Annotated in this window: 41 protein-coding genes and 2 pseudogenes (1 of these 43 only partly in view); 31 read left to right on the plus strand and 12 right to left on the minus strand. The window is 70.3% G+C overall.

What is annotated here, in order from left to right:
- Window positions 1–31: 31 nt before the first annotated feature.
- Complete coding sequence (locus IEZ21_RS25790; protein ID WP_189324265.1) at window positions 32–988, minus strand: TauD/TfdA dioxygenase family protein; 957 nt, start codon at window positions 986–988, stop codon at window positions 32–34.
- 405 nt (window positions 989–1,393) lie between these two features.
- On the opposite strand from IEZ21_RS25790, the gene IEZ21_RS25795 reads away from it, so the two are divergent.
- From IEZ21_RS25795 to IEZ21_RS25820, 7 genes are all read left to right on the plus strand, one after another.
- Window positions 1,394–2,626 (plus strand): ROK family transcriptional regulator, encoded by a 1,233-nt coding sequence (locus tag IEZ21_RS25795; RefSeq protein ID WP_189324266.1) that lies wholly within the window; start codon window positions 1,394–1,396, stop codon window positions 2,624–2,626.
- A 61-nt stretch (window positions 2,627–2,687) separates the two neighbouring features.
- Window positions 2,688–2,771: a putative leader peptide gene (locus IEZ21_RS48880; protein WP_373302300.1), complete on the plus strand. Its 84-nt coding sequence runs from the start codon at window positions 2,688–2,690 to the stop codon at window positions 2,769–2,771.
- 205 nt (window positions 2,772–2,976) lie between these two features.
- Window positions 2,977–4,563 carry an ABC transporter substrate-binding protein gene (locus IEZ21_RS25800; RefSeq protein ID WP_189324267.1) on the plus strand — a complete coding sequence of 529 codons (1,587 nt, stop codon included), beginning with the start codon at window positions 2,977–2,979 and terminating at the stop codon, window positions 4,561–4,563.
- Between the two features lie 2 nt (window positions 4,564–4,565).
- Entirely contained in the window at window positions 4,566–5,510 is a 945-nt protein-coding gene (locus IEZ21_RS25805) for an ABC transporter permease (RefSeq protein WP_189324268.1), read from the plus strand.
- Window positions 5,511–5,518: 8 nt separating this feature from the next.
- Window positions 5,519–6,391, plus strand: a complete 873-nt coding sequence (locus IEZ21_RS25810) for an ABC transporter permease (protein WP_189324269.1) — start codon at window positions 5,519–5,521, stop codon at window positions 6,389–6,391.
- The gene (locus tag IEZ21_RS25815; protein ID WP_189324270.1) at window positions 6,388–8,409 is read left to right on the plus strand and encodes an ABC transporter ATP-binding protein; all 2,022 of its coding nucleotides are present in this window, start codon (window positions 6,388–6,390) and stop codon (window positions 8,407–8,409) included. The genes IEZ21_RS25810 and IEZ21_RS25815 overlap by 4 nt, the downstream gene beginning before the upstream one ends.
- Before the next feature lie 22 nt (window positions 8,410–8,431).
- Window positions 8,432–10,765, plus strand: coding sequence for an arylsulfatase (locus IEZ21_RS25820; RefSeq protein WP_189324271.1), 2,334 nt, complete (start codon window positions 8,432–8,434; stop codon window positions 10,763–10,765).
- 7 nt (window positions 10,766–10,772) lie between these two features.
- Here the strand turns inward: IEZ21_RS25820 and IEZ21_RS25825 are convergent, their stop codons facing one another.
- The gene (locus IEZ21_RS25825) at window positions 10,773–11,231 is read right to left on the minus strand and encodes an RrF2 family transcriptional regulator (protein ID WP_033318256.1); all 459 of its coding nucleotides are present in this window, start codon (window positions 11,229–11,231) and stop codon (window positions 10,773–10,775) included.
- Window positions 11,232–11,399: 168 nt separating this feature from the next.
- On the opposite strand from IEZ21_RS25825, the gene IEZ21_RS25830 reads away from it, so the two are divergent.
- Window positions 11,400–19,529, plus strand: a complete 8,130-nt coding sequence (locus IEZ21_RS25830; protein WP_189324272.1) for a type I polyketide synthase — start codon at window positions 11,400–11,402, stop codon at window positions 19,527–19,529.
- 14 nt (window positions 19,530–19,543) lie between these two features.
- Complete coding sequence (locus tag IEZ21_RS25835) at window positions 19,544–21,067, plus strand: tryptophan 7-halogenase (protein ID WP_189324378.1); 1,524 nt, start codon at window positions 19,544–19,546, stop codon at window positions 21,065–21,067.
- Here the strand turns inward: IEZ21_RS25835 and IEZ21_RS48640 are convergent.
- Both IEZ21_RS48640 and IEZ21_RS49135 read right to left on the minus strand, forming a co-directional pair.
- Window positions 21,059–21,355 carry a glycoside hydrolase family 15 protein gene (locus IEZ21_RS48640; RefSeq protein WP_213089361.1) on the minus strand — a complete coding sequence of 99 codons (297 nt, stop codon included), beginning with the start codon at window positions 21,353–21,355 and terminating at the stop codon, window positions 21,059–21,061. The two genes, IEZ21_RS25835 and IEZ21_RS48640, sit on opposite strands and share 9 nt — an antisense overlap.
- A 122-nt stretch (window positions 21,356–21,477) precedes the next feature.
- A pseudogene (locus tag IEZ21_RS49135) lies at window positions 21,478–21,937 on the minus strand (trehalase-like domain-containing protein); the annotation flags it as partial.
- A gap of 890 nt (window positions 21,938–22,827) precedes the next feature.
- On the opposite strand from IEZ21_RS49135, the gene IEZ21_RS25850 reads away from it, so the two are divergent.
- From IEZ21_RS25850 to IEZ21_RS47060, 9 genes are all read left to right on the plus strand, one after another.
- Entirely contained in the window at window positions 22,828–23,550 is a 723-nt protein-coding gene (locus tag IEZ21_RS25850) for a glycosyltransferase family 2 protein (protein WP_189324274.1), read from the plus strand.
- A gap of 217 nt (window positions 23,551–23,767) precedes the next feature.
- On the plus strand, window positions 23,768–25,603 hold the full coding sequence (locus tag IEZ21_RS25855; protein WP_189324275.1) for a glycosyltransferase: 1,836 nt from the start codon (window positions 23,768–23,770) through the stop codon (window positions 25,601–25,603).
- Window positions 25,600–26,019 (plus strand): hypothetical protein, encoded by a 420-nt coding sequence (locus IEZ21_RS25860; protein WP_189324276.1) that lies wholly within the window; start codon window positions 25,600–25,602, stop codon window positions 26,017–26,019. Before IEZ21_RS25855 ends, IEZ21_RS25860 begins: the two co-directional genes overlap by 4 nt.
- A 123-nt stretch (window positions 26,020–26,142) precedes the next feature.
- Complete coding sequence (locus IEZ21_RS25865) at window positions 26,143–27,396, plus strand: lipopolysaccharide biosynthesis protein (protein WP_189324277.1); 1,254 nt, start codon at window positions 26,143–26,145, stop codon at window positions 27,394–27,396.
- Window position 27,397: 1 nt separating this feature from the next.
- On the plus strand, window positions 27,398–28,453 hold the full coding sequence (locus tag IEZ21_RS25870) for a glycosyltransferase family 2 protein (RefSeq protein WP_189324278.1): 1,056 nt from the start codon (window positions 27,398–27,400) through the stop codon (window positions 28,451–28,453).
- A gap of 3 nt (window positions 28,454–28,456) precedes the next feature.
- The gene (locus tag IEZ21_RS25875) at window positions 28,457–29,596 is read left to right on the plus strand and encodes a GNAT family N-acetyltransferase (protein WP_189324279.1); all 1,140 of its coding nucleotides are present in this window, start codon (window positions 28,457–28,459) and stop codon (window positions 29,594–29,596) included.
- Window positions 29,597–29,620: 24 nt separating this feature from the next.
- Complete coding sequence (locus tag IEZ21_RS25880) at window positions 29,621–30,421, plus strand: polysaccharide deacetylase family protein (RefSeq protein WP_189324280.1); 801 nt, start codon at window positions 29,621–29,623, stop codon at window positions 30,419–30,421.
- A gap of 103 nt (window positions 30,422–30,524) precedes the next feature.
- A complete protein-coding gene (locus IEZ21_RS25885; protein WP_373302301.1) occupies window positions 30,525–31,919 on the plus strand; it encodes a GH39 family glycosyl hydrolase in 1,395 nt (464 codons plus the stop codon).
- Entirely contained in the window at window positions 31,901–32,065 is a 165-nt protein-coding gene (locus IEZ21_RS47060; RefSeq protein ID WP_373302296.1) for a hypothetical protein, read from the plus strand. The genes IEZ21_RS25885 and IEZ21_RS47060 overlap by 19 nt, the downstream gene beginning before the upstream one ends.
- Window positions 32,066–32,282: 217 nt before the next feature.
- On the opposite strand, the gene IEZ21_RS25890 is transcribed toward IEZ21_RS47060, so the two are convergent.
- The 5 genes and pseudogenes from IEZ21_RS25890 to IEZ21_RS25910 form a co-directional block, all read right to left on the minus strand.
- Window positions 32,283–33,266: an aldo/keto reductase gene (locus tag IEZ21_RS25890; protein WP_189324282.1), complete on the minus strand. Its 984-nt coding sequence runs from the start codon at window positions 33,264–33,266 to the stop codon at window positions 32,283–32,285.
- Window positions 33,267–33,330: 64 nt separating this feature from the next.
- Window positions 33,331–34,014, minus strand: a complete 684-nt coding sequence (locus IEZ21_RS25895) for an NUDIX domain-containing protein (RefSeq protein ID WP_189324283.1) — start codon at window positions 34,012–34,014, stop codon at window positions 33,331–33,333.
- 173 nt (window positions 34,015–34,187) lie between these two features.
- Window positions 34,188–35,718 (minus strand): annotated as a pseudogene (gene amaB / locus IEZ21_RS25900) (L-piperidine-6-carboxylate dehydrogenase).
- Entirely contained in the window at window positions 35,715–37,124 is a 1,410-nt protein-coding gene (gene hglS / locus IEZ21_RS25905; RefSeq protein ID WP_189324284.1) for a 2-oxoadipate dioxygenase/decarboxylase, read from the minus strand. Before hglS ends, amaB begins: the two are co-directional and overlap by 4 nt.
- 22 nt (window positions 37,125–37,146) lie before the next feature.
- Window positions 37,147–38,319: an NAD(P)/FAD-dependent oxidoreductase gene (locus tag IEZ21_RS25910; protein WP_189324285.1), complete on the minus strand. Its 1,173-nt coding sequence runs from the start codon at window positions 38,317–38,319 to the stop codon at window positions 37,147–37,149.
- Window positions 38,320–38,494: 175 nt separating this feature from the next.
- On the opposite strand from IEZ21_RS25910, the gene IEZ21_RS25915 reads away from it, so the two are divergent.
- Both IEZ21_RS25915 and IEZ21_RS25920 read left to right on the plus strand, forming a co-directional pair.
- A complete protein-coding gene (locus IEZ21_RS25915; RefSeq protein WP_189324286.1) occupies window positions 38,495–41,392 on the plus strand; it encodes an FAD-binding and (Fe-S)-binding domain-containing protein in 2,898 nt (965 codons plus the stop codon).
- Window positions 41,393–41,774: 382 nt separating this feature from the next.
- Complete coding sequence (locus IEZ21_RS25920) at window positions 41,775–43,040, plus strand: MFS transporter (RefSeq protein WP_189324379.1); 1,266 nt, start codon at window positions 41,775–41,777, stop codon at window positions 43,038–43,040.
- Between the two features lie 136 nt (window positions 43,041–43,176).
- On the opposite strand, the gene IEZ21_RS25925 is transcribed toward IEZ21_RS25920, so the two are convergent.
- Complete coding sequence (locus IEZ21_RS25925; protein ID WP_189324287.1) at window positions 43,177–44,142, minus strand: LysR family transcriptional regulator; 966 nt, start codon at window positions 44,140–44,142, stop codon at window positions 43,177–43,179.
- A 122-nt stretch (window positions 44,143–44,264) separates the two neighbouring features.
- Here IEZ21_RS25925 and IEZ21_RS25930 point away from each other — a divergent pair, with 122 nt between their 5' ends.
- From IEZ21_RS25930 to IEZ21_RS25960, 7 genes are all read left to right on the plus strand, one after another.
- Window positions 44,265–45,245 carry a fumarylacetoacetate hydrolase family protein gene (locus IEZ21_RS25930; RefSeq protein ID WP_189324288.1) on the plus strand — a complete coding sequence of 327 codons (981 nt, stop codon included), beginning with the start codon at window positions 44,265–44,267 and terminating at the stop codon, window positions 45,243–45,245.
- Complete coding sequence (locus IEZ21_RS25935) at window positions 45,242–46,219, plus strand: cyclase family protein (RefSeq protein ID WP_189324289.1); 978 nt, start codon at window positions 45,242–45,244, stop codon at window positions 46,217–46,219. Before IEZ21_RS25930 ends, IEZ21_RS25935 begins: the two co-directional genes overlap by 4 nt.
- Window positions 46,220–46,386: 167 nt before the next feature.
- Window positions 46,387–47,550 carry an FAD-dependent oxidoreductase gene (locus IEZ21_RS25940; protein WP_189324290.1) on the plus strand — a complete coding sequence of 388 codons (1,164 nt, stop codon included), beginning with the start codon at window positions 46,387–46,389 and terminating at the stop codon, window positions 47,548–47,550.
- Window positions 47,547–48,572: an amidohydrolase family protein gene (locus tag IEZ21_RS25945; RefSeq protein ID WP_189324291.1), complete on the plus strand. Its 1,026-nt coding sequence runs from the start codon at window positions 47,547–47,549 to the stop codon at window positions 48,570–48,572. Before IEZ21_RS25940 ends, IEZ21_RS25945 begins: the two co-directional genes overlap by 4 nt.
- A 12-nt stretch (window positions 48,573–48,584) precedes the next feature.
- The gene (locus IEZ21_RS25950) at window positions 48,585–49,523 is read left to right on the plus strand and encodes a VOC family protein (RefSeq protein ID WP_189324292.1); all 939 of its coding nucleotides are present in this window, start codon (window positions 48,585–48,587) and stop codon (window positions 49,521–49,523) included.
- A 157-nt stretch (window positions 49,524–49,680) separates the two neighbouring features.
- Complete coding sequence (locus IEZ21_RS25955; RefSeq protein WP_189324293.1) at window positions 49,681–50,652, plus strand: fumarylacetoacetate hydrolase family protein; 972 nt, start codon at window positions 49,681–49,683, stop codon at window positions 50,650–50,652.
- On the plus strand, window positions 50,649–51,398 hold the full coding sequence (locus tag IEZ21_RS25960) for an SDR family NAD(P)-dependent oxidoreductase (protein WP_189324294.1): 750 nt from the start codon (window positions 50,649–50,651) through the stop codon (window positions 51,396–51,398). The genes IEZ21_RS25955 and IEZ21_RS25960 overlap by 4 nt, the downstream gene beginning before the upstream one ends.
- A gap of 70 nt (window positions 51,399–51,468) precedes the next feature.
- Here the strand turns inward: IEZ21_RS25960 and IEZ21_RS25965 are convergent, their stop codons facing one another.
- Window positions 51,469–51,882, minus strand: a complete 414-nt coding sequence (locus tag IEZ21_RS25965; protein WP_189324295.1) for a DUF6069 family protein — start codon at window positions 51,880–51,882, stop codon at window positions 51,469–51,471.
- Between the two features lie 453 nt (window positions 51,883–52,335).
- Between IEZ21_RS25965 and IEZ21_RS25970 the strand changes: the two genes are divergently transcribed.
- Window positions 52,336–53,340: a sugar ABC transporter substrate-binding protein gene (locus tag IEZ21_RS25970; protein WP_189324296.1), complete on the plus strand. Its 1,005-nt coding sequence runs from the start codon at window positions 52,336–52,338 to the stop codon at window positions 53,338–53,340.
- Window positions 53,341–53,379: 39 nt separating this feature from the next.
- Here IEZ21_RS25970 and IEZ21_RS25975 read toward each other — a convergent pair whose 3' ends face one another.
- Entirely contained in the window at window positions 53,380–54,384 is a 1,005-nt protein-coding gene (locus IEZ21_RS25975; RefSeq protein ID WP_189324380.1) for a LacI family DNA-binding transcriptional regulator, read from the minus strand.
- A 226-nt stretch (window positions 54,385–54,610) separates the two neighbouring features.
- Here IEZ21_RS25975 and IEZ21_RS25980 point away from each other — a divergent pair, with 226 nt between their 5' ends.
- The 3 genes from IEZ21_RS25980 to IEZ21_RS25990 all read left to right on the plus strand — a co-directional run.
- Window positions 54,611–55,570, plus strand: a complete 960-nt coding sequence (locus tag IEZ21_RS25980; RefSeq protein ID WP_189324297.1) for a TIM barrel protein — start codon at window positions 54,611–54,613, stop codon at window positions 55,568–55,570.
- A 2-nt stretch (window positions 55,571–55,572) separates the two neighbouring features.
- On the plus strand, window positions 55,573–57,006 hold the full coding sequence (locus tag IEZ21_RS25985; RefSeq protein ID WP_189324298.1) for a sugar porter family MFS transporter: 1,434 nt from the start codon (window positions 55,573–55,575) through the stop codon (window positions 57,004–57,006).
- A gap of 64 nt (window positions 57,007–57,070) precedes the next feature.
- Window positions 57,071–57,671, plus strand: partial view of a Gfo/Idh/MocA family protein gene (locus IEZ21_RS25990; protein WP_189324299.1) — the 5' portion only. Its footprint extends 422 nt past the window's final position; the window shows 601 of its 1,023 coding nt (coding positions 1–601); it begins with the start codon at window positions 57,071–57,073; the stop codon falls past the right edge of the window.

The following is a 57,671-nucleotide window of genomic DNA, read 5'->3' on the forward strand; positions in this document are numbered from 1 at the left end:
CCCGCTGGGGGCGGCGGCTTGATCGAGGAGGTCAGACCTCGGTGAGCGCTCCGCCGGTGGACGCGCCGGAGGCGATCCCGTGGGCGGGCTCAGGAACCGACTCCGGGGAGAGCAGCAGCGAGCGGCGGCCGTCCGCGCCGACCGGGACGTCGCCGTCGATGGTGACGCGGCGCAGGGTGCGCTCGTGGTCGTCGGAGTCGTCCACTCCGTAGTGCTGGGTGGCGCGGTTGTCCCAGAGGGCGACGTCGCCGGTGCGCCACTGCCAGCGAACGGTGTTCTCCGGGCGTTCGACGTGCGACTGGAGGACGCCCACGACGGCGCGCGAGTCGCTGCCGCGCAGACCGGAGAGCCTCTGAAGGAAGTTGCCGAGCAGCAGGACCCGCTCGCCGGTCTCCGGGTGCACCCGCACCACCGGGTGCTCGGTCTCGAACTTGGTCGAGGTGAAGACCTGCCGGAACTGCCGCAGTTCCGCGGACACCGCGTTCGGCCGTACGGCCGCGTAGTCGTTGGTGTGCACGCCGCGCAGGCTCTCGGCCAGCACCCGCAGCGGCTCGGGCAATCCTGCGTAGGCGGCGGCCGTGTTGGCCCACAGGGTGTTGCCGCCGTACGGGGGGACGACCTCGGCGCGCAGAATGGAGAAGGCCGGGAACGCGGGCACGAACGTGACATCGCTGTGCCACTGGTTGGCGCGGCCGCCGTGGTCGTTGTCGACGGCGAAGGCGTAGCGGCCGTCGACGGAGGGCACGGTCGGATGGGCGACGGGCTCGCCGAGCAGCCGGCCGAACGCCTCGTGTTCGTCGGCGTCGAGGTGCTGCTGGTCGCGGAAGAAGACGACCTTGTGCTCGAGGACCGCGGCGCGGATCGCGGCCACGGTGTCCTCGTCGAGGCCGCCGCCGAGTCGGACTCCGGAGATCACGGCTCCGATGCGGCCACCGACCTTTTCGATGGTGAGAGCGGTGTTCTTGGTGACGGATGCGGTGGACGTCATGGCAGGTCCCTTCGCCGGATTGGCTGTTGGTGGCTGTGGTGTCCGTTGATGGCTTTTAGTTGCTGTCGGAGCGGAAGGAAATCCGCGCAGATGAAAGGCGTCCCGTAGCCGGTTCGACCCGCAAAGGCACTGAGGTGTGCGATGGGGATACGGCGTGATGGCCGGGTCGGGCGGTGTGCTGCCTTCAGTCACGAGCTTGGGCGCGCGCCCGGAAGCCGGTCAAGGCTCCCGGGCCCTGCTTCACGACCTTGCAATACGCCCGACACCCGCGCTGTGGTCCCTGCCACTGCCGGTCGCCAAACCACCTCCGTGCACGGCATGTTGGTGCCGCTCACCCGTCGTCCGGGAAGAACCGAGATCCCCTCGTCCGGGAAAATCGGCATCCTCTCGTCCGGAAGGACCGCCATGTCGACCGTCACTCCCCCCGCTGCGCGCCCGTCCGGCGACGGCCGCCGGGAGGCCAACGCCGCGTCCGTACTGCGGGCCGTTCTCGACCACGGTCCGGTGGCCCGCAGCGGCATCGCCAGGCTGTCCGGGCTGAGCCCGGCGGCCGTCTCCCGGCAGTGCACCGATCTGGCGCGCCTCGGCCTGGTGCGCGAGGTACCGGAGCTGGTCGCAGCGAGCGGTGTGGGCCGACCTCAGATACCGGTGGACCTGCACACCGGTGAGACCGGCGGGCCACTGGTCGCGGGCGTTCACATCGGGGTGCCGCGCTCGGCCTTCGGGCTGACGGACCTGCGCGGCACGGTCCTGGTCCGGCACGACTTCCGGCACGACGGGATTCCCGCCGCCGAGCTCGCGGACCGGGTGGGCCGCGAGCTGGCCGCGTTCCTCGCCGGGCAGGCACCGGGCGGCGGCCGGGTCCTCGGGGTCGGCGCGGCGATCGGCGGCTGGGTGGACCCGGCCACCGCCACGGTCGTACGGCATGACGCGCTCGGCTGGCACCACCACCCGCTGGGGGCCGAGCTGCGGCGGCACACCGGGCTGCCCGTCCGGGTCGACAACCATGCCCGTGCCGTCGCCCGGTCCGAGCTGCTCTTCGGCCGGCCCGCGGCGCGGCGTTCCCTGGTCCATCTGTTCGTGGGCAACGTGGTGGACGCGGCGCTCTCCATCGCCGGCGTGGTGCACAGCGGGCCGCAGTCGGGTGCGGGGGACGTCGCGCATCTGCCCGTGCCGGAGAGCACCGTGCGGTGCCCGTGCGGCCGTACGGGTTGTCTGGAGGCGACGGTCTCCGACACCGTGATCGGCCGACAGGCGGTGGAGCACGGCATCGTCCCGGAGCCCAGCGCCGCGCTGCTCGTGGACGCGGCGGCGGCCGGCGACCGGCGTGCTGACGCGCTGCTGCGGGAACGCGCGCGTGCGGTGGGCCGGGCGACGGGGCTGCTCCTCGATGTGCTCAACCCCGATCTGGTGGTGGTCACCGAGCAGTCCAGCCTGCTCCAACCCGAGTACCTCGACGACATCCGGGCGGCCGCGGTCGGTCATTCGCATGTCTGTGACGATCCGGAGCGGATCGTGGTCCCACATGCTGGACCGGCGGCGCTTCTCGTGGCGGCCGCCACAGTCGTCCTGAACCCGCTGTTCAAGAGCCCGCTGCAAACTTTCGGCAACACTGCCGCAATGCTCCCGTCAGCCTGACAAGTCGCCCTGAGGACAGGGCTGTTGACCCTTGTGGACGCCCGCTGTCATTCTGCTTCGCGTGAACCTGGATCTGCGCCTCGTCTCCCGCTGGCACGTCGACCTCTGTCGGCAGTCCAGCGCGATCTGTGCTGTCTGCCGCTGATCCCTTCTTGATCAGCCGCTGATCCGCCGCGGATTCACCGTCGGCCCTCCGGGTCCGCCCGGCCACCCAGCCGTCCGGGCCTCCGCCACCGGCCCGCTCCGAGACCTTCCCTCCCGTACCCGCACCACTTGATTGCGCGCTCCTCCGCCACGCCTCCGTACGGGCCATTAATTCCTGCCGCAGCGAAAAGAACAGGTCTTCCACCATGCCCTCGTCCTCCGCCCTGCCCCTGGATCCGCTGACCCGGCGCACCGCCCTGCGCGCCGCGGGTGCCGGCGCCCTGCTGCTCGGGACGGGCGGTGGGCTGGCCGGTTGCCGGTCGGCTGTGAACGCGGAGGAGGGGTCGGCGGGTCCCAAGCGCGGCGGCACGCTGACCATCGCCATCAACCAGGACTTCACGCCGGCGCTGCTGTTCACGCAGACCGGCCAGTCGCTGCAGAACCGGCTGATCTACAACACCCTCATCCGCTACGACGACGACCTCGAGCCGCAGCCGGAGCTGGCAACTTCGTGGGAGTACGCCCCCGACGGCAAGAGCATCACGCTCAAGCTGCGGGACGACGTGACGTACCACGACGGCCGGAAGTTCACCGCGGACGACGTCGTCTTCGCCGTCGAGAACCTTCGAAAGCCGGAGCGCTCGGCGCAGCTGGCGGCCACCGCCAAGGCGGTGACCGGCTTCGAGAAGCGCGGCGACCACGAGCTGGTGGTGAAGCTGGCGCACCCGGTGAGCAACCTCTTCGACCTCTTCGAGTTCATGATCATCACGGACCGGCACTCCGTCGAGGACGCCGTCAAGGGCAAGAAGCTCAACGGCACCGGCCCGTTCCGCTTCAAGCGGTGGCGGCCGGGGACCGGCCTCAGCCTCGCCCGCAACGAGAAGTACTGGAAACCGGACCGCCCCTACCTGGACGCCGTCGAACTCCGCGTCTACACGCAGCCGGACGCCCTGCTGTCCGCGCTCCGCTCGGGGCAGGCACAGCTCTCCTACCACGTCTCGGGCAAGCACCTCGCCACCCTCAAGAGCAGCTCCGGCTTCACGATCAAGCAGTACGACACCGGCAACGGCGCCGTGTACGTCGGGGCCACCCTCGACGAGGCGCCCGCCGACTCCAAGGCGTTCCGGCAGGCCATCGCCTGGGCGGTGGACCGGGACCGGGTCGTCGACCAGGCCCTCGGCGGCTACGGCCTCGCCTCCGCCGCGCCCTGGCCCAAGTCGTCGCCCGCCTACAGCGAGGCGAACCGCACCCACTACACGCACGACCCCGGCAAGGCGCGAGAGCTGCTGAAGTCCTCCGGGGTGCCGACGAGCCGCACCCTCCCGCTCGGCCACCCCACCACGCCGCTGCACACCGCCATCGCCGAGATCGTGCAGTACGACCTCCAACAGATCGGCATCAAGACCGAGTTGCAGCCCTTCGACCCGGCCTCGTTCCAGAAGAAGCTGATCTCCGGCACCATGCCGACGCTCTGGGTCAACGGCCACGGCTTCGCGCAGGTGCAGCCCGCCACCCTGGCCGTGAGCGCGTACCCCTTCAACGAGGCCAGGAACACCTCGCACTTCCGCTCCGCGGAATACACCGAGGCGGTCCAGGACGCCTGGCGGCAGAAGGACGCCGACGGGGCGAAGGCACACGCCCGCTACCAGAAGATCTCCGATCTGCTGCTGGACGAGGCGTTCATCATCGACCTCGCCGTCCAGGACTCGGTGCAGGTCGCCGCCGAGAAGCTGCGCGGACCGGCGCTCACCAAGTTCTCGTACCTGAACCTCGACGACGCCCACCTGGTGTGACCATGCGCGGCTACCTCCTCAAACGGATCCCCTCCGCACTGCTGGTCCTCCTCCTGGCCTCCTTCCTGATCTTCGCCATCCTGCGCCTGGTCCCGGGCGACGCCGCCGAGGTGCTCGCCGGACCCGACGCGGGTCCGGAGTCAGTCGCCGCCATCCGCGGTCAACTCGGCCTTGACGAGCCGCTGTTGGCGCAGTACGCGTCCTGGATCGGCGACCTGGTCCGGGGCGACCTCGGCCCGTCGTACGCCATCGGCGGCCAGGTCGCCGACCTGATCGGCGACGGGCTGGGCGCCACCGCCGAACTCACCCTGGGCGCCCTCTTCTTCACCGTCACCCTCGGTCTGCTGTTCGGCGTGCTCGGCGCCGCCTCACGGCGGCGCCCGGTGCGGGTGGTGGTCCATGCCCTGACCACCGGGGCGCTCGCGGTGCCGCCCTTCGTCACGGGCGTACTGCTGGTGCTGGTCTTCGCGGTCGGGCTGAGCGTCCTGCCGTCCGGGGGCCGCGTCGGCCTGCTGGAAGCGCCCGATCTGGAGCTGCAGTACCTGCTGCTCCCCTCCCTCTGTCTCGCCCTGCCCAGCGCCGCCGTGCTCGGCCGCTACCTCAAGGACAGCCTGGAACGCGCCTTCGCCGAGGACTACATCCGCACCGCCACCGCGGCCGGCGTACCGCGGCGCAGGCTGCTGTGGCGGCATGCCCTGCCCAATGCCCTGCCGCCCGTCGTCACGCTGCTCGGCATGCAGACCGGCCAACTCCTGGGCGGTGCCGTCCTGGTGGAGGCGATCTTCGCCTGGCCGGGTCTTGGCCAGCTCGCCGAGCAGGCGCTGAACCGCCGCGACTATCCGGTGGTCCAGGACCTCCTGCTGCTCCTCGTGGCCGTCTTCGTACTGGTCCAGCTGCTGACCGACGTCGTCTACGCCGCGCTCGACCCGCGGATCCGGTGGGAGTGACCGCTGCCATGACCACGCTCTCCTTCGTACGGGCACGGAAGCCGGGCCCCGGCGCCGCCCGCAACCCACACCAGCCCTACCGCAAGGCCCTGGCCACCACGCGCGGCCGGATCGGCCTCGCTCTCGCCCTGCTGGTGACCCTCGCCGGACTGCTCGCGCCCCTGCTCAGCTCGCACGTCCCGACCGCCCAGAGCGGCGAGGCGCTCCTCGCACCGGGCAGCCCCGGACATCTCCTGGGCACCGACGACCTGGGCCGCGATCTGCTGAGCCGGGTGCTGTACGGCATCCGCACCGACCTGGAGGTCATCGCGCTCGCGGTGCCGCTGGGCGCGCTCCTGGGGTGTGCGTTCGCGCTGCTCGCCGCGGTGCACCCGGTGCTGGACACCGTGGTGCAACGAGTCTTCGACCTGGTGCTGGCCTTCCCGGGGCTGATCCTGGCACTCGCCATCACGGCCGTACTCGGTCCGGGCCGCCTGCCGGTGGTGGTCGTGATCGCACTGGCCGAAATCCCCGTCTTCGGGCGGCAGTTGCGTGCCGGGATCCTCGTCCAGCGCGAGCGCGAGTACGCCGTCGCCGCGCGGGTCGGCGGCACGGGCCGGGCCCGGCTGCTGCTGCGGCACATCCTGCCCAACTGCGCCGATCCGCTGGTCGTGCAGCTCGCCGTCTCGCTCACCGTCGCCGTCTTCCTGGAGGGCGCCATGAGCTTCCTGGGGGTCGGCATCCGCCCTCCCGAGCCCACGCTCGGCAACATGCTCAGCCAGGCGCTTCCCTACCTGGCCCAGGCACCCCACTTCGCCGCCGGTCCGCTGCTCGTCGTCACGTTGCTCGTCCTCGGTTTCTCGCTGCTGTCCGAGGCCCTGAACCGGGAGATACGCCGATGACATCCAGTACGCCCACGACTTCCCCTACGCCGACGGCTTCCCCGTCACAGGACGCTCTGCTGGACGTACGAGGTCTGAGCGTCGACTTCGGCACTCCGGACGGGGCCGCCGTCCATGCCGTACGCGACGTCGGCTTCACCCTGCGACGCGGCGAGACCCTGGCCGTGGTCGGCGAGTCCGGCTCCGGGAAGTCCACCACCGCGCTGGCGTTGACGCGGATGCTGCCGGACACCGGCCGGATCACCGCAGGTTCCGTGCGCCTCGGCGACACCGAGCTGACCGGCGCGAGCGAGGAGGAACTGCGCGCGGTACGCGGTGCCCGGATCGGGATGATCTTCCAGGACCCGATGACCTCGCTCAATCCCGTCCTCTCCATCCGCACGCATCTGGACGAGGTGCTGCGCGCCCACGGCCACGGCGACCGCGCCGCCCGCCGGGCGCGCGCCGAGGAGCTGCTGGCCCTGGTGGGCATCCCGGACCCGCGACGCCGACTGGACGACCATCCGCACCAGTTCTCCGGAGGCCAGCGCCAGCGCGTCCTCATCGCCATGGCCCTGGCCAACGAACCGGAGGTGCTGGTGGCGGACGAGCCGACCACCGCGCTGGACGCCACCGTGCAGGAGCAGATCCTGGGCCTGCTGACCAGGCTCAACGAGGAGACCGGCACGGCACTCGTCCTCATCACCCACAACATGGGCGTCGTCGCCCGTACTTGCGCACGCCTGCTCGTGATGTACGGCGGAACGGTCGTCGAGGACGGCCCCACGGCCGAGGTCCTCACCCGCCCCCGCCACCCGTACACCGCGGGACTCCTGGCCGCCGTGCCCCGGCTGTCCTCGCCCTCCGGCACCCGCCTCGCCGGGATCCCCGGCTCACCACCCGACCTGTCGCTGCCGCTCACCGGCTGCGCGTTCGCGGCGCGTTGCGCGTCGGCCGACGAGCGGTGCGGAAGCGAGGCGCCTGTGCTGGAGTCGCCTTTGCTGGAGTCGCCCGAGTTGGAGTCACCTTTGCTGGAGGCGACATCGCAAGCCGGGCATCACGTGGCGTGCTGGCACCCGGACACGGCGGCTTCCACCGTTACCTCTGCCGCGCCACCCGTACGGTCCAGGTACCGCAATCCGGCCGAACTGGCCCGTCGCGAGGCCGAGTTGGAGGTGCGGCTGGAGGTCGAGGGGGAGCCGGGGGACCAACTCCCGGCCGACGACGCACCACTGCTGGAGACTTCCGCCCTGCGCAAGGAGTTCCGGGGACGCGGCCGGGTCGGCCGCCGCAATCGGCTCGTCGCCGTCGACGACGTCTCCCTGCGCCTGCACCAGGGCGAAACCCTGGGTCTCGTCGGCGAGTCCGGCTCCGGCAAGTCGACCCTGGCCCGCCTGCTCGCCCACGCCCACCAGGCCGACGGCGGCACGATCCGACTGCGCGGCCAGGACGTCACCCGCCCCTCCCGTACGGCCCTGCGGACGCTGCGCCGCCAGGTGCAGATGGTCTTCCAGGACCCGTACGCCTCCCTCAACCCGCGGATGACGGTGGGCGACATCGTCGGCGAGCCCCTCCTCGTGCACGGTCTGCACCCGGACCGCGCGGCACGCGAGGCCCGCGTCGCCGAGCTCCTGGAGCTCGTCGGCCTGGATCCGGCAGCCGTGGACCGTCTCCCCCGCGCCTTCTCCGGCGGCCAGCGTCAGCGCATCGGCATCGCGCGCGCCCTCGCCCCGGAACCCTCCCTGCTGATCTGCGACGAGCCGGTCTCGGCCCTCGACGTCTCGGTCCAGGCCCAGATCGTCAACCTGCTGTCCGATCTGCAGCGCGACCTCGGCCTCGCTCTGCTCTTCATCGCCCATGACCTGGCGGTCGTACGGCAGGTCAGTCACCGCATCGCGGTCATGCACCGGGGGCGGATCGTCGAGTCCGGACCCGTGGACGAGGTGTGCGAGTCCCCTCGGCACCCCTACACGCAAAAGCTCCTGTCGGCGGTACCCGATCCCGTCCCGGCCTCGGCCCTGGGAGTGCCCGCCGCATGACCGACCCCGAGGAACGCACCCCATGACCGACAGCACCGCTTCCAGCTCCGGCCCCACTCGTCGCGACCCGTACGAGGGCTTCCCCGGCCGCATCGGCCGCACCTTCGCCGAGTCGCGGCCTGCCTGGCCCCAGCAGCGCACAGCCCCCGCCGGGGCTCCGAACATCGTGCTCGTCTATGTCGACGACATGGGCTACAGCGATATCGGCCCCTTCGGCGCGGAGGTCTCGACCCCGGTGCTCGACGGACTCGCCGAGCAGGGCGTCCGCCTGACCAACTACCATACGACGCCGCTCTGTTCCCCCTCCCGCGCCGCGCTGATGACCGGCTGCAACCCGCACCGGGTCGGCTATGCGATGGTCGCCAACGCCGATCCGGGCTTCCCGGGTTACGGGATGGAGATCGCCCACGACATCCCCACGCTGGCCGAGACGCTGCGCGGCTCCGGGTACGCGACGTACGCGGTCGGCAAGTGGCATCTGGTCCGCGACGCGTCGTCCGGCGCGGCGGCCGACCGTGCCAACTGGCCGCTGCAGAAGGGCTTCGACCAGTACTACGGCGTCCTGGAGGGACTGACCAACCTCTTCCACCCGCACCAACTGGTCCGGGACAACACACCGTTGGACATCGACGAGTTCCCGGAGGGCTACTACTACACCGACGACATCACCGACCAGGCCGTGTCCATGGTGAAGTCGCTGCGCGCCCACGACCCGGACAAGCCCTTCTTCCTCTACCTCGCCCACAACGCCGTCCACGCCCCGCTCCAGGCGAAGCCGGAGGACATCGCACGCCACCGGGGCCGCTACGACGGCGGCTGGGACGAACTGCGCCAGGCCCGCTTCGCGAAGCAGAAGGCGGACGGCCTCTTCCCTCAGGGCACCGAACTACCCGCCCGCAACTCCGAAGACGGCCTGGACGTGGCCGCGTGGGACGACCTCACCCCGAACGAACAGCGGCTGTACGCCCGCTACATGGAGGTGTACGCGGCGATGGTCGACAACGTCGACCAGAACCTGGGGCGTCTGCTGAACACCCTTCAGGCACTGGGCGAGTTGGACAACACCGTCGTCGTCTTCACCTCGGACAACGGTGGCAGCGGCGAGGGCGGCGCCGAAGGCAGCCGCAGCTACTTCAGCCGCTTCGCCCACCATCCGCGGCTGCCGGAGGACTGGCCGGCGGACGTGGCACGCGACCCCGAGCTGATCGGAGGTCCGCGCAGCCTGGTGCACTATCCGCGCGGCTGGGCCATGGCCTCCAACACGCCGTTCCGGCTCTACAAGCGTCACACGTACGCGGGCGGGGTGCGGGTGCCGCTCCTGATCACCTGGCCGCGGGGCCTGCGCCGCTCCCCCGCGGACGACGGTATCCGCCATCAGTACCAGTACGTCACCGACATCGCGCCGACGCTGCTGGAACTGGCGGGGGTCGAGCGGACGGGCGACGGCATCCAGGAACAGGACGGCACCAGCTTCGCCCCCGTCCTCGCCGACCCCGCGGCCGACAGCACCCACCCCGAGCAGTACTGCGAGATGACCGGCAACCGCAGCTACTACCGCGACGGCCACAAACTCGTCACCCTGCATCGTCCGGGAGCCCCGTACGACGACTCCGAATGGGCGCTGTACGACATCCGCACCGACCCCACCGAGATCCACGACCTGGCCTCCCAACAGCCCAAGCTGGTCAAGGAGTTGGCCGCGGCCTGGGAGGAGGCCGCGTGGCGCAACGGCGTCTTCCCGCTCCCCGACGCCTCCGGTGCCCTCGCCCTGCGCGGGCCCGCCGAGGAGAAGCTGGCCCGCCCGGTCACGCTCCTGCCCGGCACACCCGAGCTGGAGCGCTACCGCTCCTCCCGGCTCATCGCCTTCCGCTCCTTCACGGTCACGGTGGAGCTGGAGTCGTACGAGGAGGGCGACAGCGGCGTCCTGGTGTCCCACGGCGACCAGGGCGGCGGCTACAGCCTGTACGTCGAAGGCGGGCGGCTGCGCTTCGCGTACAACGAGTACGGAGCACTGCACGAGACGGACGCGGGCCCCCTGCCTCCCGGCACCCGCACGATCCTCCTCACCGCCACCGCCGAGCGGCACCTGCGCTGGCGCTTCGCCCTCACGGTCGACGGGGCCGAGCGCGCCGCGCCTGAACCGGTCCACCAGCTGATCGGGATGGCACCGTTCCAGGGCATCAGCGTGGGCGTGGATCGCAAGTCGCCGGTCTCCTGGCCGATGTACGAGCGCCACGGCGTCTTCCGCTATACCGGCGCCCTGCGCTCCGTAACCTACCGTCCGGGCTCTCCGGGACCGGACTCGCCTGCGGCGGTGGCCCGGGCGCTGCGCGAGGCGGCGGCAGCGTTCGAGTAGCTGGTGGCTAGGGATTCGTCCAGGCCCCGGGGTCCTCGGCAAGGCCCACGACCTCCTCGGGCAGCTTGGCCGCGGCCACATCTGCCAGGGTGACCTCGCCGAGGATCTTCCGGACGTTGGCGCGTACCGCGATCCACAGCGGCAGCAGGGATTCCGCGGGGCCGGAGTAGGAGAGCTCGGGCGGGCGCACGCCTCGTACCGACACCAGCGGTCCGTCCGCCACCCGGATCACGTCCGCGATGGCGATCGAGTCCGCCGGGCGGGCCAGCCGGTAGCCGCCTTTCCCGCCCCGCTGGCTGACCACAAGCCCGCCTCGGCGCAGGTCGCCCAGAATGCCCTCCAGGAACTTGTGCGGGATGCCCTGTGCCAGGGCGATCGCCTCGGCCTTGACCGACGTGTCCTCACCTGCCGCAGCCAGCTCCAACGCCGCCCGTACCGCATAGTCCGCCTTCGCCGAGATCCGCATGCCGCGATTATCCGCCACTACCGCGTATGACGGTCACCGGTCGCCGGTCACCGGATCGGCACACGGTCGGGAGTCCGATCCACTTTCTCGATCTCCACGCCCTGGTCCACGTAGGCTCAACATCGTTGACAGGACAGGGAGATCGACGGCAATCGGGGAAGCAGGGACATGAGGTACGACGAGCTGATCCGGCCGCTGCCGGAGTTGCTGAAGAAGCACGCCGAGCAATCGGGGGAACGTGTCGCCTTCGCCGACTCATTACGCAGCGTCACCTACGCCGAGCTGGAACGGCGCACCAGCAGGCTGGCCGCGTATCTCGCCCGGGCAGGCGTCGGCCGCGGCGACCGGGTCGCGATATGTCTGGGCAACTGCGTGGAGATGGTGGAGAGCTGCCTCGCCACCGTCAGAGCGGGAGCGGTCGGCGTCCCTCTCAATCCCCGGTGCTCCGACACCGAGCTCGCCCATTTCCTCCAGGACAGCGGCGCTTCCGTCGTCGTCACCGACCCCACGCACCTCGCGCAGTTGCACCGCCTGGGTCCCGCGTACCGCCGGCTGCGCGTCCTGCTCACCGGTACGGGACCGGTCCCCGCGGACGCCCCCGACGGCACGGTTCTCTTCGAGAGCGCGGCCGAGGCCGACGAGCCCGGCCAGGCGCCACGGGACGACCTCGGGCTCGACGATCCGGCCTGGATGCTCTACACCTCCGGCACCACCCACCGCCCCAAGGGAGTGCTGTCCACGCAGCGCAGCGCCCTGTGGTCGGTGGCGGCCTGCTACGCCCCGATCTTCGGGCTCTCGTCCGAGGACCGGCTGCTCTGGCCGCTGCCGCTGTTCCACAGCTTCGGCCACTCCCTCGCGATCCTGGGTGTCACCGCCGTCGGTGCGAGCGCCAGGATCGCCGACGAACTCCTGCCGCCCGGCGGCCTGTTGCGAACACTCGACGCATCGCCGGAGGAACTCGGCGGTCCCTTCACCGTCCTGGCCGGGGTGCCCGCGACGTACCACCAGCTGGTGGCGTCGGCCGGACAGGCTCCTGAGGAGGCCCCGTCCTCCCGACCAGGGTTGCGGACGTGCGTCGTGGCGGGCGCACCGAGTTCCCCGTCGTTGCGCCGGGCGGTCGAGAAGGCGCTGGGGGCGCCGCTGCTCGACGCGTACGGCAGCACCGAGACCTGCGGCATGATCGCGGTGAACCGGCCGGAGGGTCCCCGAGTCGAGGGTTCCTGCGGACCACCGGTCCCGGGCATGGACGTACGGGTCGTCGACCCGGGCGCGGGCAACGATGTCAGGGACGGCGCCGAGGGCGAGATCTGGGTGCGCGGGCCGGGCCTCATGTCCGGGTACCACAACCAGCCGGAGGCGACGGCCGCCGCGCTGAAGGACGGCTGGTATCGCACCGGCGACCTCGGACGCCGCGTCGAGCACGGGCATCTCACCCTCACCGGCCGGGTCAGCGAACTGATCATCCGTGGCGGCGAGAACATCCATCCCACGGAGATCGAAGAGATCCTGCTGCGCTGTCCCGGCGTGACCGACGCCGTGGTGGTGGGCATGCCGCATGACGTCCTCGGTGAGGTGCCGGTCGCCTTCCTCGTCCCCGGCCCGGAGGGGATCGACCCCCGGCGGGTGCTGGCCGACTGCCGCGCCCGACTGTCCGACTACAAGGTTCCCGCCCAGATCCACGAGATCGCCGCCGTCCCGCGTACCGCGTCCGGCAAGATCGCCCGTCACGCGGTCGTCCCAGGACTGGCCCGGCCCGCACCGGACGTCCGCTTCGCCCCCGCTTCCCAGACGGCGGCCCCGGTCGACGGATCCCTGCGCGACCGGCTCCTGCTTCTCTCCCGCGAGGCGCAGGAACGTGCCCTGCGCGAGACGGTGCTCACCGAGACGGCCGCGGTCTGCGGACGTGCACCGCACGACCGGCTCGACGCGGACAGCCCCTTCACCGACCTCGGTCTGACCTCCATGGGTGCCGTCACGCTGATCGACCGGCTGGGCGAACGGGCCGGACTGAACCTGCCGACGACGCTGGTCTTCGACCGCCCCACACCCGCCGACGTGGCCCGGTACCTGCGGGACGCCCTCTTCTCCACGGAGGCCGGGGTCCACGCCCCGGCTCTCCGGGATCCCGGACCGGACGGCGAGGACCCCGTGGTGATCGTCGCCATGGGCTGCCGCTATCCCGGCGCCGTCAACTCCCCCGAGGAACTGTGGCAGTTGGTGTCGGAAGGCAAGGACGCGATCTCGGAGTTCCCGGCCGACCGAGGCTGGGACCTGACCGCCCTGTACGACCCCGATCCCGATCGGGTCGGCACCACGTACACCCGCAGCGGCGGATTCCTGCACCGGGCCGCGGAGTTCGACGCGGGGCTGTTCGGGATCTCGCCCCGTGAGGCGCTGGCCATGGACCCGCAGCAGCGGCTGCTCCTCGAGACCTCCTGGGAGGTCTGGGAGCGGGCCGGAATCGACCCGGCGTCGCTGAAGGAGAGCGACACGGGGGTGTTCGTCGGTGTGATGTACGGCGACTACTCCGCCCGGTTCACCCGTCCCCACGAACTGGAGGCGCATCTGGGCCTGGGCTCGGCCGGCAGCGTGGCCTCCGGCCGGATCTCGTACGCGTACGGCTTGCGCGGTCCCGCGATCACGGTCGACACCGCGTGCTCCTCCTCGCTGGTGGCGCTGCACTGGGCGGCGAGGGCGCTGCGCTCGGGCGAGTGTTCCCTGGCCCTGGCCGGCGGAGTCACCGTGATGTCGACGCCGAAGCCGTTCCTGGCGTTCAGCAGGCAGCGCGGCCTCTCCCCCGACGGCCGCTGCAAGTCGTTCTCGTCGTCGGCGGACGGTGCCGCCTGGGGCGAAGGCGCGGGGCTGGTGCTGCTGGAGCGGCTGTCCGACGCCCGGCGCAACGGTCACCCGGTGCTGGCCGTGCTGCGCGGTTCCGCGGTCAACTCCGACGGCGCGTCCAACGGACTGACGGCGCCCAACGGGCAGGCACAGCAGCAGCTGATCAGGCAGGCGCTGGCCGATGCCGGGCTCCGCACGGGCGACGTGGACGCGGTGGAGGCCCATGGCACTGGCACCACGCTGGGTGACCCCCTCGAAGCACAGGCGCTGCTGGCCACGTACGGCCAGGGACGGACCGAGGAGCAGCCGCCGCTGTGGCTCGGATCGGTCAAGTCCAACCTCGGGCACACCCAGGCGGCAGCGGGCGTCGCCGGGGTCATCAAGATGGTGCAGGCCATGCGACACGGGGAGTTGCCCCGAACACTGCATGTGGAGAAGCCCACGCCCCATGCGGACTGGTCCTCCGGCCGGGTGGAACTGCTGACCACGGCCCGGCCGTGGCCATCGGCGGACCGGCAGCGGCGCGCCGGTGTCTCGGCCTTCGGGATCGGCGGGACCAACGCGCACGTGATCCTGGAGGAGCCCCAGCCGTCACCGCCGTCACCCGGCGGGCCGGTCTCCGAGAAGGAGATGCCACACCGGGGTGAAGCGCCGTACGAGGGTGAAGTGCCGCACGACAGTGACGTGCCGTATGACGGTGCGGTGCCCTGGCTGGTCTCCGGAGCCGACGAAGCCGCCCTGCGCGCTCAGGCGCGACGACTGGCAGCCGCGGTGGAGACCCGGCCGGAACTGTCCTGCGCCGACATCGGGTTCACGCTGGCCGCGTCACGATCGGCGTTGACCCACCGGGCGACGGTGCCGGCCGGGGACCGGACGCGGATGCTTCAGGTGCTGCGGGCACTCGGCGAGGGCACGGATGGCGGCGCGGCGAGCGGCATCGCGGATCCGGGTGTCCGTACGGCGTTCCTGTTCACCGGCCAGGGAGCTCAACGCGCCGGTATGGGACGGGAGTTGCACACGACGTTCCCCGTCTTCGCCACGGCCTTCGACGATGTGTGCCGGGAGCTGGACGACCATCTCGAACGGCCGCTGCGTACGGTGGTGTTCGCCGAGCAGGATTCGCCCGAGGCCGCCCTGCTCGACCGTACGGACTTCACTCAGGCCGCTCTGTTCGCCTTCGAGGTCGCCCTGTTCCGGCTGCTGGACTTCTGGGGCGTGCGGGCCGGCTTCCTGGCCGGACATTCCGTGGGGGAACTGGCGGCGGCCCACGTCGCCGGAGTCCTGGACCTGGCTGACGCCGCTGCGCTCGTCGCGGCCCGCGGCCGGCTGATGCAGGCGTTGCCCGAGGGCGGGGCGATGGTCGCCCTGCACGTGGCCGAGGAGGAGGTCCTGCCCGCGCTGGCGGACGTCGGGGACCAGGTGGCGATCGCCTCCGTGAACGGGCCGGAGTCGGTGGTGATCTCCGGCGCGCGGGACGCGGTGCTCACCGTCGCGGCCGGGTTCGAGGCGCGCGGCCGCAGGACCGTACGCCTGCGCGTCGGCCACGCCTTCCACTCGCCCCTGGTGGAGCCGATGCTCGACGAGTTCCGCCGGGTCGCGGAAGGGCTGACCTTCCGGCCGCCGCGGATCCCGGTGGTCTCCGCCGTGACGGGGCGGCAGGCGGACGCCGAGGAACTGTGCTCTCCCGAGTACTGGGTGCGGCACGCCCGCCTGCCGGTGCGGTTCGCCGACGCCGTGCGGTGCCTCGACGACGAGGGGGTTTCCGCCTTTCTGGAGCTCGGGCCAGGTCCTGTGCTCACGGCGATGGCCGAGGAGTGCCTGACCGCCGCGGACGGTGGTGTCGCCGGAGAGTGCGCCGCGGCCACACGGGGCGGTGAGCGGGAAACGGAGACGTTGCTGTCCGCCGTGGCCCGACTGCACGTACGCGGGGTGAAGGTCGACTGGCCGACGGTGTACGCGGACACCGGGGCGCGCCGGGTGGACCTGCCGACGTACGCCTTCCAGCGGCAGCGGTACTGGCTGGACGTACCGCACACCCCCGAGACAACGGCCGACGCCCACCTGCTCGGCCCGGCATTCGCGATACCGGGCACCGACCGGACCGTGCTCTCCGGGCTGCTCTCCACCGCGAACCACCCCTGGCTCGCCGACCATGTGATCGCCGGGACGGTCCTCGTACCCGCGACGGTGTTCGTCGAGATGGCCGTCCGGGCGGGCGACGCGGTCGGCTGCGACATGCTGGACGAACTCGTGGTCCTGGCACCGCTTGTTCTGCCCGCCGCGACGCGGATACGCGTCCAGGTCGTCGTGGGGGCGGCGGACGAATCCGGCCGCCGCCCGGTCGACATCTACTCCCGGCCCGAGGAATCCCCGGCAGAAGCCCCGGAGGCCGACTGGACCCGGCATGTCACCGGGTTGCTGGGCCGGGCAGCGCCCCAGGTGGCGGAGAGCGGGCTGACGACCTGGCCGCCGCAGGGCGCCGCCGAAGTGGACCTCTCCGACGCGTACGACACCCTGGCGGACGGCGGTTTCGCCTACGGGCCGGCCTTCCAGGGCGTACGGGCGATATGGCGGCGCGGCGAGGAACTCTTCGCGGAGGTACGGCTCCCCGAGCCGCAGGCGGCGGACGCCCATCGCTTCGGGATCCATCCGGCGCTGCTGGACGCGGCACTGCACACCGTCCTGCTCGCCGACCCCGAACCCGATGCGGTCCGGGTGCCGTTCGCGTGGAACGGGGTACGTCTGCACGCCGTCGGAGCCTCGGAGCTGCGCGTACGAGTCGCCCCGGCCGGGGCGGACACGGTCACACTGACGCTGGCCGACCCGGAAGGCCGCCCGGTGGCGCGGATCGACTCACTCTCCACCCGCGAACTGTCCGTCGGTCAGGGTGACTTGGCGGACGACGCGATACGACGCGCCCTGCTGCGCCCCGACTGGATCGCCATCGAGCCGCCCACGGACGCGGACAACGGAGTCTGGATGCTCCTTGGCCCGGACGAGCTGGATCTCGGCGAGTTCCTCCCCGACGTCGCGGACCCAGACTCCACGGCATCCGAACCGGACATCGTGGCCGTCACGGCACTCGGCCCGGCGACGGATTCCGATCCACTGTCCGCCGTACACCTCCTGACCGGCAGGGTGCTTCAGGCTCTGCAGAACTGGCAGGACGATCCGCGGACCGCGGGGTCAAGGATGGTGGTGGTGACGAGGGACGCCACCGCGCCGGTGCCGGACCTGGCAGGCGCCGCGGTCTGGGGACTGGTGCGTACGGCGCAGTCGGAGCTGCCCGGTCGTGTCGTCCTGGTCGACGTGGACGGCCGGCCCGAATCCCTGCGACTGCTCCCCGAGGCGGTGGCCACCGGCGAACCCCAGCTATCAGTCCGGGCAGGGCGGATGACGGTGCCACGACTGGTCGCGGCGGCAGCGGACACCGGGGACACCGGAAGCGGCTCGTTCGGTCCGGACGGCACCGTACTGATCACCGGGGGCACCGGGGCACTGGGCGCAGAAGTGGCCCGGCACCTGGTCACCGCGCATGGCGTACGGCATCTGCTGCTGACCGGACGTCGAGGCCCGCAGGCACCCGGAGCCGAGGAACTGCGCACCGTGCTGGAGGAGTTGGGGGCCGAGGCCCGGATCGTCGCCTGTGACGCGGCCGACCGCGCCGCGCTGGCCGAGGTGATCAAGAGCTGCGAGCCCCCGCTGACCGCCGTGGTGCACGCCGCGGGCGTCCTCGACGACGGCGTGCTGGCCGCGCTGACCCCCGAACGGATGGCGGCGGTACTGCGGCCGAAGGCGGACGCGGCCTGGAACCTGCACGAACTGACCCGGGATCTGAACCTGTCGGCGTTCGTCCTGTTCTCCTCGGCGTCGGGCCTGCTGGGCCGGGCAGGGCAGGGCAACTACGCGGCGGCGAACTCCTTCCTGGACGCGCTCGCCCGCCATCGCACCGCGCTCGGGCTGCCCGCCGTCTCCCTGGCATGGGGACTGTGGGAACACGGCGGTGGCATGGCCGCACAGCTCGCGGAGAGCGGACCGTCCTCGACCTCCAGCGAGGGGTTCCGGGCGCTCTCCCCGGCACAGGGCCTGGCACTGTTCGACGCGGCGCTGGGCGACGGAGAGCCCGTACTGGCCCCGATCCTGCTGGACCGGGCAAGCCTCCGGTCCGCCGGGGACCGCCTCCCGCCACTGCTGCGAGGGCTTGTGCGCCCGGTCCGGCCGACGGCAGGCGGATCCGATCCCGGAACCGGCTCCGTACAGCAGGTGGGGGAACCGGGAGCGTGGCGGAAGCTGCTGGCCGGGCTGCCCGCCGGCGAACGGGAGGAGGCGCTCGCGGAGTTGCTGCGCGGTGACGTGGCCGCGGTTCTCGGATACCCCGACGCCGCGGCACTGCCGACCGGGAAGACCTTCGCCGACCTGGGTTTCGACTCCCTGACGGCGGTTCAGGTCCGCAACCGGCTGAGCATGGCGCTGCGGCTCAGGCTGCCCGCCGCCGCCGTGTTCGAGCACCCCACGGCGGAGGGACTGGCCCGGCATCTGCTCGGCCTGCTGGACGACTCGCTGCCCGCCCCGGAGCCGGAGCGGCACACGCACACCCTCTCCTCGCTGTTCCGAAAGGTCAGCGAGAGCGGTCACGCGGTGGCGGCGATGCACATGCTGGTCACCGCGTCCTATGCGCTGCCGACGTACGGTGCCGCCGCATGCCGCGATCACGCGCTGCCCCCGATTCGCCGCGCCGACGGAAGCGGCGATTCCGGCCGCCCGACGATCGTCTACTTCCCGGCCTACCACCCCTCGCACCCGTCGGAAGGCGGCGAATTCCCTCATTTCCATGGCCACTTCCAGGGCGAACTGGACGTCCTGGAACTTCCGCACCCCGGCATCGGTGGGGGCGCCGCGGTGCCGGAGGATCATGCGACGCTGGCTCGCACGCATGCCGAGACGGTGCTGCGGCATGTCGGGGACAAGCCCTTCGTGATCGTTGGAGGGTCCGCGGGCGGCAATGTCGCCCACACGGTGACCAGCCACCTGGAGAGCATCGGCGCCTCTCCCGTCGGCCTCGTTCTGATCGACACGTACCACATCAACGAGGACAACAGCGGCAAGGAGTGGCTGGTCTCCCTGGCCGCTCCCTCAGTCCAGGGCCTCGGACAGCTCGCCCTCGTCGGAGACGACGACGGCGTGCTGGCCGCGATGGGCGCGTACAACCGCATCTTCCTCGGCTGGGAGCCCGAGCCGGTCGACACCCCCACGCTCCTGGTGTGCGCGACGGAGCCCACCCCGGCCATGGCGGCGTCTACGGACGGGCGGAACGGGAGCTGGCGGGCGTCCTGGCCGTTGCCGCACGACTGCGTGGACGTGCCCGGCGACCACCTGACGATGATGCGCGAGCACGCCGGGACCACGGCGTCGGCCATCCGTACCTGGATCACCTCACGCACGGCGAAAGGAAACCGGTGAGTCTCTCGAAGCACATGGAGAGGAACACGGAGCAGAAGCACACGGAGGAGTACGACGTCATCGTCGTCGGAGGCGGTCCGGCCGGAGCGACGGTCTCGGCAGCCGTCGCCATGCGGGGCCACCGCGTCCTCCTCGTCGAGCAGCACACGTTCCCCAGGTACCAGATCGGGGAGTCGCTGCTCCCCTCCACCGTGCACGGCGTGTGCCGCATCCTGGGCGTCGAGGACGAGATGGCACGGGCGGGCTTCAAGCTCAAGCGCGGCGGCACCTTCCGCTGGGGACGGAACCGGGACCCATGGCAGTTCTCCTTCGCGCTGTCGCCCCGGCTGGCCGATCCGACCTCGTTCGCCTACCAGGTCGAACGGTCCCGGTTCGACGCGATCCTCCTGGACAACGCCCGCCGCGTCGGCGTGGACGTACGGGAAGGCTGCCGCGTCACGACCGTGCTCGCCGACGAGGAGCGGGTCCGCGGCGTGAGCTGGACCGGCCCGGACGGCGGGACACGCGAGGCGAGGGCCCGGTACGTCGTGGACGCCTCCGGCAACGGCAGCAGGATCCACACGCACGTCGGCGGGAAGCGGACGTACTCCGACTTCTTCCGGAACATCGCGGTGTTCGGCTACTTCGCCGGCGGCAAGCGCCTCCCGGCGCCGAACGACGGCAACATCTTCTGCGCCGCCTTCGACGAGGGCTGGATCTGGTACATCCCGCTCCGGGACGACCTGACGAGCGTGGGCGCGGTGGTGAGCCGGGAGAACGCGGCGGCGATCCAGCGGGACCCGGCGGCGGCATGGCGCCGCCTGATCGACTCGTGCACCGAAGTCCGGGCCTTCCTCGACGGGGTCCCGCAGGCGACCGAGGCACCGTACGACCAGGTCCGGGTCCGCAGGGACTGGTCGTACTGGAAGCCCCGGCTGTGGAGGCCCGGCATGGTGCTGACCGGTGACGCGGCGTGCTTCGTCGACCCTGTCCTGTCCTCCGGTGTGCACCTCGCCACGTATGGCGCCCTGCTCGCGGCACGATCGATCAACAGCATCCTCGCCGGAACCGCCGGAACCGCCGGGACTCTGGACGAAGACCGCTGCTTCGACGAGTTCGAGGCCCGCTATCGCCACGAGTACGGCCTGTTCTACGAGTTCCTGGTCTCCTTCTACGACATGCACCAGGACGAGCGGTCGTACTTCTGGAAGGCACGCAAGGTCACCAATGTCGGCGCCACGGAACTGGAGGCGTTCGTCGAGCTGGTGGGCGGCCTGGCGTCCGGCGACACGTCGCTCACCGGTCCCGGGCAGGCGGACACCCGCCTGGCGGCGACCTCCTCGGCCCTCGACCAGGCGGTGGGCCGCCTCCCGGACTCCGACGGCCTGCGCAACCCCCTCTTCGAGTCCGCCACGATCCGTCAGGTGTTCCAGGAAGGCGCGGTCCTGCAGGAACGAGGCGTCTTCGGCGGCCCACTGGAGGACGAGGAACCCCTGAGTCCCGGCGGCCTGGTCGCCACAGAGGACGGCCTCGCCTGGGCGGATCCGGTCTCACGGTGATCCCTGCCTTCGCCGCGCCTCGTTGCGCGTGCCGTGCAGGGCGAAGGCGGTGTTGACGAGGCCGACGTGGCTGAAGGCCTGTGGGGTGTTGCCGAGTTGGCGGTGGGCGACCGGGTCCCACTCCTCCGAGAGCAGGCCGACGTCAATAAGCGCCTTGAGTGTGATGAGGGACCGGAGCACAGTTTCCCGCCAAGGTCCTTGATAGGTGAATTTCACTGTCCACTGCTGCCAGAATTCCTGCGTCTCGGCCAGGAGTTCGGTGGTGTCCCCGCACGGACTCGACGGCAAGCGAGAGGGGCTCCAGTCGAGGACGAATGTCTTCGCTGTCCGGCCGAGAGTGTGAACTGCGAGCGAATACAGGAATTGCTGACGGAGAAACACACGTCATCGTCGTCGCACAGCGGAATTCCGTCGCATCTCAGGAGGACGGAGTCCGGTCCGGTGACCGCGGACACTGTGTGCGGGTCGACGCCCGAGTCCATGGCACCACACGTCCGTTGAGGAACCGCAGCCGCAGTTCCCCGCACATCTCGACCCGGCCCGCCAGCCCTTCCACCAGGCGTACGAGACGTGGAATCCCCTGGCGGGGAGGCATGAGGTCGGTCACGCGCACGGCACCGTCCGCCGTCTACCAGACCGTGTCCAGGATCAGCGTGTCACCCCGGTAGGCCCGGTGGTCACACAGCCGTGAGCCAACGGCAGCCGGGCGATCCGCCACCGGCCGTTGTCCTCACCGCCGAGGAGTGCGGCGAAACAGGCGGGGGAATCGAATCGCGGCAGGCACATCCAGTCGATCGCCCCGTCCCTGCCGACCAGAGCGGCCGCCTCAAGGTCTCCGATGAGGGCGTAGTCCTCGATTCGCCCTGCCATGACAAGAATTCCAGGAGATGAGGCGCAGAACGGGAAAAGCTTGAAAGGGAAAATTTTCATTGACTGGATCCTGGTGCTGTGTTAAAGGTGAGATAGAAGGGCATTCAGTTCTTTCGGCAGGACGCACCGATGTCCCGATTGGCGAGCCGATTTCCGGCACGTGTGGTCTCACACCCGCTACGGCGTGCGACGGATCGGCTTGCTGCCCACGGCTCGCGGCACCCCGGCTCCCCCCTGTGGCGTCCCAGGCCTCCCCCGAGCGGATCGCGAAGATCGTGAGGTCGCAGTGGGTGGCAGTGGGTGATCGAAAACCGGCTCCACTTCGTGCGGGACACCGCCTTCCGTGAGGACGCCTCCAAGGTCCGCACCGGACACGGGCCGGAGAACATGGCCACCCTCCGCAGCTTCGCCATCACCCAGCTCCGCGCCGGCGGCCACACCAACATCGCCGCCGGACTCCGCGAAATGCCCCTCCGCCCCTTCGAGCGGCCACTGGCCCTCCTCGGGCTCAGTCGACCAGCACCCACCCAAGATCATCAGGCTTTGCAATCGCCCTGCTCCATCACCGCTCACCTCTCGCCCGCTGATTCCCTGTCCCGCTCTCCACGAGAACCTGCACAACCACCGCTCTTCTAACATGCATCAATCTGCGGCCCACCGAGCACCAGCGCAGCACGTCGACCAGGGGGTTCGGCAGGGCACAGGCTCCGGTGCGCCTGCCTGAACGGGCATGGCGGGTGGCGGATTCCGAGAGGAACAAGCAAGGGGGAGATTGTCAAGCCCCGAGATTACGGGGCTACCTTTCGCCTGCTCTCCTCGCGAAGGTCGTGCCAACGAATTCGACAACCCCACAGATTCGGAAACCCTCTCGATTTCGTGAGGAGTTCAACATGTCCAGAGTCATGTCACGTCGCGCCACCGTGAGCCTCGTTGTACCCGCCCGAAATGAGGCGCCCAACATCCCCTGGGTCTTCGAACAGATCCCGGACTGCGTCGACGAGGTCATCCTGGTCGACGGCGACTCCAGAGACGCCACGGTGCACATGGCGCAGCACTGCCTGCCCACCGTCCGCCACGTCGAGCAGAGCGGCCCTGGCAAGGGCAGCGCCCTGCGCACCGGCTTCCTTGCCGCGACCTGCGACTACATCGTGATGATCGACGCGGACGGCAGCATGCTGCCCGGGGAGATCCCGCATTTCCTGCATTTCCTGGACAACGGCTACGACTTTGTGAAGGGCTCACGATTCATGGCCGGCGGCGGCTCACTCGACATCACACCCATCAGGCGCCTGGGCAATCAGGTTCTGCTGGCCGCCGTGAACCACCTGTACCACACCTCACTGACCGACCTTTGCTACGGATTCTGCGCCTTCCGCCGCAGCTTCCTGGAGGACCTCGACCTGCACTCCTCGGGATTCGAGATCGAGACCGAGATGATCGCGCACGCGCTGCGCTCCGGTCTTCGCATCACCGAAGTGCCCAGCCTTGAACTGCCTCGCCGCAGCGGTCGTTCGAATCTGCACGCTATATCCGACGGTCGGCGGGTGCTGCATACGCTGCTCTCCGAGCGGCCCGGCCCACGGTCGGCACCTGCCCGGCGGAGCACCGCGTGAGCTCCGCCAACCGCCTGTTCTGGTCTCGTAGTTGGCTGCGCCCTGTGCTGCCGAGCTGCTGCTGCGCACCGGTCCTGCCGGACGATCCGGTGCAGCCACCGTCGCCGCCCACGGAATATTGGTGAGGCCGATGAGTCGCCCCCACTACGTCAGTCAAGGCGCTCCGCCGGAGTCATCGGTGAACGGACGGTATCCTCGCGCAGCCCTCGGAACTGCGTTGGCTGGGGCTTACGCTGCGTCCTCGTACTCCGGACACAGCACCTCGCCGCACGCGCCACCCGGTCCGGCTCCCGAGCCCTCTTCGCCCGGCTGGTCCCGGTGGCGACGGCTGGGCCCCGGTGCCCTCACCGCACTCGGCATACTGCCCGCTTCGGTCGCCGCGTGGCTGCTGTCGCTCCGCGGTGTGCGCCTGGACCGGATGGGGGACCTCGGGCTGCTGCAGGTCCTGCCTGTGCTCTTCTGGGTGGCGCTGGCCCTGCTCACCCTTGGCTTCTGTGTCGCGGCGGGTGATCGGCGGACTCCTCACGGATGCTTCGCGGCATACGTGCTCGCCCTGGTCGCGGTCCTCCACGCGACCCCTCCGCTGCTGTATCAAGAGCTGCGTTACTCATGGGCGTGGAAGCACGTGGCCGTCATCGACGCGATGGTCCGGCACAACGGCGAGGTACCAGACGCCGGCGGCTTCACCATCTACAACCAGTGGCCGGGATTCTTCGAGCTCAACGCGTCGCTCCTCCGGGCCACTGGTCTGGAGTCAGCCGTGGGATACGCGGTCTGGGCCCAACTGCTTGCCAACGTAGTGCTGCTCGGCCCGCTCCTGCTGATCTACCGGTCGATCACCTCCAACCGGCGACTGATCTGGGGAGCCGTCTGGATCTACTACTCCTGTTCCTGGGTGGGGCAGGACTACTTCGCACCCCAGGCCTTCACCTTCCTTCTGTTCGCGAGCGTGGTCGCTCTTGTTGTGAGGCAACTACCCTCGTCCGGATCGCCAGGCACGCGAGCGCCACGTGAGGGCTGGCCCGTGGGCCGATTGACCCTGGTACTGGTGATCGAAGCCGCCATCGTCTGCTCCCACCAGCTCACCCCCCTGATGTTGATCAGCGCCCTGCTGCTGCTCTCGCTGCCACGGCGCAACAGGCGGGTGACGCTGCCGGCACTGGGCGGGGCGGTCGTGCTCACCATGGCCTGGGACGCGACCGTGGCGAGGCCGTACGTATCGGGGAACCTCCACAGCTTCCTCGACGCACTCACACAGCCCGAGGCCAACATCTGGTCCGGTGTGAGCAGGCTCGCCGAGGCAGCGCCGAGCCAGGTCATGGTGTCCTGGATCGAGCGAGGGCTGTCGGGGAGCGTGCTTCTGCTGGCCGTCATCGGCCTCGCGGCGCGCGGCTGGACTCGGCGCACTCCCCTGCCGTGGCTCATGCTGTTCCCCTTTCCGTTGGTGATGGTGAACGCTTACGGAGGGGAAATGGTCTTCCGGGCCTACATGTTCGCGCTGCCCGCCGCCGCCCTTCTTGTCACCGCGCTGCTGTTGCCGTCCGGGGGACGCCGCCTGCCGGCCCGGATGCTTGGCGTCTACGTCTTGTTGCTGGCCATGATCGGGAGCCTGGTGTTCGGCTACTACAGCAAGGAGGCGATGAACCGCTTCTCCTCCGATGAGGTCGCTGCCACCCGGTTCGCGACCACCAGGACACCGACCGGGTCGCTGATCATTTCGGTCACCTTCGCCGTCCCCGGCCTCGAGACGCACTACGACCGGCACGAACGCGCTGAGATCATCGAGGAGAGTCCGAGCACGAAACGGCTCCTGCTGAGGGATCCGCTGGCCGGCCTGGAGCCGCTCGTCGGGAGAGCGGGGAACAAGCCGGCATACGTCCTCCTCAACCGCGCGCAAACCGCGGACTTGCGCCTGAGCAATGAGCTGCCCGCCGGCTTCGTGGGGCGACTGGAATCCGCGCTGGCGGAGGCAACTGACTTCACTGTGGTGTACCGCAACGATGACGCGGTCGTGTACCGGTTTGACCCACCGCGGGAAGGGAGGCCGGGATGATCCGGCTGCGATGGGGGATTGTTGTTTCCGGGTGGATCGCCCTTGCCGCGACCGCGCTCCCGGAGTCATCCGCGGCACGGGTGGTGATAGTCGCCGCCTTCCTCCTCGTCTGCCCGGGACTGGCTGCCGTGCTGCTGTGTACCGGCCGAGTCCTGGCCCCTGAGGCCGGGCGGGTGGGCATCCTGGAGGCCGCCGTCGTCACCGGAGCCATCAGTCTGGCCATCTCGGTGCTTGTGGCGGAGGCGCTTTTCCTGGGCCACGCATTCACCCCCGTACGGGCCCTGCTGGTCCTTGCGGGCCTCACATCGGTCGCGGCGCTGGCTTCCACTCTCCCCCGCCCTCGAGGTATCAAGCGATTCACGCCGGTCCCCTCAAGTCGTCCGCGCCTCGGCCACGACGACAGCGACAGGGATTGAGGAGTAGTCGTGCACGCACCGCACACATCTCCGCCGACACGAACGGCAGAAACGGCGACCGCCCCCTCCCCGTGCGCCGCTGGACGCCCCTTCCCAGCAGCGGTCCGGGCGAGGGTCTCCGCGGTGCTGCCCCGCGAGCCGCTACTGCGCAACGGCCATCTGCTTGCCATGAGCTCCATCGTCAACGCCGTACTGGGAGCCGTCTTCTGGGTGTTCGCCACCCACTGGTACGACGACAGGACAGTGGGCCTCAACTACGCCACCATCTCTGCCGCCACGCTGCTCTCGACCATCGGACAGCTCAACCTCTCCGACTTCCTGGTGCGCTTTATGCCGTCCGCCGGGCGCCACACCCGCCACCTGGTGCTCGTCTGCTACCTGGCCAGCGTTCTGTGCAGCGTGCTGGTCTCCGTGGGATTCCTCCTGCTGGTGCCGACGCTCAACCCCCGCCTGGACTTCCTCCTCACCCCGGTCACCAGCATGTTCTTCGTGGCATACACGGCGGCCTACGCCATTTTCGCCCTCCAGGACGGCGCCCTGACCGGTCTGCGGCACCCGGGCTGGGTGGTGGCAGAAAACATGATCTTCGCGGTGGTGAAAATCCTCCTGCTGGCCGTGGGTGCCGCCCTGACGCTCTTCGCGGGCATCCTGATCTCCTGGGCCGGAGCTCTGGTGGTGGCTCTCCTCGTGGCCAACGCCTTTCTGCTGCGCCGTGCGGTACCCCGCCACGAGACGGAAGCCCCGGAGGCGGCACGCCCACCCCGCCTGGTCGGATACGCGACCGCGGACTATGTCGGCTCACTGTTCCGGATGGCTGCGTACAGCCTGCTGCCCCTTGTGGTGCTGAACACCCTGGGACCGGCACAGAGTGCCTATTACTCGCTCGCCTGGATCGTCGGCTACGTTCCCTACCTGCTCGCGACCAACATGGGGAGTTCCCTGATCGTCGAGGCGGCGCATGCTCCCGGACAGTTGGCGCAGCACGCGCTCCGAGTGCTGCGCCACTCGGCGCTGCTGATGGCCGCGGGCGCCGCCGCCATCATCGTCGCGGCGCCGGCATTCCTCGCCTTCTTCGGGCCGGAGTACGCGGAGCACGGAACCACTCTGTTGCGGCTGCTGGCCCTGTCGGCGCTGCCGAACCTCCTCGTGAGTCTGGCCGTCGACGTGGCACGCATGCGCCGGAAACTGCGCCTGGTGGTCGGGGTGCAACTGGCCCTGTGCGTCCTGGTGCTGGGCCTGTCCTCGGTCCTGCTGCCGGTCCTGGGTCTGACCGGAGGAGGCGTCGCCTGGCTCGTAGCCCAGTGTCTGCTCGCCCTCTACCTGCTGGTCCGGCGGTCGCGGTGGCTGCCCCAGGCTGCGAGAGAAAAGGAGGAGTGACGTGCCCCGTACCGATATCTCCGTGGTGGTCTGCGTGTATACCGAGGACCGGTGGGAGGACATCCTCGCTGCCGTGGACTCGGTACGAGAGCAGTCCTTGCCGGCCCTGGAGACGCTGCTGGTCGTCGACCACAATCTGGCACTGCTCGACCGGCTCGGAAACGAGTACAAGCAGTACGACGACCTCAAGGGCCCCGGGCCGGCGGTCCGGGTCCTTGCCAACACGGGCCCCCCGGGTCTGTCCGCGGGCCGTAACACGGGGATCGCGGCGTCCCAGGGCACGGTCGTCGCTTTCCTCGACGATGACGCAGTGGCAGAACGAGACTGGCTGCGGCACATGGCGTCGGCGTACGCCGATCCGCTGGTGATGGGGGTGGGCGGCCACACGGTCCCGCGGTGGGCCTCCGGACACCGTCCCGTCTGGTTTCCCGCAGAGTTCGACTGGGTCGTCGGCTGCGCATACAAGGGCCTTCCGGAAGGACGGGCGCCGGTCCGTAACGTACTGGGTGGAAACTCCTCCTTCCGTCGAACGGCCTTCGACGAGGCCGGCGGCTTCGCCGTCGGCCTCGGCCGCGACGGCGACAAGCACCCGCTGGGCTGCGAGGAAACCGAGTTCTGCATCCGGCTGACCCGGGCCAGGCCGGACGCGGTGCTGCTCATCGAGCATCGCGCGGTCATTCACCACAAGGTGCCCGCCGCCCGGGAACGCTTCGACTACTTCCGTAGCCGTACCTACGCCGAGGGCCTGTCGAAAGCCCTGGTCACCCGCCGCGTAGGCGTGGGCAAGGGTCTGGAGTCCGAACGCCGCTACACCACGCAGGTACTCCCCGCCGGGGTGGCGCGCGGGCTACGCGACGCGCTGCTGGGGCGCCGGGGAGGCGCGGGCCGCGCGGGAGCGATCGTGACCGGAGTGGTGACCGCAGCAACGGGATACGCAGTCGGCGCGTTCCAAGCCCGCAGAAACGACTCTCTCTTCCGGGTCGCGGAAGTGCCGTCCCCGGCAGGCACAGGCCAGAACACGGGCCTCCCGGCTGAGGCAGCACAGAGAAGGATGTGAATCATGGACGTCAGCGTGTACCGGCCCGACGAGCTGACCGCCGCCACCCGGACGGCTTGGACGACGATGCAGTCGGAGGCACATCTTCGTGGCCGGCCCCAAATGGCGAATCCCTTCCTCTCCCCCGAGTTCACCCTGGCAGTCGGCCGCTGCAGGCGCGGGGTGCGTGTCGCCGTGATTCGGGAAGAGAGTCCATGCGGCGAGCCAACGGCGTTCTTTCCGTACCAGCGCACCCCTGCCGGGGCCGGCCGCGCGATCGGCCTCGGCCTGTCCGACTGCCAGGGTCTCGTGCACGGGCCCGGTTTCCAGTGGGATGCGCACGAGTTGCTGGCGGCCTGCGGCCTCGCCGTCTGGGAGTTCGACCATCTCGCGTCGGGGCAGCAGCCGTTCGAGCAGTCGGCCACGGGCAGCTTCCCCTCGCCCGTGATCGACGTGGAGGAGGGCTGGGAGGCCTACCTGGCCCGATTGCGCACCCAGTCACCGAAGTTCACGCGGACCACACTCGCCAAGGAACGCAAGCTCGGGCGGGAGTACGCCGACGTTCACTATGTGCACGACGAGCGCGACCCCGCAGCACTGCGCACGCTGATGGAGTGGAAGTCGGCGCAGTACCGCAGGACCGGTCGCAGTGACCGGTTCGCGCACCCCTGGATCAGCCAACTCGTGCACCAGCTGTTCCACACCCACTCCGAGCCGTTCGCGGGGATCCTGTCGGTGCTCTACGCGGACGGCAGGCCGATCGCCGCGCACTTCGGGCTGCGCTCCGAGTCTGTGCTGGCCTGCTGGTTCCCGGCGTACGACCCTGCGTTCTCGAAGTTCTCGCCGGGCCTGATCCTCCATCTGCACATGGCGGAGGCTGCGGCAGCGGACGGAATCGCGTACCTGGATCTGGGGCGTGGCGACAAAGAGTACAAGCACTCCCTCAAGACGCGTGAACTCAGTGTGTCCGAAGGCTGGGTGACCCGTCGGCATCCAGTCGCCCTCGCCCATCGGGCGCGTCGCGCTCCGGTACGGGTCCTGCGCAACACCATCGTCTCGCGACCGGAACTGTTCGGGCGTGCCGACCGGCTCTTGAAGGGCGTCGGGAAACTCCGCGAGCGGCAGAAAGCAACACATGTTCAAGAACACTGCCCGAATCCTTGAATCACTGTTGCGAGGGAGCCTCAGATGACACGCCCCGTACCCATCCTGATGTACCACGCGGTCGCGCACGAACCAGCCTCGTCGATCCGCGCCCTGTCCGTCTCGCCGGAGGCGTTCGCGGGCCAGATGCGGCTGCTCGCAGAACGCGGATTCACGCCGCTGACCACGGCCCGCCTGGCGGCCGCCTGGCGCGGAGGGCCGCCCCTGCCGCAGGACCCCGTGCTGATCACCTTCGACGACGGGTACCGGGGAGTGCATCGCTACGCCCTGCCCGTCCTCCGCGAACTCGGCTTCGCAGCGACGGTGTTCGTCACCACTGGCTGGCTTCGCGGCCCGCACGAGATCCACGGCGCAGCACTGGACACCATGCTCGGCTGGGAAGAGGTGCGCGAACTCGCAGCGGCGGGTGCGGAGATCGGCGGACACAGCCACAGCCACCCACAGCTGGACCAGCTCCCCGACAGCGAGTTGCGCTATGAGGTGGCACGCTGCCAAGAAGTCATCGCCGAGCAGACCGGCTCTCCGCCCTTTTCCTTCGCCTACCCGTACGGCTACTGCGACCGCCGGGTGCGGCAGGAGGTGCGAATGGCCGGCTTCGCCCAGTCGGTGGCGGTGGGCAACACTCTGGCCAGTCCCCGTCAGGGCCCTTTTGCTCTGCGGCGAGTGACCGTGCGGCGTCGCACGGGGCCCAAGGAGTTCGCGCGACTGGTCGAAGGACGGGCCATCGGTCGCGCCTTTGCCGCGGACCGGGCACTGACGAAGGGGTACGCACTGGTCCGCGGATCCCGTCGGCTGATGCGAAAGGCGGCACGAACCCGTGCCTGACACCGCGAAGGAATGGGCTTCGCCCAATGGGCGGCACCGCAGCACCTGGGGCGGGCGCGGGAAGCCGAAGAGGTCGCGCCGGGCCCCTCCAGGGCGCTTGCTGCTGGAACGCCCCGCGGGGGATCGAGGGTCGCGTCGGTGGCGGATCGCCTCTCTCGCAGTGGTCACCGCCGCGCTCGCGTTCATCGTCTCCCTATGGACCGGCCCCCTTGGCCTCGGCGGGGGCACGTCGGGCCCAGCCCGGGGCGACAAGGTGCACGGCACGCCCGCCCCAGTCGGCGGAACGCCGGAACCCTCGCTCGGCTGGGGCCTCACCCACACCCAATACAGCGCCGACGTGGGAGACCCCGCCGCCACGGAAAGGGCACGAAAGGCTCTCTCCGCCGAATCGCTGCCCCAGAACCAGCACATCATGGGCTGGGGCGCCGACAACCCCGAGCCCTCGCCGGGCCGATACGATTTCGCCGCCCTGGACAGCCGTATGGACCTCATCCGAGCGACCGGCGGCACGCCCGTCATCACGCTGTGCTGCGCGCCGGACTGGATGAAGGGCGGCACGCCGGGCCGCACGGACTGGTCCCGGCCATCCCTGGAGACGGCACCGAGCCCTGAGCACTACGACGACTTCGCCGCCCTCGCGGCCACCGTCGCCCAACGTTATCCAGACGTACGGCACTTCATCGTCTGGAACGAGTTCAAGGGTTTCTTCGACGACTCCAAGCAGCGCTGGAACTACGAGGGCTATACCCAGCTCTACAACCAGGTTCGTCAGGCCCTGAAGACAGTGAACAAAGACAACCTGGTGGGCGGGCCGTATCTGAACATGGACAGCTTCGAGCCCGGCAGTACGACGCACGCCTCCGGCCTCAAGGGCCCGTGGGGCAGCGTCGATCAACGCGTGCTCGACGCCTTCGACTACTGGAACAAGCACAAGTCCGGAGCCGACTTCGTTGTCGTGGACGGCTCCAGCTACACCCACCACGACGAAACACCGCCCAATGAGTTCCGGGCCACGGACAAGTTCACCGCCGTCGGTCAATGGGTTCAGGAACGCACCGACCTGCCCCTGTGGTGGGCCGAGTACCACGTCGAACCCAACGGCGACCGTTGGAGCGAGCCGCACCGCAAGGCTGTGCAAGCCGCCGGAATGATCGCCGTGGTGAGGGGTGGCGCCACCACCGGCTTCTACTGGAACCCTCAGCGCCGGGGCGAGCGGTGCGCCGGATGCCTGTGGCGTAGCACCGAGTTCGCCGACAGGACCGGCGGCGACACGCTCCCCATGCTGGACCTCGTACGACGGTTCCATGCGGAGTTCCCACCCGGTACGGCGTACCGCTCGGTCGATGTGACATCCGACGACGCGTCGACCGTGCGCATACTCGCAGACACTGAGACGACCGTTGTCGTCAACACCGAGGACCGGGCTCTTCAGGTCGAGATCGAGGGCCGGACCTTCGACATGGACGCCTATGAGGTGCTGTGGTTGGACAGTGTCTGAGAAGCCCGGCGGCGCCGCATCACCGGATCTCGGCCCAGGAGCTGCCCCGGCTGCGGGAGACCGCCGCCGCGCTCGCCGAGCGTGGCGGGCCAGAGAGGCTGGCGGCCGGACTGGATGCGCTCCTCGACCGTTTCGCGCGGGAGTAGGCCTCAAGGCTCCCCGCGATGCGACGCGCTTCACGCTGGAACGGACCGTCAGCGCCTCGGGCGCAGCATTTCGCTGAACGGCGTGACGGGCCGTTCCAGGCACTCAGTACTCAGCACTCAGCACTCAGCACTCACCGTCCACGACGTTGTCGACCGCCTCGTTGCAGAAGGCCGGCCGGTCCCTGATCACCGCGGGCGGTGGGTGTGCGCGGTGCGTTCAGTGCGCCGCGTCCAGCCGGGCCCGCTGCTCCGGTGTCAGTTCCAGGTCGACGGCGGCCAGGTTCTCCTCCAGTTGCGCCATCGACGAGGCCCCGACAAGCGGGATGACCGGAAGCTCGCCGCCCAGCAGCCAGGCGAGGACCACCTGGTTGACGGTCGCGCCGGTCTCGCGGGCGACTTCTTGCAGGGCGGTGAACCGAGCGGGGGTGCCCGGGTGGTCGTAGTCCGGCTGAAGCCTGTCCGGGCGGACGTAGGCGCCCTTCAGCAGGGGCGAGTAGGCGACCAGGGTCAGGCGGGGCTCGGCCCGCAGGTAGCCGAGCATGTCGGGGCCGACCGCGCCAAGGGTGCCGTCGGGGAACAGGCCGCTGGGCAGGTCGGTCCGGGGGCGCAGGTAGCTGTGCTCGTACTGGAGCACCTCGTAGCCGGGCAGCCCGGCCGCGGCGGCCAGGGTGCGGGCGCGGTCCACGCGCCAGGCGGACTGGTTGCTCACGCCGAGTAGGCCGACCGTGCCCTCCCCGACGAGGGCGGCGAAGCCCTCGACGGTCTCCTGGAGGGGAACGGTGGGGTCGTCGATGTGTGCGTACAGCAGGTCCAGCTTCGCCACCCCGAGCCGCTCACGGCTGCGCTCGGCGGACTCGCGGATCACCTTCGCCGACAGGCCCTCCGGGTTGTCGACGTAGCTGGTGCCGGGAGCGAGCGGACGGGCGCCGAGCTTGGTGGCGATGACGATCTCGTCGCCGATGCCGCGGCTGCGCCGCCAGCGGCCGAGCAGTTCCTCGCTCTGGCCGCCCTGGCCGCCGTCCTCCCAGAAGGCGTAGTTGTCGGACGTGTCGATGAAGGTGCCGCCGGCCTCGACGTAGCGATCGAGGAGGGCGAAGGAGGTCTTCTCGTCCGTCCGCGAGCCGAAGAGCATCGCGCCGAGCGCGAACACGCTCACCTCACGGCGGGTGGCCGGGTCGGTGCCTATGGTGCGGTACTTCACGGTGGTTCCTCCCGTTCGGCCGGTGGGTCCGGCTCAAACGGGAGTCTTCAGCTTGAAGCGCACTTCAAGTCAAGGGCTTTCGGGGCCGGTCGGCGAACGGCCCCTCCAGCGCCGCCCACTGCAGCAGCATGATCGTCTTCGCGTCGGCGATCTCCCCGGTCCGGATCATCTCCAGGGCCCGGTGGAAGGGCAGTTCGAGGATCTCGATGTCCTCGCCCTCCTCGTCCAGGCCGCCGCCCTCGTGGGTGTGGGTCGCGGGGCCGTAGGCGGCGGCGTAGAAGCTGACGCGTTCGGTGACCGAGCCAGGGCTCATGTAGACGTCGAAGACGTGCTGGACGTCGCCGATGGTGTGGCCGGTCTCCTCCACGACCTCGCGGCGTACGGCGATCTCGGGGTGCTCGTCATCGTCGTCGAGCAAGCCGCCCGGGGTTTCGGTCAGCATGCCGTCGGGGTGGCCGTTGACGTAGATCGGGAAGCGGAACTGGCGGGTGAGCAGGACGGTTTCGCGTTCGGAGTCGTAGAGGAGCATCGTGGCGCCGTTGCCGCGGTCGTGGGTCTCGCGCTCCTGGGTGGTCCAGGTGCCGTCGGCGTGCTGGAAGTCGAAGGTCGTGGTGCGTTCCACGTACCAGTGGCTGGACAGCAGTTTCACGTCCCGGACCTTGACGCGGGGATTGCCGGTGAGGTCGCGGCCGGTCCGGTCGAGTCCGGTGCGGCCGCGGCGGTCCGGGGTGTCGATACCGGCGGTCATCGGGCACCGTGCCTGGGGCGGAGAAGGACATGCGAGTTGGTCATGTCTGCTTTTATCACTCCTCCCGCCGTCGATGTGCGCACGGCCGGTGGACGGGACGGCCGGTGAACGGGACGGCCGTCCAGCCCACCGGCGACTCACCGCGACCGCGACCGGTCCCGCCACATCCCCGGTCAGAGGAAGCTGACCCCCTGCGCCAGCGCGAGCTCAGTGGAGTAGTTGATCGTGTTCGTGGCTGACCGCATGTACGCCTTCCACGCATCGGACCCGGACTCGCGCCCGCCCCCGGTGTCCTTCTCGCCCCCGAACGCGCCCCCGATCTCCGCCCCAGAGGTCCCGATGTTGACGTTCGCGATACCGCAGTCGGACCCGGCAGCGGACAGAAAGATCTCGGCCTCCTGCTGGTCGCGGGTGAAGATGCTGGACGACAGCCCCTGGGGAACGTCGTTGTGGAGCGCGATCGCCTCGTCGAGGGTGTCGTACGTCATGACGTACAGGATCGGGGCGAAGGTCTCCTCCCGTACGACGTCGGTCTGTTCGTCGACGCGGACCAGGACCGGCTCGGTGTATGCGGCCGAGGGCGCGGCCTCGGTCAGGCGCCGGTTGCCACCGGCCAGGATCTTGCCGCCCTGGGACTGGACGCGGGTGAGGGCGCCCGTCATGGCGTCGAGGGCCGTGGTGGTGATGAGCGGGCCGACCAGGGGCGTTTCGTCGAAGGGGTCACCGATGGGGAGCCTGTGGTAGGCGGCGGTCAGGCGCTCGATGAGGGTGTCGGCTATGTCGCGGTGGACGATGAGGCGGCGCAGGGTCGTGCAGCGCTGGCCTGCGGTGCCTGCCGCGGCGAAGACGATGCCCTGGATGGCGAGGTCCAGGTCGGCGGACGGGGCGACGATCGTGGCGTTGTTGCCGCCGAGTTCCAGCAGGCTGCGGCCGAAGCGGGCGGCTACGCGGGGGCCGACCTCGCGGCCCATACGGGTGGAGCCGGTGGCGCTGACGAGGGCGATGCGGGAGTCGTCGACGAGCTGTTCGCCGACCGAGCGGTCACCGAGCAGGAGGCGGTGTACGTCGCGGGGGGGCGCCGACCTCGTCGGCGGCCCGGGCGAGCAGGTGGTCGCAGGCCAGGGAGATCAGCGGGGTGAGTTCCGAGGGCTTCCAGATCACGGTATCGCCGCAGACCAGGGCGACCGCGGTGTTCCAGGACCACACGGCGGCGGGGAAGTTGAAGGCGGAGATGACGCCGACCACGCCTAGGGGGTGCCAGGTCTCGGCCAGACGGTGGCCGGGGCGTTCGGAGGCGATCGTGCGGCCGTACAGCTGGCGGGACAGACCGACCGCGAAGTCGCAGATGTCGATCATTTCCTGGATCTCGCCGAGCGCCTCGGAGCGGATCTTGCCCGCCTCGATGGTGACGAGGTCGGCCAGGTCGCTCTTGTGCTCGCGCAGCAACTCGCCCAGGCGGCGGACGAGTTCACCGCGGCGCGGGGCCGGTGTGGTGCGCCAGGTCAGGAAGGCCGTACGACTTGCCGCTATCGCCTCTTCGGTGTCGGCTTCGGTGGCAGCCGTCAGCCCGAAGAGGTTCTCGCCGGTGATGGGCGTACGGGCCTGGAAGTCGCCGCTCTCGGGCACGGCGACCCCGATGTGTCCCAGAGCCGTACGGGCGCGGGCGCGCAGGTCGTCCGTGGTGGGCAGAGTGGCGCTGGTCATGATGCTCCTGTCGGAAGAGGGGGGTTGAGGCCGAGCTGCTCGCTGACCTGCGCCAGGGAGGCGTTCTGCTGCTGGGCGTAGAGCGCGTACGGATCCAGTACGTCGCGGCCTACGGCGCCTGAGAGCCAGGCGGCGTCGTACGCGGTGCCCTCCTGGTCGTTGTCGCGGGTGCCCTCGCCGCTGAGGTTGGACTGGAAGATGCCGGCGGCGGAGCGGGGCAGGAAGTCCTCGTAGACGATGGGCTCGGCGTGCACCCAGCCTTGCTGCACCAACTCGCTGACGGTGGCGGGCGGCCCGCTGCCGTCGCGGGGCCGGTCGTCGGCCGGCCGGTAGGTGAAGTAGGCCAACCCCTCGGCGGCGAGCTCCTGTTCGCTGCCGGGCATGTGGCGCTCCCACAGGGCGCGGGCGATGTCGCCGCGGGCTTCGGCGGGGCTGCGGGACGCCTGCTCGTCGAGGTGGCCGAGGAGTTCGTCGTAGAGGGCGCGGCCTTCGCGGGTGAGGGCGATGCCGCGGGCTTCGACCTCGCCGAAGCGGACCCGGAGGGCGCCGCTGGTGATGGCCCCGTCGGGAGTGCGCATCGCGCGGGGTTCGGCGAGGGCCCGGAAGGAGGTCTGGCGCAGCAGGACGTCGGGGCCCTTCCAGGCGGGCGGGCCCTGGATGGTGTCGATCATCTCGATGCCGCGGTCGGTCATACGGCGGTAGAGCTCGTCGATGTCGAGGACGCGCGGGGTGAGGTGGTTGATGTGGGTGCTGCGTACGCCACCGATGTCCGCGGCGACGGCGGAGATCCGCTCCAGAGTCTCGTACCACGCCCTGTCCACCGGCTCGGGCGACAACTCGAAGGCTCGCACGGCGAGTTGGAGGAACCGCTCGGCGTCGTCCTCGGGCAGTTCGCGCTCGGCCGCCGCGCGGTCGGCCAGGGTGAGCAGCTCCGGTGGGAACAGTTCGCGGCGGGCGAGAAAGGCTTCCAGGCGTGCGCGCAGGTCGGCGTCGAAGAAGCGGGGGTCGGCCGGGGTGAGCATGGAGGTGAACACCCGGAAGGGGTTACGCGCCAGCTCCTCACCGTCGACCGGCCGGAAGGCGGTGGAGATGACGGGTACGGCGCTGGCGGCGGCCTCGCGCAGATCGTAGAAGCCGACGGGGTGCATGCCCAAGGCGCCGAAGATACGGGCGACTTGCTGCAGTTCCTGCGGCGTCCCGACCCTGATGGCGCCGTGCCGCTCCGCGGTCACCCGGCTGATGGAGCCCAGGCGTTCGGCGTCGGCTCCCTGTTCGCGCAGGACGTCCTCGTTCACCTCGCGCGAGACGTCCACGAGCGTGGTGTAGGCGGGAACCTCCTGGCCGTACATCTCCGAGAGCCGCGCCGCGAACGCGGCTCGCAACTGCCACTGACTGGTCGTTGACATGCTTCAGCCTTTCGATCGCGGGTCACACCACGTGGGCTTCGGGGCGGATCTCGGCGCCGTGGCGGAACCGGTCGGCGCTGAGCGGGGAGATGTCGGTGAACGGCTCGCGTTCCAGGTACAGGTCGCGCACGACCTCGCCGACCGCGGGCGCCTGGAGGAAGCCGTGGCCCGAAAACCCGGCTGCGTAGAGGAAGTTGGGCAGTTCGCGGGAGCGGCCGATCAGCGCGTTGTGGTCCGGTGTGATCTCGTACAGGCCCGCCCAGCCGTCGACGGTCCTCATGTCGGCCAGTGCGGGGGCCCGGTCGCGGGCGACGGTGCGGAACAGTTCAAGCCACCCCGGGGTCCAGGTGGTGTCGAAGCCGTCCTGCTCGTCGGGGTCGGCAAGACCGAACAGCAGCCCGTCGTCGCTGTTGTGGAAGTAGGCCGACGACGAGAAGTCGATGGTGAACGGGATGCGCGGTGCGGGCGGCGTGAGCGGCGCGGTGAACGCCAGCTGCCGTCGCACGGGCCGGACCGGAAGGTTGACGCCGACCATGGCGCCGATCTGTGCCGACCAGGCTCCTGCCGCGCAGATCACGGAGCCGCAAGCGATGCGGCCCTGGCTGGTGCGTACCCCGACGATCCGGTCCCCCGCCGTGTCGATGCCGGTGACCGCGGTGTGCGCGGCGATGGTGACGCCGGACCGAGCCGCGGCCTGCGCGTACCCGTCGACGACCAGTGAGGGGCGGCAGTGCCCGTCGGCGGGCGAGTACGCGGCGGCCACCAGGCCGTCGGTGCTGATGTAGGGACACAGACGCTGCGCCTCGTCGGGTCCGATCATGCGGCTCGGCACGTCCAGGCTGTTCTGGATGGCGACGCTGGTCTCGAAGTCGCGGGCCTGCTGCTCGCTGGTGAGCAGGAAGAGATAGCCGACGGTGTCGAGCTTGATGTCGGCGCCGGGACGGTGGGGGAATTCCTGGTAGGCGCGCAGACTGCGGTTGCCCAGTTCGATGTTGAGGGGGTCGGAGAACTGGGCGCGTACGCCGCCGATCGGCTTGCCCGAGCTACCGCGGCCGAGGTCGTCGCGTTCGACGACGACGATGTTGTGCACGCCGGCCTCGGCGAGGTGGAACGCGATGCTCGCACCCATCACGCCGCCACCGATGATCACCACATCGGCGGAGGTCGGAACGGTGCGGAAGGCGGAGGAGGACAACGGGCCACACTCCCATCTATGGGCCGCACGGCGGACGCGGACGGGTCCGCCCCGTCGGCGGCGGGGTTGTCGATACGGGGGCACGCTGCTGGGTCTTGTGCGGCGGGCAGGTGTACGCAGATCGTGACGGGGGCGAAGTCGAGCGTGACCATCTGAGCATGAGGGAGCTACGGCAGTGACGGCTACAGTGCAGGGCCCGGAACGTCTCGACGCGGCGGCCGTGACCGAGGCGCTCGCCCAGGGCGACTGCGGCGAGGTGCAGGGGGATGCCGGACGCCGGGCACAGTACTCGGCCGACGCCTCCAACTACCGCCGGATTCCGCTGGCCGTGGTCTTCCCCAGCGAGCGTCGGCATGTGCTCAACGCGCTGGCGGTGTGCCGCCGTCTGGGCGTGCCGATCACCTCGCGCGGCGGGGGCACCAGCACCTCGGGGCAGGCCGTCGGCTCCGGCGTGGTGCTGGACTTCTCCCGCTACTTCAACCGTCTGCTCGTGATGGATCCCGTCGCGTGTACGGCGACGGTGCAGCCCGGCATCGTTCTGGACGAGTTGCAACGGGCCGCCGGCGAACACGGTCTGCTCTTCGGCGCGGATCCCTCGACCCACAGCCGCTGCACGCTCGGCGGCATGATCGGCAACAACGCGTGCGGCTCGCACTCCGTCGCCTGGGGGCGCACTGCGGAGAACGTACTGGAACTCGAGGTGGTCACCTACCGTGGGACCGTCCTGTGCCTCGGCGAGATGACCCAATCCGAGATCGAGGAAGCCGTCGCCGCCGGGGGCGAACGCGGCCGGCTCATCGCGTCCCTGCACCGGCTGGCCGAGCGCAACCTGGCAACGTTGCGCACCGAGTTGGGCCGGTTCCCCCGGCAGGTCTCGGGTTACGCGCTCGAACACCTGCTGCCGGAGCGGCGGTTCAACCTCGCCCGCGCCCTGGTCGGCAGCGAAGGCACGTTGGCCGTCATCCTCTCCGCCACCGTCCGCCTCGTAACTCCGCCTCCCGCCCGAGCCCTTGTCGTACTCGGCTACCAGGACGCCTGCGCCGCGGCTGACGCCGTACCCGCCCTCCTCAAGCACCAGCTGCTGGCGCTGGAAGGGCTCGACCAAGCCCTGACCGACATCGTCACCCGCGCCGAGACCCGCCAGACGGTCGACACCCTGCCGCGCGCACAGGCGTGGCTGTTCGCCGAGTTCGGCGGGCAGGAGGACGAACTCCCCCAGCTGGCCGAGGAGTTCACCGCGACAGCCGGCCGGACCGCGGGGTTCACCGGCCACGAGGTCGTCACCGATCCCGTACGCGCCCGGCAACTGTGGCGGATCCGGGAAGACGGAGCCGGTCTGGCCACACGTACCCCCGACGGGGCAGAAGCCTGGCCCGGCTGGGAGGACGCCGCCGTACCACCCGGCCAACTCGGCTCCTACCTAAGGCAGTTCACCGAACTGCTCAGCCGCCACGAACTCCGGGGCCCCGTGTACGGGCACTTCGGCGAGGGCTGCCTGCACGTACGCATCGACTTCGACTTCACCACCGAGCACGGCACCGCCGTCTTCCGCGCCTTCCTCACCGAGGCCGCCGAACTCGTCGCCGCCCACGGCGGCTCCCTCTCGGGTGAACACGGCGACGGCCAGGCACGTTCCGAGCTGCTGCCGTTGATGTACGGTCCCGAAGTCATCGCCTTGTTCGAGCAGTTCAAGGGCGTCTGGGATCCCGACAACGGCCTGAACCCCGGAATGATCGTCGAACCGCTGCCCCTCGACTCCAACCTCCGGGTCAGCCCGCACCGCACCCCGCTGCCCCTGACCACCGTCCTCCCCTTCCACGCCGACGACGGCGACTTCGCCAAGGCCACCCGCCGCTGCGTGGGTGTCGGAAAGTGCCGCAGCACCACCCCGCGCGGCGATGTCATGTGCCCCAGCTACCGCGTCACCCTCGACGAGAAGGACTCCACCCGGGGCCGGGCCCGCCTGCTGTACGAGATGACCCAGGGCGAGGTCATCACGGACGGCTGGCGGTCCGCCGAGGTGCGCGACGCGCTCGACCTGTGTCTGTCGTGCAAGGGCTGCAGCGTCGACTGCCCGGTGGAGGTCGACATGGCCACGTACAAGTCCGAATTCCTGCACCACCACTACCGACGACGCCTGCGGCCCGCCTCCCACTACTCCATGGGCTGGCTGCCCCTGCTGTCCCGTCTGGCCGCTCGTATGCCCCGGCTGGTCAACGGGCTCACCGCGTCCCGCCTCGCACCGGTCGTCAAGCGGCTGGGCGGTATCGCCGCCGAACGCGATGTGCCCCGCTTCGCCGAACGGACCTTCCTGACCTGGTTCCGTACGCGCCCTCCCGAAGGCGACGGACACCGCGGTCCAGTCATGCTCTGGGTGGACTCCTTCAACAACCACTTCACGCCCGAAGTCCTCAAGGCCGGCGTGGCGGTTCTGGAACACGCCGGTTACCGGGTCCAGGTCCCGGACGGCACCCAGTGCTGCGGGCTGACCTGGATCACCACCGGCCAACTGGGCATGGCCCGCCGTATCGCCCGCCGCACCGCCACCGCTCTCTCCCCTGCGACACGCGAGGGCATGCCGGTCGTAGGCCTGGAGCCGAGCTGTACCGCGGCGTTGCGGACCGACCTGCCCGAACTCCTCGACGGCGATCCCGACGCGCGGGCTCTCGCCCGGTCCACCCGGACCCTCGCCGAACTCCTCCTCCACCACACCACGGGCTGGCAGCCCCCACGGATCGACGCCGGCTCCATCAGCCAGACCCACTGTCACCAGCACGCCACCAGCGGCTTCAGCGCAGACAGCGCACTGCTGGAGGCCATGGGCGTCGACAACAGCGTGCTGAACTCCGGCTGTTGTGGACTGGCGGGCAACTTCGGCTTCGAACGCGGTCATTACGACGTGTCCGTGGCGGCCGGTGAGCAGGTCCTGCTCCCGGCGGTACGCGCGGCCGACCCGGACACCGTCGTCTTGGCCGACGGCTTCAGCTGCCGTACGCAGATCGCCCAGCAGACCGAGCGCAGCAGTACTCACCTCGCCCAGTTGATCGCCCGTGCCCTGCGCACGCAGCGTTAGGTCGCCTCTCACCAGACAAGGAACCCGCAGGAAGCCGGGCGTCGCGCCACCACTCCGCACGTCGCCGGGCGCGGGCCGGCAGAGGAACGCGTCCGCGCCGCCATGCGGAGCAAAGGGCGCCTTCCTTCCTGAGAGCCCGTGACGGCATGAGGGGGAGGCGAAGGTCTCATACACGGCGGTCTCATCCATGGCATGGATGACCCGGATACGGGATTCGGATCGCGCGGAGGATAGCGGCGGGGTTCCGTACAGCCCATAGTCGTGCCCACCGCACGCCGCTGTCCGGATCAGCACCGGGTGTGTGGCCCTTCCCCGCATGCCGTGCGCCGTCGTCGGCGCCCGTGACGGCATGCCCGCTCCCGTACACAGCCCTGGAGTCGCCATGCCCGGTTCCGTGCCCCCGTCCCCCACCGCGGTGGTTGACCCCGCTCCGTCACCCGTCGCCACCTCGGGCCCGGCTCATCTGCTGCGCCTGACCTTGCTGATGGCGGGCAGCTGTCTGCCGGTCCTGGGTGCGGTGCTGATCGCCCCGGTGCTGCCGAGGATGCAGGACCACTTCGCCTCGACGCCGGGGGCGAAGGCGCTGGTGCCCCTCGCGCTGACCGTTCCGGCGCTGTCGCTGGCACTGCTGGCCCTGTTCGCCGGGGTGATCGTGGACCGGCTCGGCCGCAAGCGCCTGCTGATCGTGGCGACCGTCCTGTACGCCGTGTTCGGAACGGCGCCGCTCTGGCTGGACTCGCTGGGCGCGATCATCGCCAGCCGCGCCCTGGTCGGTGTCGCCGAGGCCGCCATCATGACCTGCTGCACCACACTGATCGGCGACTACTACAGCGGCCAGCAGCGGGTGAAGTACCTGGCGCTGCAGGCCGTGTGTACCTCCGCGTCGGCCACCGCCTTCTTCGTGGTCGGCGGCGCCGTCGGCGCGGCGGGCTGGCGCGTGCCCTTCTGGATCTACGCCGTGAGCCTGATGATCGCCCCGCTGATGATTGCCGCTCTGCCCAACCCGGCGGCCCGCGCGGCCACCCACGAGGCCCCGGCCGTGGCCATGACCGGTCGTCCGTTCCCCTGGCGGCCGCTGGCGGGGATCTGCGCCCTCACCTTCTTCGGAGCGATGGTCTTCTACACGGTCCCGGTGGAGATGGCGTACCTGCTCGACGACCTCGGTGTGGAGGACCCCGGCGTCATCGGTCTGGCCACGGCGATCGCGAGTGCCGCCACCGTGGCCGGAGCGCTCCTGTTCGCCCGGCTGAAGCGCTCCCCGGACGTGACGCTGCCCGCGGTCTTCGCGGTCTGTGGCGTCGGTTTCGGGGTGATGTTCCTCGCCGGCAGCGCCCCCCTGCTGGTCGTCGGGGCGGTGGTCAACTGCCTGGGCACGGGCATGCTGCTGCCCGCCCTCCTCACCAGCGCCATGTCCCGCCTGGCGTTCGAGGACCGCGGCCGCGGTACGGGGCTGTGGACGTCGGCCTTCTTCGGCGGTGCGTTCGTCTGCCCGCTGGTACTGCTCGCCCTGGAGCCGGCGGTCGGCGGTCTCGCGGGTGCGGTGGGCCTGCTCGGTGCGGCTGCCGCGGTGGTCGCGACGGGGCTGTGGGGTGCCCTGCGCCGCGCGGGCGCCGCGCATCCCCGGCCGCTGCCGAAGCAGCCGGCCTGAGGCCGCGGAGCCGGCGGGCCGGGCACCGACAACAATGGCCCGGCCCCCGTCCCGCATCGCATGCCGGCCTCGCCGTCGTACCGGGCGGCGGCGAGGCCCACATGTGCCGAACACCTGGCGGGTTTCCGGGCCGGGATCAGAGCAGGCCCGGCGCCCGCCCCGCATCCTGTACGACGGACATGCCATCGTCGGGACCGTGGCCCTGCAGCGTCGCGCCCACCTCCGTCGCCTTCTGCCGCAGCCAGATGTGGCCCGCGTCCTGGGTGTGCACCGGGTGCCACCACATCGCCTCCTGCACCGGCACGGCGTCGAACGGGCAGGGCAGGACCCGCACGGCGGCGGAGCGGACCGCTTTGCGGGCAAGGCGCTCCTGGATCATCGCGATCCGGCGGGTGCCCTCGACCATGTGGGGCAGCAACTGGAAGGTCTGCACGGACACCTCCACCCTGGGGCTGATGCCGAGCATGCTGAGCTGGCGGGCGGCCGGGGCGTCGTAGGGGCGCTGGTAGACGGCCCAGGGCAGGCGGGCCAGTTGGTCGAGGGTGAGTTCGCCGGCGATCTCGGGGTGGTCGTCGGCGACCATGCACAGCCAGCGGTCCTGGTGGAGGTCGACGTAGGGAAAGCCGTCGATGACGCCGTGCGGCATCAGCAGTCCGTCGACGGTGCTCAGCAGGGCGGCGGTGTTCTCCTCGACGGAGGGTGCCGGGTGCTGGAAGGTGAGCCGGATACCGGGTGCCTCCTGGTGCAGGACGCGGGCGAGCGCGGCGCCGAACACGGCCGCGCCGTAGTCGGCGGCGAGCAGGGTGAACTCCCGGGTCTCGGTGGTCGGGTCGAAGTCGGCCTGGCTGGAGAAGACGCGCTCCAGGAGGTCGCACGCGGTGGCGCTGCGGTCCCGCAGGGCCACACCGAGCGGTGTCAGCTCATAGCTGTTGCCCGTGCGGGCGAGCAGTTCGTCGTCGAAGTGGCGGCGCAGCCGGGACAGCGCCGCGCTCATCGCGGGCTGGCTCAGTCCGACGCGCTCGCCGGCCCGGGTGACGTTGCGCTCCTCCAGCAGCGCGCGCAGGGCGAGCACCAGGTTGAGGTCGAGTCGGGACAGGTTCACCGGCCACCGCCTATGCGAATGAGAGCCATCCATGGCATGGATTCGACACATCCACAGGATTGATTTCCGTGATTCGCCGATGGGGCTCACAGTAGACCGCAACCCAGCAGGGAGGAAATCTGATGGCAACGCTCGTGCAACCTGCAGGCCCGTTCGCGCTCGGCACGTTCTCCGCTCCGGACGGGGTGCCGTTCCCCGGTCTCCTGGCCAGGGACCGGGTGCTCGACCTGGGCGGAGCCCTGGACTGGGCACCCTCCGGACTGCGAGCCGTACTGGAACGGTGGGAGGAGACCCTCCCAGTCCTGCACTCCCTGGCGGACGACGACACGCTCAACTGGCGGCCGCTGGACGGCCTGCGTGTGCACGCCCCGCTGGAGCCCCGCCAGATCTTCCAGTCCGGTGCCAACTACCGCCAGCACGTGATCGACCTGGAGGTCGCCCACCGCTCCCCCGACGACCCGCGCACCGTCGAGGAGGCCCGTGCGGAGATCGCCGCGATCATGGACCGCCGGGCCGTCGAGGACCTGCCGTACGTGTTCATCGGCCTGCCCAGCACCATCGCCGGCCCCTACGACGACGTCGTACTCCCTTCCTGGACGAAGAAGCCGGACTGGGAGCTGGAGTTGGCGGCCGTCATCGCCAGGCCCGCCTACCGGGTCTCCGTCGACGAGGCCCTGGAGTACGTCGTCGGCTACACGATCGCCAACGACCTCACCGACCGTGCCACCGTCTTCCGCCGGGACATGCCCGCCATCGGCACCGACTGGCTGCGCTGCAAGAACGCCCCCGGCTTCACCCCGCTCGGGCCCTGGATCGTGCCCGCCGAGTCCATCGCCGACCCGGGTGACCTGCGGGTCACGCTGAAGCTGAACGGCGAGACCATGCAGGACGAGTCGACCAAGGACATGCTCTTCGGCGTCGCGCGGCTGGTGTCGTACATCTCGCAGACCTCCCAGCTCCTGCCCGGCGACCTGGTGCTGACCGGCAGCCCGGCCGGCAACGGCATCCACCACGGACGGCTGCTGCGCGACGGCGACGTCATGGAGGGCTCCATTACTGGGCTGGGCATGCAGCGCACCCGCTGCGTGGAGGAGACGCCATGAGCCTGGACCGCCACGACCCGGAGGGCGCGATCGCCGAGGCCGCCAAGACGTACTCCAACTGGGGGCGCTGGGGTGAGGACGACGTGCTCGGCACGCTGAACTTCCTCGACGAGGCCAAGCGGCGCGAAGGCGCGGCGCTGGTGCGCCGGGGCGTGAGCTTCTCCCTCTCGCAGCGGTTCGACATGAACGGCCCGCAGAAAGGCTGGCGCCGGCGGACCAACCCGGTGCACACCATGCTCGACACCGGCACCGACGCCGCCCTCGGCAACCAGGGCTTCCCACACGGTATCGGCGGCGCGGACGACGTGATCGCGATGCCGCTGCAGTGCTCCACCCAGTGGGACGGCCTCGGGCACATCTTCGACCACGGCAAGGCCTGGAACGGACGCGACGCCGAGAAGGTCGTCACCTCCGCCGGCGACCTGGTCACCGGGATCGAGCACATGGCCCCGTACGTGGCCGGTCGCGGCGTACTGCTGGACGTGGCCCGGGCCATCGGCGACGACGACGGCGACGGCGAACCGGAGCTGCCCGACGGTTTCGCGATCACCGCGGAGCACCTGACCGCGACCGCCGAGGCCCACCGCGTGAGCGTCGGCCGCGGCGACATCGTGCTCGTCCGCACCGGGCGCCTCGCCCGCGCCCGGCGTGACGGCTGGGGCGAATACGCGGGCGGCCCCGCGCCCGGTCTGTCGTTCACCACCGCCGGCTGGCTGCACCGTACCGAGATCGCCGCGATCGCCACCGACACCTGGGGTTTCGAGGTACGGCCGAACGAGTTCGACAACGCCTTCCAGCCGCTGCACCAGATCGTCATCCCCAACATGGGCCTGCTGATCGGCGAGATGTGGGACCTCGACGCCCTCGCCGCAGACTGCGCCGACGACGGCGTGTACGAATTCTGGCTCACCGCCGCTCCCCTCCCCATCACCGGCGCCGTCGGCTCCCCCGTGAACCCGGTCGCCGTCAAGTAGCCGAGCGGCCCGCTCAGCCCTCAGCCGCCGGACGCGTCCCTCCCCGGACAGCGATGGCGCATCCGCTCCGCCCCTCGCACCATCCCTGGCTCGCTTTCCCAGCGGGCGACAGCCCCACCCCCGGCCGCCCGAAGCCGCGCGGCCCAACCCCGGGAGGTATCCCCGACATGGCTGACAGCTTCACCCTCCCCCCGCCTCCGGCTGGGGGCGCCCTCATCGTCCTGGTCATCGGCGGAGGCACCTCCGGAAACGCGCTGACCGTCCTGCTGCGCCGGGCCGGGATCGCCGTCGACCTCGTCGAGGCGAGCCCCGACTGGAAGGCCTCCGCAGGCTCCGGAATCACCCTTCAGGGCAACGCGCTGCGCGTGCTGCGCGAGGTCGGAGTCCTCGAAGGGATCGAGAAGGACGGATACGCCGCCGACGGCCTCGCGGTCCTCGCCCCCGACGGCACCGTGTTGCACGCCCACGAGGAACTCCGCACCGGCGGTGACGACCTGCCCTCTCACATCGGTATGCGGCGCCCCAGGCTCCAGCAGCTCCTCATCGACCAGGTGCGCGCCTCGGGCGCCGATGTCCGCCTGGGCACCACGGCCACCGCCTTCCAGCAGGACGGCGAGGGCGTGGACGTGACCTTCTCGGACGGCACGAGCCGACGGTACGACCTGGTGGTCGGCGCCGACGGGCTGCACTCCGCCACCCGCTCCATGATCGGCATCACCGACGAGCCCCAGCCCACCGGCATGGGTATCTGGCGTGCCCCCGCGCCCCGCCCGGCCGGTGTCCGCCGCACTGAGATGATCTACGGCGGCCGCTGTTTCATCGCCGGGTACTGCCCGACCAGCGAGGACACGGTCTACACGTACCTCGTCGAACCGGCCCGCGACCGGGCCTCGCTGGACCCGGACGCGTACGCCGACGAGATGCGAGCGCTCAGCGAGGGCTACGGCGGCGTTTGGGAGGAGCTCCGCGCCGCGTTCACCGACCCGAAGGCCGTCAACTACACGTGGTTCGACCGGCATCTGGTGGAGGGCCCGTGGCATCGCGGCCGGGTCGTGCTCATCGGGGATGCCGCCCACGCCTGCCCGCCCACCTTCGCCCAGGGCGCCGCGATGTCCCTGGAGGACGCCCAGGTCCTCGCCGACCTGCTGACCGGCCGGGACTCCTGGGACGACCAGCTCCTCACCGACTACCACGCCAGACGGCTGCCCCGTGTACGTATGGTCGTCGACGCCTCCGTCCAGCTCGCCCAGTGGCTGCTCGACGGGGTGCGCGACGCGGACGTGCCCGGGCTGATGCACCGCACCCTGAGCGCGCTGAAGGAACTCCCGTGACCCGGCCCCCGTCGACTCCGACGATCGACGTCCACGCCCACCTGCTGCTCCCGGAGGTCGAGGAGGCCGTCGCCGGTCACACCAGCCTCGCCGAGGCCCGCGATCTCGACGCCCGCCGCAACGGGCCGGCGGCCCTCGCCGTGAACGGTCCCATGGTGGGCGCGCGAGTGCCGAGGCTGACGGACGTGGCCGCGCGTCTGGCGGCCATGGACGCGGTCGGCGTGGACGTGCAGCTGGTGAGCCCCTCGCCGTCCCACTACCACTACTGGGCCGAGCCCCAACTGGCCGGGCTGGTGTGCCGGCTGGCCAACGAGGGCACCGCCGCGCACTGCGCCAAGGCCCCCGACCGGCTGCACGGTCTCGGGCTGATCCCGCTCCAGCACCCCGGCCTCGCGATCGCTCTGCTCGATCACGCCCTGGACGAGGGACTGAAGGGCGTGGAACTCTCCTCGCACGCGCCGGGGCCGGGCGGGACACGGGCGGTGGAACTCTCCGACCCGCGGCTCGCGCCCTTCTGGGCGCGCGCGGAGGAGACCGGCGCCCTGGTCTTCCTGCACCCGTTCGGCTGCACGCTCGACGAGCGCCTGGACCAGTGGTACCTGTCCAACACGGTCGGCCAGCCCACCGAGAACGCCGTCGCCCTCTCCCACCTGATCTTCTCCGGTGTCCTGGACCGCCATCCGGGCCTGAAGCTGATCGCGGCGCACGGCGGCGGCTACCTCCCCACCCACATCGGCCGCTCCGACCACGCCTGGAGGGCCCGCCCCGATGCCCGGGGCTGCGCCCGTGAGCCGAGCGGCTACCTGAAGCAGCTCTACTTCGACTCCCTCGTCCACGACCCGCACGTACTGCGGGAGCTGGTCCGCGCCGCCGGGCCGGACCGGGTCCTGCTCGGCTCCGACTACCCCTTCGACATGGGCACCGAGGACCCGCTGGGCGCGCTGCGCGCCGCGGACCTGCCCGACGCCGACTTCCACGCCGTGCGCGGCGGCAACGCCGCCGCCCTGCTCAACCTCGCCTGAGGAGGAACCCCCATGAGCAACCGCCTGCTCACCCACCTGCGGCACGTCGACCTCGCCGTGCCCGACTACGACAAGCAGCTCGACTTCTACGCCGGTGTCTGGGGCCTGACCAAGGTGACCGAGGACTCCGGCATCTCCTTCCTGGCCGCCGAGGGCAGCCCCGAGCAGTACGTCGTACGGCTGCGCGAGGCCGACGAGAAGCGCCTCGACCTGGTCTCGTACGGGGCGGGCAGCCCGGCCGACGTCGACACCTTGGCCGGGCAACTCCTCTCCCAGGACGTGCAGTTGATCTCCCAGCCGGGGAAGCTCGACACCCCGGGTGGCGGGTACGGCTTCCGCTTCTTCGACGTCGACGGCCGCACCATCGAGGTCTCCGCCGACGTGGAGGCGCGGCAGCACCGCCGCGTCGAGGAGAAGGAGTCGATCCCGGTCCGCCTGTCGCACGTGGTGCTCAACTCCCCGGACCTGAACAGGACCCGCGAGTGGTACGAGCGCCACCTCGGCTTCCGTCTCTCCGACACGCTGGGCTCGCCGCACATGGGCGAGGTCATGCACTTCATGCGGATCAGCAACCAGCACCACTCGATGGCCATCGCCAAGGGCCCGCACACCTCGCTGCACCACGTCTCCTTCGAGATGCGCGGCCTGGATGAGTACATGCGCGGCTCCGGCCGCGTGATGCGGGCCGGGTTCCGCAAGCTCTGGGGCCCGGGCCGGCACATGGCGGGCGACAACACCTTCACGTACTTCCTCGACCCGCACGGCAACACCGTCGAGTACACCACCGAGCTGGAGGAACTGGACGAGGACACCTGGCACCCCCACGTCTACGACTTCTCGGAGCCCGAGGTCACCGACCAGTGGGGCACCGCGAACCCGATGAACGAACTCATCGTCAAGGAGTCGTTCAACGACGTCGACCGCGGCGTGTTCGTCGCCCCGCCGGTCTGACCGTCCGGCGACTTCTGACCGTCCGACCGTCCGACCGGCAAGGTCCCCAAGTCACCGGGGCGCGGCGATCCCCTGTCAGCCCTGACTGCCCGCCGTGCCCCGGGCTCCCCGTGCCCTCCCGCCCCACGCCATCGCCCCATGCCGACAGGACCCTCCCATGCGCTTCGCCACGTACGAGCACCGCGACCAACACCATGTGGCTGTCGTCGACGAGGACGGCACGCTCCGCCCCCTTCCCGGTATCCACTCCCTGACCGGGCTGCTCACCGAGGGGGACGGCCTGCCGCAACTGCTCGACATGGGCACCAGGACGCTCGACGCCCCGGCCGGTCCCCATGTCTCCGAGGTACGTCTGCTGCCGCCGCTCCAGCCGCCCACCGTGCGGGACTTCGTCACCTTCGAGGAGCACGTCGAGGGCGTACGGCGGTCCGTGGACGGGGCGGCCGGTGTGCCGGAGCGGTGGTACGCGGCGCCGACGTTCTACTTCACCAACCCCTACGCGGTGTACGGCCCGCACGACGACATCCCCGTGCCCCCGGGATCGAGCGTTCTCGACTTCGAGCTGGAGGTCGCCGCCGTGATCGGCAGGGAGGGCCGCGACCTCACCCCCGAGCAGGCCCGCGACCACATCGTCGGCTACACCGTCTTCAACGACTGGACGGCCCGCGATCTGCAGTCCGCCGAGATGAGGGTCGGCCTCGGCCCCTGCAAGGGCAAGGACACCGCCACCACGCTGGGTCCCTGCCTGGTCACCGCCGACGAGCTGGAGAAGTACCGGGACGCGGACGGCTTCCTGCGTCTGGCGCTGACGGCGGAGGTCAACGGGGAGGTCGTGGGCAAGGACCTGCTGTCCAACATGAGCTGGACCTTCGAGGAGCTGGTCGCCTACGCCTCGCGAGGTACGGTCGTCCGCCCCGGCGACGTCCTCGGTTCCGGGACCTGCGGCAACGGCGGCTGTCTCGCCGAGCTGTGGGGCGTACGAGGCAGGCAGGACCCGCCGCCGCTGAAGCCCGGCGACACGGTCACGCTCACCGTCGAGGGCATCGGCACGGTCTCCAACACCGTGGTCGCCGGCGCCGCTCCCGTGCCGGTTCCGACCGCCCGGCGCCGCAGCCGGGAGCGGCCGTGACCGACTTGAACCCCAAGCGTCTTCTCGGCAAGGTCGTGGTCGTCACCGGCGCGGCCGGCGGTCAGGGCGCCGCGGAGGCCGAGGCACTGACCCGCGAGGGCGCCCGGGTGATCGCCACCGACGTGACGGAGGCACCGGGCTGCCGCCGCCTCGACGTCACCTGCGAGAAGGACTGGGCGGATCTCGCCGCCGAACTGCGCGAGGCGCACGGGCAGGTGCACGGCCTGGTCAACAACGCGGGCGTCACCTGGCGGGCCCGGATCGACGACGTACGGCCCGAGGACATGGCCCGGGTCCACGCGGTCAACGTCACCGGGCCGCTCCTCGGCATCCAGCACCTGATTCCGCTGATGCCTCCGGGGGCATCGATCGTGAACGTCGGTTCGTCGGCGGCGCTGACCGCGCACTACCCGGTCGCGTACACGGCGAGCAAGTGGGCGCTGCGCGGCCTGTCGAGGACCGCCGCCATGGAGCTGGGGCCTCGTGGTATCCGCGTCAACACCGTCCACCCCGGCTTCATCGAGACCGCGATGACCGCCTCCGCGGCGCCCGCGTTCCGCGATGCGAACCTCCGCGAGACACCGCTCGGCCGCACCGGAACCGTCGACGACATCACCCCGCTCGTCACCTTCCTCCTCTCCGACGACTCCGCCTTCATCACCGGCGCCGAGATCCCCGTCGACGGCGGCCTCACCGCACACGGCGGCGCCAAGTCGATCTCGGACGCCCTGCGTCAGGACACCTGAACAGCAGCAAGCCACGCGTCGGGCGGGCAGGGACCACAGCCCCTGCCCGCCCGACGCCTTTCGCGTGCCGTTACGACAAGGGCATGACCTTGCGGTAGGCAAACACCGCGACCACCGCGACCGCGACGTGCATCAGCAGCAACGCCACGACGCCGGCCACTCCGCCTTCACCGAAGAGCAGGAAGTCGGGCACGAAGGACACCACGACGACGGTCGGCACCAGCCATCGCATCAGCGCTTCGGGGTCCTTCGACACCTTGCGGATGATGGCCCAGCCGATGGCCCCGGCCACCACCCCGACCGTCGTCAGGAAGATGTACGAGCCCGGCATAAGCGGCTGGAAGTCGTCGGGCGCACCCACGGCCAGGGCAAGGAGGGCAAGCACAGCGTCGGCCAGAGAGCCGACCACGATCGCGGCAAGCACACCTCCGGCCACGACGAGCGGCCCACGGCGGGCGGCGACTGCCTCAGAGGTAACGGACATGGCAACTCCAGGGAGGGGACTGCGGGAAGAGTTCCGAAAGGAATGTTTCAACTTCAAAACAAGAGCCTCCCGGAAGATCGTTGAAACTTCAAGACCTATACCTAGAGCGCAACAGTCAACCTCCACTCGCGGCGGAATCCCTCCCCTCGACCTCTGTCGGGACATCCGAACAAACCTGTTGACAGCACCAGGGGTCGGCTCCATAGTTACCAAGCACTAGAGCGCGCTAATGATGCGCTCTAGTCGCGAAAGGCGAGGTGGTCGCACCCATGAGACCGCCGCGGACAACCGACAACGGTCCCGCTGCCTCCCGCGCACCCCTCCCACGGCACACCCACCTCCTGGGCCGGGCGTGCTCCGCTCCGGGTTCCTGAAGTCCTTCGGGCCAGGCCCCTACTTCAGGCCTCTACTTCCCGTATCCACTCCCCGACCGCACAGTGAGGTGCAAGGGACATGCGCAGACACCACCGAACCGCGGCTCTCGCCGCCACCGTCCTCGCCGGCACCCTGCTCGCAGCCGGCTGCTCCAGCAGCTCCGGTGGCAAGGAGTCGGAGGAAGGCGGCGCCGAAGCCGCGGCGGGCAAGGCGAGCACCCCGAAGATGACCGTGGCCATGATCACTCACGCGGCCCCCGGCGACACCTTCTGGGACCTCATCCGCAAGGGCGCGCAGGCCGCCGCCGACAAGGACAACGTCAAGCTCGTCTACTCCAGCAGCCCCAACGCCGCCGACCAGGCCAACCTGGTGCAGAACGCGATCGACCAGAAGGTCGACGGCATCGCCCTCACCGCGGCCAAGCCGGACGCCATGAAGGACGTCGTGGCCAAGGCAAAGACGGCGGGCATCCCGGTCGTCGGCTTCAACTCCGGCCTGGACGACTGGAAAGAGCTCGGCATGCTCGAGTACTTCGGCCAGGACGAGAACATCGCAGGCCAGGCCTTCGGCGAGCGCCTCAACGAGATCGGCGCGAAGAACGCGGTCTGCGTGGTCCAGGAGCAGGGCCACGTCGCCCTGGAAGCACGCTGTGCGGGCTTGAAGAAGGCGTTCGAGGGCAAGACCGAGAATCTCTACGTCAACGGCGCCGACATGCCGTCCGTGAAGTCGACCATCACCGCCAAGCTCAAGCAGGACTCGTCCATCGACGAAGTCGTCACGCTCGGCGCTCCGTTCGCGCTGACCGCCGTCTCGTCCGTGGCCGACGCGGGCAGCAAGGCCAAGGTCGCCACCTTCGACCTCAACAAGGACCTGGTGAACGCCGTCAAGGAGGGCAACGTCCAGTTCGCCGTCGACCAGCAGCCCTACCTGCAGGGTTACCTCGCGGTGGACGGCCTCTGGCTCTACAAGAACAACGGAAACTTCAGCGGCGGCGGTGCCGAACCGGTCCTGACCGGTCCGGCCTTCGTCACCGAGGAGAACGTCGACGCCATCGCCAAGTTCGCCGAGAAGGGCACACGGTAACGACCAGGCGGCCGCGGGCCCTCGCCCCTCACAGAGCCTTCAGGCCGGCCCCTGCTCCGGGGCCGGCCCGCTCGTTCCCCGTACCACCAGTTTCGGGTCCAGGACCGCCTCGCGCGGCTCCAGCTCCCCGTCCTCCAGGCGTTCCACGGCGAACCGGACCGCGTACTCCGCCATCAGGAGCGAGTCCTGGCGGACGGTGGTCAGGCCGATCGGCATCAGGTGGGACAGGTGGCTGTCGTCGTAGCCGACGACGGACAGGTCCCGCGGGACCTCGACGCCGGCCCGTGTCAGAGCCATCAACAGGCCCATCGCGCATCGGTCGTTGCCGGCGAGAACCGCCGTCGGCAGCGGCAGCCCGCGGTCGCGCTCCGCCACCAGCAGGCGGCCGGTCTCGATGCCGGACTCCTCGGTGTGGTCACCGGGGATCACCCGCAGCTCGGAGTCCAGACCGTGACGGCGCATCGCGGCCCGGTACGCACGCCGCCGCTCGGCCGAGCCGGGACCCCGACCGCCGTCGATGTGCACGATCCGGCGGTGCCCCAGCTCCACAAGGTGGTCCATGGCCTGCCGTACGCCCTTGCTCTCGGCGGTGTGCACGCTGTCGACGCGGGTCTGGGGCACCCGGCGTCCGACCGAGACGGCGACCGTACGGTGCCCGAGGGCGTCGAGGTCCGCGGCCACCGTGTCCGGGCCCAGCAGGATCACCGCCTCGCAGCGATGGCTGAGCAGGGCTTCGACGGCTTTCGCCTCGCCCCTCCCCTGGCCGGTGGCGGAGAGCAGCACCTCGTAGCCGAGCCGCTCGGCCTCGGGATAGATGCCCTCGACGAGGTCGGCGTGGAAGGTCTGGTGGACGGTGAACATCACGCCGAGCGTGCGGCTGCGGCCACGGGCCAGCAGGCGGGCCGCGTTGTCGGGGCGGTAGCCGATCTCGTCGGCGACGCGCAGCACGCGCTCGCGGGTCTCCCGGCTCGCCCCCGGCTGGTCACGGAAGATGATCGAGACGAGCGCCCTGGACACGCCCGCCTTCGCGGCGACGTCCACCATCGTGGGCCGCTGCTGCTTGCCCGACGCATTCACCTGTGACCCACCCTTCGACGCACCCACTTTACGGGCGGTCCTGAAATCTCCCGGCAACAAGCTATTGACATGACATTTGGACAGGCGCCATCGTACTCGCACTAGCGCGCGCTAGTAGAGCGCGTCAGTCGACTCTTCCTGCTGGCAACTCCCCGGAGCACCCCACCCGTCCCCTCTTCGAAGGACGTGCACCATGGCAACGACGCCGTCCCCCCTCCGCACCGTCGTGGGCAACCTGTGTCTCGGCTCGGCCCCCGACTCCTGGGGCGTCTGGTTCCCCGAGGACGAGCACCAGGTCCCGTACACCCGCTTCCTCGACGAGCTGGCCGCGGCCGGTTACGAGTGGCTGGAGCTGGGCCCGTACGGCTACCTCCCCACCGAACCAGCCGTACTGGCCGAGGAGTTGGCCGTACGCGGCCTGAAGGTCTCCGGCGGCACCGCGTTCGGCGCGCTGCACCGTCCGGAGGCCTGGGACGACATGCTCGCCCATGTCCGGCAGGTGGCCGCGCTGACCGCCGCCACGGGTGCCCACCACCTCGTCTTCATCCCGCCGATGTACCGGGACGAGAAGACCGGCGGCTTCACCGAGTCGCCCGAGCTGACCGCCGAGCAGTGGGCGGGCTTCGGCCGGGCCGCCGACCGGCTCGGGAAGCTGCTCCTCGACGAGTACGACGTACGCCTCGTCATCCACCCGCACGCGGACAGCCACATCCAGACGCAGCCGGAGATCGAGCGGCTGCTGAACGAGTCCGACTCCCGCTACACGAACCTCTGCCTGGACACCGGGCACGTGGCCTACGGCGGCGGGGACAACCTCGACCTGATCCGGCGGTTCGGGGAGCGCGTCGGCTACGTCCACATCAAGCAGATGGACCCGGAGATCCTCGTCCAGGTGGCCACCGAGAAGCTCTCCTTCGGCGAGGCCGTCAAGCGCGGTGTGTGCGTGTCGCCTCCGGCGGGTGTGCCGAAGCCGGACGACGTGGTCGCCGAACTCGCGCGGCTGGACGCCGAGTTGTTCGTCATCGTCGAGCAGGACCTGTACCCGTGCGCTCCCGAGGTGCCGCTGCCCATCGCGGTCAGCACGCGGAACTACCTGGCCGACTGCGGCTTGGCCGGTACCCGGCGCCCCGTCCTCGACGACAACCAGGGGTGACCATGGACATCAGCAAGGACACGCCCCAGACCCCTGCTCCCGCCACCGCCGTCCCGGACGACGCCTCGCCCACGGTCAAGCGGCGGCTGCGGGTCATCACGCTCATCGCCACCTTCGGCGGACTGCTCTTCGGTTACGACACCGGCGTCATCAACGGCGCCCTGCCGTACATGACCGAGGACCTCGGCCTGACCCCGTTCACCGAGGGCATGGTCACCAGCTCGCTGCTCCTCGGTGCCGCGCTCGGTGCCGTCACCGGCGGCCGCCTTTCGGACGGGCGCGGTCGGCGCCGCACCATCCTTGTTCTCGCCGTGGTGTTCTTCGTCGGCGCGCTCGGCTGCACGCTCGCGCCGAACACGGCGGTCATGGTCGTGGCCCGCTTCGTGCTCGGCCTCGCGGTCGGTGGCGCGTCGGTGACCGTGCCGGTCTATCTCGCGGAGGTGTCGCCCGCCGAGCGGCGCGGCGCGCTGGTCACCCGTAACGAACTCATGATCGTCAGTGGGCAGTTGCTCGCCTTCACCTCAAACGCGATCATCGCGCGGGTCGGCGGCGAGTCCGGTGGCGTCTGGCGCTGGATGCTCGTCATCGCGACCATCCCCGCCGTCGTGCTGTGGTTCGGCATGCTGGTGATGCCGGAGAGCCCGCGCTGGCTGGCCTCCCAGAGCCGCTTCGGCGAGGCCCTTGAGGTCCTCAAGCATGTGCGCTCCCAGCAGCGGGCCGAGGCCGAGCTCGCGGAGGTGTCCTCGCTGGCCGTGAAGGACGAGGAGCAGAAGCTCGGCGGCTGGCAGGACATGAAGAGCACGCCGTGGGTGCGCAAGCTGATGTTCGTCGGCTTCGGTATCGCGATCGTGCAGCAGATCACCGGCGTGAACACGATCATGTACTACGGCACTCAGATCCTCACCGACGCCGGCTTCGCCGCGGACAGCGCGCTCACGGCGAACATCGCCAACGGCGTGATCTCGGTGCTGGCGACCTTCGTCGGCATCTGGCTGCTGGGCCGGGTGGCGCGCCGCCCGATGCTGATGGCCGGTCAGATGGGTACGACCGCGGCGCTGTTGCTGATCGGCGTGTTCTCCCTGGCGCTGCCCTCCGGTGACGGCCGGGCGTACGCCGTGCTCGCCATGACCGTCACCTTCCTGGCCTTCCAGCAAGGTGCGATCTCACCGGTGACCTGGCTGATGCTGTCGGAGATCTTCCCGATGCGGATGCGTGGTTTCGGGATGGGTGTCGCGGCCGTGGTGCTGTGGCTGACCAACTTCGTGATCGGTCTCGTCTTCCCGTCGCTGGTCGACGGGATCGGGATCTCCAACACCTTCTTCCTCTTCGTGCTGGCGGGTCTGTTCTCGCTCGCCTTCGTCAAGCGCTACGTCCCCGAGACAAAGGGCCGCACGCTCGAGACGCTGGAGGCGGAACTCAAGGCCCGCTTCTCCTGACCTCCTCCCCCGTGGGCCGGTAATGGACCTCCCGGCTCCGCAAGCCCTTCGAAGGGATACGGCCATGACCGTACGTGTAGGTGTCATCGGCACCGGAATGATCGGCCAGGACCACATCCGGCGCCTCACCGAGGTGGTCACCGGGGCCACCGTCACCGCGGTGACCGACCTGGACGCCGCCCGCGCCGCCGAGGTCGCCGCCACCGTCGGCGCCGCCGTGCTGCCGGACGGCGCCGAGCTGGTCAACTCCCCCGACGTGGACGCCGTCCTGGTCACCTCCTGGGGCCCCACCCACGCCGAGCACGTGCTGAACGCCATCGCGGCCGGCAAGCCCGTGTTCTGCGAGAAGCCCCTGGCGACGACCGCCGAGGACTGTCTACGCATCGTCGAGGCCGAGCGCGCGCATGGCAGCCGCCTGGTCCAGGTCGGCTTCATGCGCCGCTTCGACCCCGGCTACCGCCAGATGAAGGAGGTCCTCGCCGCCGGTACTCTCGGCGCCCCGCTGATGGTGCACTGCGCGCACCGCAACCCGACGGTGCCGGACGCGTACCACTCCGCGATGGCGGCGCAGGACACGGCGGTCCACGAGATCGACGTACTGCGCTGGCTGCTCGACGACGAGATCGTCTCCGCCCAGGTGGTCACGCCGCGCGCCACGAGCAAGC

The organism is Streptomyces flaveus, from assembly GCF_014647675.1.
GTDB lineage: Bacteria > Actinomycetota > Actinomycetes > Streptomycetales > Streptomycetaceae > Streptomyces > Streptomyces flaveus.

What these genes read in the sequence shown, in the direction of transcription:
- IEZ21_RS25850 (WP_189324274.1), top strand. Translation starts at nt 22,828, where the DNA reads ATGTCCAGAGTCATGTCACGTCGCGCCACCGTGAGCCTCGTTGTACCC.
- IEZ21_RS25875 (WP_189324279.1), top strand. Translation starts at nt 28,457, where the DNA reads ATGGACGTCAGCGTGTACCGGCCCGACGAGCTGACCGCCGCCACCCGG.
- IEZ21_RS25965 (WP_189324295.1), bottom strand. Translation starts at nt 51,882, where the DNA reads ATGTCCGTTACCTCTGAGGCAGTCGCCGCCCGCCGTGGGCCGCTCGTC.
- hglS (WP_189324284.1), bottom strand. Translation starts at nt 37,124, where the DNA reads ATGTCAACGACCAGTCAGTGGCAGTTGCGAGCCGCGTTCGCGGCGCGG.
- IEZ21_RS25810 (WP_189324269.1), top strand. Translation starts at nt 5,519, where the DNA reads ATGACCACGCTCTCCTTCGTACGGGCACGGAAGCCGGGCCCCGGCGCC.
- IEZ21_RS25940 (WP_189324290.1), top strand. Translation starts at nt 46,387, where the DNA reads ATGGCTGACAGCTTCACCCTCCCCCCGCCTCCGGCTGGGGGCGCCCTC.
- IEZ21_RS25860 (WP_189324276.1), top strand. Translation starts at nt 25,600, where the DNA reads ATGATCCGGCTGCGATGGGGGATTGTTGTTTCCGGGTGGATCGCCCTT.
- IEZ21_RS25820 (WP_189324271.1), top strand. Translation starts at nt 8,432, where the DNA reads ATGACCGACAGCACCGCTTCCAGCTCCGGCCCCACTCGTCGCGACCCG.
- IEZ21_RS25795 (WP_189324266.1), top strand. Translation starts at nt 1,394, where the DNA reads ATGTCGACCGTCACTCCCCCCGCTGCGCGCCCGTCCGGCGACGGCCGC.
- IEZ21_RS25880 (WP_189324280.1), top strand. Translation starts at nt 29,621, where the DNA reads ATGACACGCCCCGTACCCATCCTGATGTACCACGCGGTCGCGCACGAA.
- IEZ21_RS25835 (WP_189324378.1), top strand. Translation starts at nt 19,544, where the DNA reads ATGGAGAGGAACACGGAGCAGAAGCACACGGAGGAGTACGACGTCATC.
- IEZ21_RS25955 (WP_189324293.1), top strand. Translation starts at nt 49,681, where the DNA reads ATGCGCTTCGCCACGTACGAGCACCGCGACCAACACCATGTGGCTGTC.
- IEZ21_RS25800 (WP_189324267.1), top strand. Translation starts at nt 2,977, where the DNA reads ATGCCCTCGTCCTCCGCCCTGCCCCTGGATCCGCTGACCCGGCGCACC.
- IEZ21_RS25985 (WP_189324298.1), top strand. Translation starts at nt 55,573, where the DNA reads ATGGACATCAGCAAGGACACGCCCCAGACCCCTGCTCCCGCCACCGCC.
- IEZ21_RS25930 (WP_189324288.1), top strand. Translation starts at nt 44,265, where the DNA reads ATGGCAACGCTCGTGCAACCTGCAGGCCCGTTCGCGCTCGGCACGTTC.
- IEZ21_RS25790 (WP_189324265.1), bottom strand. Translation starts at nt 988, where the DNA reads ATGACGTCCACCGCATCCGTCACCAAGAACACCGCTCTCACCATCGAA.
- IEZ21_RS25805 (WP_189324268.1), top strand. Translation starts at nt 4,566, where the DNA reads ATGCGCGGCTACCTCCTCAAACGGATCCCCTCCGCACTGCTGGTCCTC.
- IEZ21_RS25815 (WP_189324270.1), top strand. Translation starts at nt 6,388, where the DNA reads ATGACATCCAGTACGCCCACGACTTCCCCTACGCCGACGGCTTCCCCG.
- IEZ21_RS25895 (WP_189324283.1), bottom strand. Translation starts at nt 34,014, where the DNA reads ATGACCGCCGGTATCGACACCCCGGACCGCCGCGGCCGCACCGGACTC.
- IEZ21_RS25950 (WP_189324292.1), top strand. Translation starts at nt 48,585, where the DNA reads ATGAGCAACCGCCTGCTCACCCACCTGCGGCACGTCGACCTCGCCGTG.
- IEZ21_RS25920 (WP_189324379.1), top strand. Translation starts at nt 41,775, where the DNA reads ATGCCCGGTTCCGTGCCCCCGTCCCCCACCGCGGTGGTTGACCCCGCT.
- IEZ21_RS25980 (WP_189324297.1), top strand. Translation starts at nt 54,611, where the DNA reads ATGGCAACGACGCCGTCCCCCCTCCGCACCGTCGTGGGCAACCTGTGT.
- IEZ21_RS25825 (WP_033318256.1), bottom strand. Translation starts at nt 11,231, where the DNA reads ATGCGGATCTCGGCGAAGGCGGACTATGCGGTACGGGCGGCGTTGGAG.
- IEZ21_RS25935 (WP_189324289.1), top strand. Translation starts at nt 45,242, where the DNA reads ATGAGCCTGGACCGCCACGACCCGGAGGGCGCGATCGCCGAGGCCGCC.
- IEZ21_RS25970 (WP_189324296.1), top strand. Translation starts at nt 52,336, where the DNA reads ATGCGCAGACACCACCGAACCGCGGCTCTCGCCGCCACCGTCCTCGCC.
- IEZ21_RS25975 (WP_189324380.1), bottom strand. Translation starts at nt 54,384, where the DNA reads ATGGTGGACGTCGCCGCGAAGGCGGGCGTGTCCAGGGCGCTCGTCTCG.
- IEZ21_RS25830 (WP_189324272.1), top strand. Translation starts at nt 11,400, where the DNA reads ATGAGGTACGACGAGCTGATCCGGCCGCTGCCGGAGTTGCTGAAGAAG.